Genomic DNA, 57,671 nt, shown 5'->3' with positions numbered 1-57,671 from the left:
ACGAATCGGCGTTAGGCATTTTGGGCAATGAGAATTCGGGGTACTCAGGTTATACTCACCTGAAGGCGGCTTTATTTTGTATTCGGGAAAGCAATCTGCGCATTCTTTGCGCCATTCATGGTCCATGATCTTAGGCAAACGATGAATGACAACATTAATAAAGCTTCCTATGATTAGGCCAAATAAAGTGGCTAAGGTTGGGAATAACCAAGGGTGATAAAAAAACAGATCCATATGTAACTCAGCCGATTTAGGAAGTAGAGGTGACTTAAGGAGACTATATTAGCTCATTACGTTAACTAAGTTAAAGATGGGCAAGTACATAGCGGTCACCAAAACTGCAACAATTGTTCCTAGTACCACAATTACAATAGGTTCAATTGCCCGACTCAGATAGTCGATAATTTTTTCAATCTCATTTTCACAGTCATCCGCGACACGATTTAGCATCTCTGCAAGGCGCCCAGATTCTTCACCTAGCATAACCATTTGCATTATAAATTCGTCAAAGGCTCCACTGCTGCGCATTGCTTGGTGTATTGGCACGCCAGAATCCACTTCTTGGGTAACCGTATACATTGCTGTTTGATAAAATGTATTATCAAATGTCTGGGCCGCTGCGTGTAAACTCGGCGTAATTGGAAGACCGGAATCAAAACAGGTTGCTAGTGTTCTAATAAATTGGCTAAGACAAGCCAAGCGATACAATTTGCCGAACACAGGTACCTGGAGCTTCATTGTGTCTAGCTTTTTTTTCCAGGCGATTGAGTACCTGTATCCAAGTCGTATCGATACTATGAGGAGTACAAAACCAAGAGTAGTGTGCAGTCCGTACTTGATCGTCGTTTGTGAAAGGTTAATGACTTGTTGAGTAAACCATGGCAAGGGAGCGTTATAGCTTTCAAACATGCGCTCAAGCTCAGGAATAACTTGAGTGAGTATGAGGATAGTGACAAGCCACGCTGTCCCAAAAACCAAGCAGGGATATATACTGGCCCCCACAGCTTTTGAGCGAATATATTCTATCTTTTCTCTATGAGTTGCTATGCGTCGTAAAGATTCTGCTAATCGTCCAGAACTCTCACCCGCATGAATAATTGCGAGATATAAGGAATCAAAATGAGTGGAGGATTCTTTCAGCGTTTGGGTGACGGATAATCCTGATTCGAGCTTTTGACGTATCAGCCATATAACGGATCTAATTCCTGCCTTGGAAAGATTGTTTGCAATAAGTTTGAGTGAAGTTGTGATTGGTATTCCGGCATCGATCATACTAGCCCATTGGCGTGTTAGCAGCGTGACTTCCTTTGCGTGGACCCTCTCTCGTATTTGACGGTAAGCAGGGAGCCTGCGCTTTAAAATAAAGCTTACATCAATACTTTGATCATCAAGATAAGCAAGAACTTGATAGCGACTAATCGCGAGCATTGTTCCTTGCTGTTTTTGATCATTTGAACTAAATCCACACCAATAGTAACGGCTTAACTTGGGTGCTGACATACGGGGATTACACCTCATGGAGCTAGAATACGTTGCAGTTCGGCATAGCTAGTTATTCCTTGGTTAACTCTCTCTAATCCAGACTGATAAAGCGTTTTTATATCTTGCTTTTTAGCCAGTTTATCCAATTGGTGTTGAGCGTCTTTCTTTAAGATCGAATCGCTTATCTCTGGAGTGATACTAAACATTTCATAGATACCGATTCGGCCTAAATATCCATTATTGCAGGCACTGCATCCATGGGTACTGGCTTGATAAAACACGGTGTAATCGTCTTTCGATAAACATTCGGGTATTGGTGCAGGAATCTTACACAAAGGGCACAGACGACGGAGTAATCTTTGGGCAATCACTAGGCAAAGCGAAGCTGCGATGTTATGTGGTTCTATGCCAATATTTTTTAGGCGAGTGATTGCTTCAGTGCTTGAGTTTGTGTGCAATGTCGCCAGAACCAGATGGCCAGTTTGAGCGGCTTTAGTTGCTATATCTGCTGTTTCTTTATCTCGTATTTCGCCTAGCATGATGACATCCGGATCCTGACGAAGAAAAGCTCGTAAAGCTTCAGCGAAGCCAAAACCAATTTGAGGCTGGATCTGAACTTGATTGATACCTGATAAGCTTATTTCAATTGGATCTTCCGCAGCAGAAATATTGAGACGTTCACTATCGAGTATGGATAAACCGCTGTATAAAGATAAGGTTTTACCACTCCCTGTTGGTCCAGTAATCAGAATAAGACCTTGAGGTTTCTTTAATGCTTGCTCATAAATTTGGCGTTGTGCTGTGCTATAGCCCAGAACTTCAAGATCTAAGCTAGTGACTTGGTTATCTAAAATTCTTAATACTAACTTTTCGCCCCACATGGTGGGTAGAGTTGAAACACGAATGTGTACATCATTTGATTTGGTTAATCTATGAGTAAGACGACCATCTTGAGGTAAACGACATTCAGAAATATCCAGTTGCGATAAAATTTTGACTCTTGCGACAAGCCTTTTGCAAATTTGATGTGGTGGTTGGTGGACCTCAACTAATATCCCGTCGCAGCGAAACCGGATTCTAAACCAGTGTTTATAAGGTTCAAAGTGAATATCAGATGCTTTTTGGCGAACGGCTTTAGAGATGATCTGATGAATGTAGCGACTAGTATGCGATTCATCTCGCTGCGCCTCATCTTTTACTTTTACCTGATTGATAATTAAATTATCGAGTTCGTGAAAATCTATCTCTTGGTTGTTGGAGGAGAGGTGAGTCTTTTCTGTTGCATACAATGAACTGGCTGGTTGTTCGTTAATAACATTGGCATTAAAAAGTAATCTTGGAAGTCGGCTCATCATTAGCTCCCGGGGCACCAATATTCACTGTCAGTTCCTGCGCAATTAAGGCTCCAAACCAAACCATTGCTGGATTCTTGGCTTGTCAGAGAGAGGACCGAATCTGAGGGTAGAGAGCCTTTTGAACCTATGGTGACGGCCTTGATTATTGTATCGCCATTATCCGATAGAGCTTCTATAGAATAGCCATTAAAGATCTGCTGAGAGGGTATTCCGTTTTGCCCTGAAATACAGCTAGCAGGCGAATCAGTGGTTGAGATGCAAATACCGACTGCCATTTTCATCGCTGACATGGTTGATAAAACTTCACTAGCGTGAGCACGCTTGGTGTAGTTTTGGTAACTTGGAATAGCGAATGATGACAAAATTCCTATGATAGCGACAACTATCATCAATTCTATGAGAGTAAAACCTAGTGATTGCTTCCTTTCTGGTGCCATCATTAATCATTTACTTGAAGAGGAAATGACATTCACTATATGAAAGTAAGCCTATTTTATCCTTGATAATAAAGTAGATAATTGAAGTTTATTGGCGGAATTAGTTTGTTAGTTACACGCATGTTACACAAGGCAAGGAAATGGTGTTAGTTGAGGCTTTCTATCAAGGTAAGGAGCAAGAGAGATTGGTCATCTCTCTTGCTGATTGTTATTTAAAGCGCATTGATAGGTCAAGTGCTTTGATATGCTTGGTGAGGGCGCCCACTGAAATATAATCTACGCCTGTTTCCGCATACTCTCGCAATGTCTCAAGTGTCACGTTACCTGAGTTTTCCAGTGCTGCGCGACCTGCGTTAATTTTGACCGCTTCACGCATCATGTCTGTAGTAAAGTTGTCCAACATAATAATATCAGCACCAGCTTCAATTGCTTCGGTGAGCTCTTGTAGGTTTTCTGTTTCAACTTCAATAGGTTTACCTGGGTGAAGCTGTTTTGCAGTGAGTATGGTCTGAGTAATGCCACCATTGGCAATAATATGGTTTTCTTTGATCAGATAGGCATCGAATACACCAATACGGTGGTTAAAACCCCCTCCACATGCAACCGCATATTTCAGAGCGCTTCGCAAACCTGGAATGGTTTTTCTAGTATCGAGAAGACGGCAGTTGGTGCCTTCTAATTGCTTGGCGTACAGAGCGGTTGTGGTTGCGCAGCCTGACAGCGTTTGTATAAAGTTCATGGCATTTCGTTCACCAGTAAGAAGAGCTCGTGATGGGCCAGAGAGGTCGCAAAGGACTTGGTTTGGCTCGACTCTATCGCCATCTTTAACATGCCATTCAATGCTTACGTCGCCGCCCAACTGTTTGAACACTTCATTGGCCCATTCACTACCGCAAAATACTCCATGTTCCCGAGTAATGATACTTGCTTCATTATGCGCATCTACCGGAATTAAACTAGCGGTAATATCTGCGGCTGGGTTAAGTGTGCCACCTAAATCTTCTTTGATTGCTTCAGTCACTGAGCGAGAAATTTCTTTTGGTAGCTGTTGTTTCAAATACTCGAGGCGTTCGTTGCTGTTGTGGGTGTTTTTCATCACAAATTTAATAGGCAGTTTTACATGAGTGGATGCATAATACGATGACTAGCAGGGAAATTCAGCCATTATTCTGGTATTTAGTGTTCGACAATATAAAATCAACAACTTAAAAATAAACTAGGTGATAGAGATGATAGATGGCAATGGTTGGTATAAAGGAGCGAGGCATGTTCCCTCTCCGTTTTCTGATTCTAGGCCGGATATTGAAGATATCTCCTTGTTGGTGATCCACAATATTAGTTTGCCACCGGGTCAGTTTGGTGGGCCATATATAGAACAGCTGTTCACAGGTCAACTGCAGCCCACAGCGCATCCTTTTTTTGCTGCCATATACCAAAGTAGGGTTTCGGCTCATTGTTTGATTAGGCGAGACGGTGAAGTTGTCCAATTTGTTCCATTTACCGCTAGGGCTTGGCATGCTGGTATTTCAAGTTTTGCTGGACGAGACAAGTGCAATGATTATTCGATTGGTATTGAGCTTGAAGGCAGCGATTTTGTTTCTTATACCGATCAACAATATCAGGCATTGAGCATTTTAACTAACAGCATACTAGCTCGCTTCCCCAAAATTATTTTGCCGAGAATTACAGGGCATCAATATATCGCGCCAATGCGTAAAACGGATCCGGGTTTGGTTTTTGATTGGCAACGTTATCGTAATGAATTGAAGAGCTAGCTCTTGTCCAAGGGATGAGTGAGACATGAGATAACCCTTCATTGCAAGAGAGGTTGACGTCTTTGTACAAGTTTTATTATGCCGTCAGAGAGTTTGTTGATACTCTACCAAAACTTGCTCAATCCATGTGGCAATGCGTTCATCACTGAGTTCATATTGTGAATCTTCATCCAAGGCTAGGCCAACAAATTGCTTTTGATCTGCGGTAAGTGCCTTAGATGCGTCGAATTGGTAACTTTCATCATTTGGCCAGTAACCAATAAAATTAGCGCCTACTTTTTCCAATTGTTCGTGAAGCATACCCATCGCATCTAGATACCACTCACCGTATCCTTCTTGATCACCTAAGCCGAATAAGGCAACGGTTTTGCCACTAAGCGATAAGCTAGCAATATCATTCCAAACTTCATCCCAATCTTCTTGAATTTCTCCAAAATCCCATGTAGATATACCAAGAATGAGCAAATCATAGTTTGCCATTTCAGTAAGAGGAGTTTGTTTGACATTGAAAATATCGACTAAGTCCTCACCTAAAATAGCTCGCATTTTTTCTGCGGCCATTTCTGTATAGCAGGTAGTTGAACCGTAAAACAGACCAATCTTCATTACTTTCTTTTTCACTTATTACGACTAATAGCGAATTCTAACCATAAAATGGCGAGCTTTGCAGCGAATATGCCGAATAAAAAGTAATTTTTATGGCTTTATTACCTCACGCCACTTACATTGAGCACATATCTCATCAATAAGGATTAATGTGTCAGACAATATTTCTTTTGAACAGGGTATAATTGAGCAGTTTCTTGATGCGATGTGGATGGAAAGGGGACTGTCTGAAAATACCTTGGCCTCTTATCGTAACGATTTGTCTAAGCTAGTGAAATGGATGTTAGATAATAACTACCGGATTGATTTTATTAGCTTTTCAGGGCTCCAAGAGTACCAGGGTTGGTTAATGGAGCAGGGGTATAAACAGACGTCTCGCGCAAGAATGTTGTCCGCGATTCGGCGTTTATTTCAGTATCTTCATCGTGAAAAAGTGCGCAGTGATGATCCTAGTGCACTTCTGGTCAGTCCCAAACTACCCAAACGTTTACCCAAAGATTTGAGTGAAGAACAAGTTGAAGCGTTATTGAATGCTCCTGATCCTAATAATGCGATGGAATTAAGAGACAAAGCCATGCTTGAGTTGTTGTATGCAACTGGCCTTCGAGTGACAGAGCTGGTGAGCCTTACCATGGAAAATATTAGTCTGAGACAGGGTGTTGTGCGTGTCACGGGTAAAGGTGGAAAAGAGCGTTTGGTCCCGATGGGAGAAAATGCGGTTGAATGGATTGAAACTTTTATGCAACATGGGCGGTCTGAGTTGCTAGGAGAAACAACGTCTGATGTGGTGTTTCCAAGTAAAAGAGCGCGTCAAATGACACGTCAAACATTTTGGCATCGGATCAAGCATTATGCCATTATGGCCGGAATTGATACCGAGTTGTTGTCACCACATGTACTGCGTCATGCATTTGCGACTCATTTGCTTAATTACGGCGCAGATCTTAGGGTTGTACAAATGTTATTAGGACATAGCGATCTTTCGACAACACAAATTTATACTCACGTGGCGACCGAGCGACTAAAACAGTTACACAGTGAGCATCATCCAAGAGCATGAGGGAACACCCTTTTGCAGTAAATTATAAGGTGAATTCAATGAGCGTATTACGCCGAATGACTCTGCTTACCCTTCCATTGTTAGTCGCTGCTCAGGCAGTGACTGCGGCAGAGACTAAAGTAGATAAAGCCCAGCTTGAAAAGCGATTCTCTAAATTAGGGCTAGAAATCAACAAGGTAGTACCCGCCGATATCAAAGGTTTGGTTGAGGTACAAACCAGCGGTGGAGTTCTGTTTGCTTCGCCAGATGGCGAGTATTTTTTAGCCGGCACTTTGTACAAGTTAGACAAAGATGGCCAATATGAAGATGTACTTGCAAAGCGTCAGGCTCCTATTAATGCAGCCAAGATCAACAAATTCCAAGATAGCATGATTGAGTTCAAAGCTAAGGATGAAAAATACGTTGTCACTGTATTTACGGACATTACCTGTGGTTACTGTGTTCGTCTGCACAATCAGATGAAAGATTATAACAACTTAGGTATCACGATTCGCTATATGGCCTATCCACGCCAAGGTGGAACAGGTTCAGTTGCCGACCAAATGGCAAGTATTTGGGGAGCGAAGAATCCTCAAGAGGCAATGCATGACGGAAAAGTGAAGCGTGAATTCCCCGAAAAGAGTAAAGACTTTGCTAAAAACCAAGAGATCATCAAGAAGCATTATGCTTTGGGTCGAGAATTAGGCATTAGTGGAACACCAGCGATCTTCTTACCTGGTGGAGAAATGGTTGGTGGTTACCTTCCGCCTGATCAAATGCTAAAACGTTTGCAACAGACTGAAAAGTCATAATCTACTGTTGTCATACTGAAAAGTAGAGAATCACCTCAATGATAGATGGATTGATTGAGGTGGTTATTTTCCGACTTCTCTTTGCCTCGCCATAAGATATCTGCTCAACGAAACATTTATGATAGAAATCCAACGTCGTCCAGAAATGGATCTTACTATGCTTGAGGCTGATATTGCGCCTCTTCTCAAACGTATCTATATTTCGCGTGGTATCACTTGTCCACAGCAACTAGACACTGCTGCTCGCGCTCTGCACTCCTATCAAAAGTTAGATGGTATTGAGGCAGCGGTAGCTATCTTGTATCAAGCAATCATAGACAACAAACGTATTATTGTGGTCGGCGACTTTGATGCGGATGGGGCAACCAGTTCGGCTTTGTCTGTGCTTGCGCTTCGAATGCTTGGCTCAACCAATGTAGATTATTTAGTGCCCAATCGTTTTGAAGATGGCTATGGTCTCAGTCCTGAGGTGGTCGACCAGGCGATTGAAATCGGCGCTGAAATTATCATGACGGTTGATAATGGTGTGTCCTCTATTGAAGGCGTGCGCTATGCCAAGTCACAAGGCTTGACTGTGCTGGTGACCGATCATCACCTGCCTGGAAACGAACTTCCTATCGCTGATGCCATGGTTAACCCGAATCTTGAATCTTGCGCTTTTCCATCAAAAGCTTTGGCTGGAGTAGGGGTTGCGTTTTATCTGATGATGGCTTTGTGTGTCCACATGCGCAAACTAGGCTGGTTTTCCCAACAAGGCATGCCAGAACCAAAATTAATGGAGCTACTTGATCTGGTTGCGCTTGGTACCGTGGCTGATGTTGTCCCTCTGGATGAGAACAATCGAATTTTAGTTCATCAGGGATTGCAACGTATACGGGCGGGTAAGGCTAGACCAGGAATTCAAGCGTTAATAGAAGTAGCAAAGCGTGATGCAAGAAGGTTGGTGGCGGCCGACTTTGGTTTTGCACTCGGTCCGAGAATTAATGCCGCAGGACGTTTGGATGACATGTCATTTGGTGTTGAACTTTTGCTCACCGATAACATACATGCAGCGCGCCGAATGGCGAGCGAATTAGATGGCCTCAATCAAACTCGCAAAGAAATTGAAGAAGGGATGAAGCAGGAGGCGATGGCATTTTGCGAGCGTTTACAGTTTAGTGATGATGCTATGCCTTATGGATTAGTGTTATTTCAACGCGACTGGCATCAAGGTGTGATTGGTATTTTGGCATCTCGAATCAAAGAAAAGTTTCATCGCCCAGTGATCGCTTTTGCTGATGGCGGTGAAGGTACGTTGAAAGGTTCATGTCGTTCCATTCCTGGTTTGCATATGCGTGATGCACTCGATCGTATAGATACACAGAATCCCGGTTTGATCATTAAATTTGGCGGTCATGCGATGGCAGCTGGATTAACCATTTTAGAACAGGATTTTGAGCGTTTTTCGCTATTGTTTGATGCAGGAGTAAAAACAGAGCTTGATGAAGCAGCGTTAAAGGGCGTTATTCTCTCTGATGGAGAACTTAAACCAGAAGAGTTTTCAATGCATACCGCTGAATTACTTCGCTCTGCTGGACCTTGGGGACAAGCTTTCCCAGAGCCAGTGTTTGATGGAGAGTTTAAACTGCTCCATCAAAAGTTGGTGGGAGAAAAGCATCTAAAGCTTATGTTGGAGCCGCTGCATAAAGGTCATCCAACCAATATTATGTTGGATGGGATTGCTTTTAATGTTGACCTGCGCCGCTGGCCAGATGCATCCGTTAAAACGGTTCGTTTAGCATTTAAACTTGATATCAATGAATTTCGGGGTAACCAGTCCTTGCAATTAATGATTGACCACCTTGAAGCAAAGTAAAGGTTACATCTATACCTCCATCATGGCTTTCTGAATTAGACCTTCCTATCATAACTGAACTGGTTTTAGTCAAGTCAGTTCAGTAACTTACTTTTCCATTTCTTCACAATGAGTTGTCAATTTTGATAAATAAACCCTGCTGATTTATTGAAACTTAGCTTTGGTATCTTGTTCTAAAATCGAGTTGCAGCGTCATTCAAGATACGCATGTATATTTGTTGTAATTGGTCTGACCAATTGAGTTACTGTTTTAATCAGCTATTGTTATCAAAGTGTTGATGGTTATTCGGTTCAATGATATGGGTCAATTTATGACTGGAACTTGCGTTTTAATTATGTTAATTTCGTCGCCAATATGAAATTGGTAATACCAATTGACTGCAAAGAGTAGAAGAACAAAAATATGGCTTATCAAAGGATTCGTCAGCCGAAACTTTCCGATGTTATTGAACAAGAGTTAGAGAGGCTGATTGTGGAAGGAACCTTATCTCCAGGGCAGCAGTTGCCTCCGGAGAGAGAACTAGCAAAGCAGTTTGATGTTTCTCGCCCCTCAATCCGAGAAGCCATTCAGCGTCTAGAAGCCAAACGTCTTCTCACACGTCGTCAAGGTGGTGGGACTTTTGTTAGCGAGAAAATTTGGACGAGTTTCTCCGATCCTCTGCTAAATTTACTGTCTAGCCACTCGGAAACACAGTTGGATTTGCTTGAAACGCGTCATGCGATGGAAGGTATCTCCGCTTACTTTGCAGCAGTTCGTGGAACCGAACAGGACTTTACGCGTATTCAAGCTTGCTTGAAACATATTAGCGAAGAACAAACCAAGAAGAATGTTGAGGCGGAAGCAACGGCGGTTATGCAGTTTCTCATCGCTTTAACTGAAGCAGCTCACAATGTGGTTTTATTGCACATTGTACGCAGTTTGGCGCCGCTATTAGAGCAAAATGTCCTGCAAAACCTCAAACTCTTACATCGCCGCGATGATGTGGTTGAAAAAGTAAGTAAACATCGAGCTAATATTGTAGATGCGATTGTTTCAGGTCAGCCTGAGAAAGCACGTGAAATGTCACATTCACATTTAGCTTATATTGAAGAAACATTGTTGGATTTGAGTCGTGAAGAGTCTCGTCGAGAGCGTTCTTTACGTCGAATTCAGCAGGGTAACGATTCATAACATCGTTACTTATAATAAGTAGATCCAACCAACAGAAGGATAGATCGCCATGTCTGATATGAAGCATGACGTAGATGCACTCGAAACTCAAGAATGGTTACAGGCCCTTGAGTCAGTGGTACGTGAAGAAGGTGTAGAGCGTGCTCAGTTCCTACTAGAGCAAGTTCTAGACAAAGCACGTCTAGACGGTGTTGACATGCCAACTGGAGTCACAACGAATTACATCAATACGATTCCAGCAGATCAAGAACCCGCTTACCCAGGTGACACAACCATTGAGCGCCGTATTCGTTCCATCATTCGCTGGAATGCAATCATGATCGTTTTACGTGCATCGAAGAAAGACCTTGACCTAGGTGGTCATATGGCGTCTTTCCAGTCTTCTGCTGCGTTCTACGAAACATGTTTCAACCACTTCTTCCGTGCACCTAACGAAAAAGATGGTGGTGACCTAGTTTATTACCAAGGTCATATCTCTCCGGGGATCTATGCGCGTGCTTTTGTTGAAGGCCGCTTAACTGAAGAGCAACTTGATAACTTCCGTCAGGAAGTGGATGGGAAAGGTATTCCTTCTTACCCACACCCTAAACTTATGCCTGAGTTCTGGCAGTTCCCAACGGTTTCTATGGGACTTGGCCCTATCTCTGCTATCTATCAAGCTCGTTTCCTTAAATACTTAGATGGTCGTGGTCTTAAAGATACTTCTGAGCAGCGCGTTTATGCCTTCCTAGGTGATGGTGAGATGGATGAGCCAGAGTCACGTGGTGCTATCTCTTTCGCAGCTCGTGAAAAGTTGGACAACCTTTGCTTCCTTATCAACTGTAACTTACAGCGTTTAGATGGCCCTGTAATGGGTAACGGTAAGATCATTCAAGAGCTTGAAGGCCTATTCAAAGGTGCTGGCTGGAACGTGGTCAAAGTTATTTGGGGTAACAACTGGGATTCTCTACTGGCTAAAGATACCACAGGCAAATTACTTCAACTAATGAACGAAACAATTGATGGTGATTACCAAACGTTCAAAGCTAAAGATGGTGCGTACGTTCGTGAGCACTTCTTCGGCAAGTACCCAGAGACAGCGGCACTTGTTGCTGACATGACAGATGATGAAATCTTTGCGCTTAAGCGAGGTGGTCATGAATCATCTAAGCTTTACGCGGCATACAAAAATGCTGAGCAGACCAAAGGTCGTCCAACTGTTATTTTAGCTAAAACAGTTAAAGGCTATGGTATGGGTGATGCAGCTGAAGGTAAGAACATTGCTCACCAAGTTAAGAAAATGGACATGACTCATGTTCTGCATATGCGTGACCGTTTAGGCCTACAAGATCTATTGACTGACGAAGCTGTTAAAGATTTGCCATATCTGAAGCTAGATGAAGGCTCAAAAGAGTACGAATATCTGCATGCTCGCCGTAAAGAACTTAAAGGTTATACACCTCAGCGTCTGCCTAAATTTACTCAAGAACTCGCGCTACCTGAACTCGAAGAGTTTGGTCCTCTGTTGAGTGAACAAAAGCGTGAAATCTCTACTACAATGGCCTACGTTCGTACCTTAAATATTCTGTTGAAGAATAAGGGCATTGGTAAAAACATTGTTCCAATCATCTGTGATGAAGCTCGTACCTTTGGTATGGAAGGTCTATTCCGTCAAATCGGTATTTATAACCCACACGGTCAGGAATATACGCCTGAAGACCGTGGTGTTGTTTCTTACTATAAAGAAGCAACCTCGGGCCAAGTACTGCAAGAAGGTATCAATGAGCTAGGCTCTATGGCTTCTTGGGTTGCTGCAGCGACCTCATACAGTACTAACGATCTGCCAATGATCCCATTCTATATTTACTACTCAATGTTTGGTTTCCAACGAGTAGGTGATATGGCATGGATGGCTGGTGACCAACAATCACGTGGTTTCTTGCTTGGTGCGACTGCCGGTCGTACAACACTTAATGGTGAAGGCTTACAGCACGAAGATGGTCACTCACACATTATGGCAAATACGGTACCTAACTGTATTTCTTACGACCCAACTTTCGCTTACGAAGTTGCAGTCATCATGCAAGACGGTATTCGTCGCATGTACGGTCCAGAGCAAGAAAACGTGTTCTATTACCTGACACTGATGAATGAAAACTACGCAATGCCAGCAATGCCAGAAGGTGCGGAAGAAGGTATCCGTAAGGGTATCTACAAACTTGAAAGCTATTCAGGTAAGCGTGGTAAAGGTAAAGTTCAATTAATGAGCTCTGGTACCATAATGAATGAAGTGCGCAAAGCGGCGCAAATCTTGAGCGATGATTACGGTATTGCGTCTGATGTTTACTCGGTAACATCTTTCAATGAAGTAACTCGTGATGGTCAAGCAGCAGAGCGCTTTAACATGCTACATCCTGAAGCAAAAGCTCAAGTACCTTACATTACCAAGCTAATGGGTAAAGAGCCTGCAATTGCTGCAACTGACTACATGAAGAACTACGCAGAGCAAGTTCGAGCATTTATGCCTTCTGAATCATTTAAAGTTCTTGGTACTGATGGTTTCGGTCGTTCGGATAGCCGTGAAAACCTTCGTCGTCACTTTGAAGTGAATGCAGGCTACGTTGTGGTTGCAGCGCTAACAGAACTTGAAAAGCAGGGTAAAGTTGATAAGTCAGCGATCACTGAAGCGATCAAAAAGTTCGATATCGATACTGAGAAAACTAACCCGTTGTACGCTTAATTAGAAAGGTAGATAAGAAATGGCAATCGAAATTAATGTACCAGATATCGGTGCGGATGAGGTTGAAGTTACTGAAATTCTTGTAAGCGTTGGCGACAAGGTTGAAGAAGAACAGTCTCTAATTACTGTTGAAGGTGACAAAGCTTCTATGGAAGTTCCAGCATCGGCAGCGGGTATTGTTAAAGAAATTAAAGTCGTTGAGGGTGACAAGGTATCGACTGGCTCACTGATCATGGTATTTGATTCTGAAGACGGTGCAGCAGACGTTGCCCCTGCAGCTGTTGCCGAAGCGCCTGCGGCTGCTCCAGCATCATCTGAACTGAAAGAAGTTCATGTACCCGATATTGGCGGTGATGAAGTTGAAGTAACTGAAATCATGGTTGCCGTTGGTGATAGCATTGAAGAAGAGCAATCTCTTCTGACTGTTGAAGGTGACAAAGCTTCGATGGAAGTACCTGCACCATGTGCTGGTACTCTAAAAGAGATCAAGGTTGCAACCGGTGATAAGGTTACAACGGGTTCTCTTATCATGGTGTTTGAGGTCGCAGGTTCTGGTGCTGTAGCAGCGCCAGTCGTGGCAGATGCGCCAGTTGCTGCAGCACCGACAGCTTCTGCAGTAAAAGAAGTGAATGTTCCAGATATTGGTGGCGATGAAGTTGAAGTAACTGAAATCATGGTTGCTGTTGGTGATACAGTGGAAGAAGAGCAATCTCTAATCACTGTTGAAGGCGATAAAGCTTCTATGGAAGTGCCTGCCCCATTTGCAGGGACTATCAAAGAAATCAAAATCTCAACCGGTGATAAAGTATCGACTGGTTCTCTGATCATGGTGTTTGAGGTTGCTGGTGCAGCCCCTGTAGCCGCTACTACTTCAGCTCCAGCTCCAGCTCAAGCGACAGCGCCTGCTCCAAAAGTAGAAACTCCGGCTGCAGCTCCAGCCGCAACTGGTGACTTCCAAGAAAATAATGAGTATGCGCATGCATCTCCTGTCGTTCGTCGTCTTGCTCGTGAGTTTGGCGTTAACCTAGCTAAGGTTAAGGGCACCGGTCGTAAGAGTCGCATCCTTAAAGAAGATGTGCAGTCTTATGTGAAAGAGGCGCTCAAGCGCCTTGAGTCCGGTGCAGGCGCTGCATCAGGCCAAGGTGATGGCTCTGCACTTGGCCTACTACCATGGCCAAAAGTCGACTTTAGCAAGTTTGGTGAAACTGAAGTTCAGAAGCTTTCTAAGATTAAGAAGATCTCAGGTGCAAACCTGCATCGTAACTGGGTAATGATTCCTCATGTTACACAGTGGGACAATGCTGATATCACCGAGCTAGAAGCCTTCCGTAAAGAACAAAATGCGATCGAAGCGAAGAAAGACTCGGGAATGAAGATCACTCCTCTAGTCTTCATCATGAAAGCTGCAGCGAAAGCGCTAGAAGCTTTCCCAGCGTTTAACTCTTCAATATCTGAGGATGGCGAGAGCATCATTCTGAAGAAGTATGTCAACATAGGCATTGCAGTCGATACGCCAAATGGTCTGGTTGTTCCTGTGTTTAAAGACGTGAACAAGAAGGGCATTTACGAGCTGTCTGAAGAGCTAATGGTGGTATCTAAGAAAGCACGTGCAGGTAAGTTGACAGCAGGTGACATGCAAGGCGGGTGTTTCACCATCTCTAGCCTTGGTGGTATCGGTGGTACTGCGTTTACCCCAATCGTAAACGCGCCAGAAGTGGGCATCTTAGGTGTGTCTAAGTCTGAGATGAAGCCTGTATGGAACGGCAAAGACTTCGAGCCGCGCCTGCAGTTACCTTTGTCACTATCGTACGATCACCGCGTCATTGACGGTGCAGAGGGCGCTCGCTTCATCACTTACTTGAACGCTTGTCTGTCAGACATTCGTCGTTTGGTTCTTTAACCAAAATTTGTTACCTAGAGGCGGCTGTTTAAGCCGCCTCTGTTACTTAAAACATCTGGCAGTTAAGTGAGGCAAGAGGTTTTCCTCGCTGAATTGTCGGCTAGCTCACAGGCTAAATGGAATTGCTTTTCACACCATTAACATCTCTGTAAACTGTTGGCGGTCTGAAAATAACTGTTTAAAACTAACCACTCTTAAACATAAGAATCAATACCCACTCGCCTGTTAGGGATAATGACTACAAGAGGTCAAAATGAGCAAAGAAATTAAAGCCCAAGTTGTTGTACTTGGTTCTGGTCCTGCTGGTTACTCCGCTGCATTCCGTTGTGCAGATTTAGGTCTAGAAACCGTACTTATCGAGCGTTACAGCACTCTTGGCGGTGTATGTTTAAACGTGGGTTGTATCCCATCGAAAGCACTTCTTCACGTTTCTAAAGTGATTGAAGAAGCAAAAGCGATGGCAGATCACGGCGTTGTATTTGGTGAGCCACAAACTGACATCAATAAAATCCGTATTTGGAAAGAAAAAGTCGTTAACCAGTTAACTGGTGGTCTTAGTGGTATGGCTAAGATGCGTAATGTAACGGTTGTTAGCGGCTACGGTAAGTTTACTGGCCCGAACTCAATTCAGGTTGAAGGTGAGGGTGAATCCACGGTTGTTAATTTTGACAATGCAATTATTGCAGCGGGCTCTCGTCCAATCAAATTGCCGTTTATTCCACATGAAGATCCACGTATTTGGGACTCTACTGACGCATTAGAATTAAAAGAGGTACCAGAGAAACTGCTTATCATGGGCGGTGGTATCATAGGTCTAGAGATGGGAACTGTTTATCAATCTCTTGGCTCTAAGGTTGATGTTGTCGAGATGTTTGATCAGGTTATTCCTGCAGCAGATAAAGACATCGTAAAAGTCTACACCAAGCGTGTTAAAGATAAATTCAACTTAATGCTTGAAACTAAAGTGACAGCAGTTGAAGCGAAAGACGATGGCATCTATGTGTCGATGGAAGGCAAGAAAGCTCCAGCGGATGCTGAGCGCTACGATGCTGTTCTAGTTGCAATCGGTCGTGTACCAAACGGTTTGTCACTTGATGCTGAGAAAGCAGGCGTTGAAGTTGATGAGCGTGGTTTTATTAATGTCGATAAGCAGCTTCGTACTAATGTGCCTCATATTTTTGCTATTGGCGATATTGTTGGCCAACCAATGCTGGCTCACAAAGGTGTGCATGAGGGCCATGTAGCGGCAGAAGTTATTGCTGGTAAGAAACATTACTTTGACCCTAAAGTCATTCCTTCAATTGCTTACACTGAGCCTGAAGTTGCTTGGGTTGGTAAGACAGAGAAAGAAGCTAAGGAAGAAGGTATCAAGTACGAAGTTGCTACTTTCCCATGGGCGGCTTCTGGTCGTGCAATTGCTTCTGATTGCTCAGATGGTATGACTAAGCTTATCTTTGATAAAGAAACTCACCGTGTGATTGGTGGCGCAATTGTGGGTACCAACGGTGGAGAGCTTCTTGGTGAGATAGGCCTAGCGATTGAAATGGGCTGTGATGCTGAAGATATTGCTCTTACCATTCACGCTCACCCTACGCTACATGAGTCTGTTGGTCTAGCAGCTGAAGTATTTGAAGGTTCAATCACTGATCTGCCAAATAAAAAAGCAGTGAAAAAGAAGAAATAATTTTCTTCTAGCCTCAACAATACAGCCGCTGAAGTATCAGCGGCTTTTTTGTATCGTATGGATCACAGATACAAAAAAGCCGAGTCTCTAACAGGACTCGGCTTGGACTTCAGTTAACGCTTATTTATAGATACAAAGCATATCTAGGTAGCTTTGTGTTAAGCGGTTTACTGAGTCATCATCCTGTGTACGATTTGCCTGTACAAACAGTGAGTAACAAATGCCATGGAATAGCGTTGCTAGATCCGCAGGATCATGAGTATCGCAGACTTCGCCTCTTTCGATTGCTTTAACAAACATATTTTGAACTAACAGTTGGTTAGTACGGTTTGTTGACACGAACAGTGGCCAAACTTCATCACGCGTTGAAGCGCTCCACTCGAACCATACTTTTAGCCAGTGGCAGTCATTAACCACGAGATCGACCATAGCAGAAGTTAGGTTACGAAGGTTTTCTTTCGCATGAATGTCCAAATCGATGTTGTCTGATAGGAAGTTAGAGAACTGACGTACAACATAATTTAACACATCATCGACCAAGTCTTCACGGGTCGGGAAGTAGTTAAATACGGTTGCGACAGAAACTTGAGCAATTTCTGCTATGTCTGCGTGACCACCACGGCCGATACCACGACGAGCGAACACCTCTAGTGAAATTTCCATTAGTTGTTGCTTGCGTTTTTGTGGAGAAAGACGCGTACGCGGTCTTTTAGCTATAGAATCCATAGTTATATTTCCTTGCCAATTGAGTTGTATATATGGGCTTATGCCCTAATTAGAATATTATTATTGCTTTCGCAGGTATGAGTGTAATGGTGCATATCAATTAGGTCAACGATTTCAGTTTATTTAATAATCATTTTTATTAATACCGTGCTTGAGATCATGTAGTTGCATATATTTATTGCAGCCTTTAATCAAGCAAACGTTTTACCTGTGACATAGTGATGATAAAATATCTGCCTGAATCTTGGGTTAGTGCCGAATTCCTGCCTAATGAATTTCCTTTAAATGAAAAATGAGATTGATATGAAGCATACAGTAGAAGTAATGATTTCTGAACAAGAGGTTCAACATCGGGTCAATGAATTAGGAAGAGAGATCACGGCGCATTATCAAGGGAGTGAAAATCTAGTACTTATTGGTTTGCTACGAGGCTCATTTGTGTTTATGGCCGATTTGGCGAGAAAAATCGAATTAACGCATCAAGTCGATTTTATGACGGCTTCTAGCTATGGCAATAGTATGGAAAGCTCTCGCGATGTAAGAATCCTTAAAGATCTTGATGATGATATCAAAGGCAAAGATGTACTAATTATCGAAGACATTATCGATACAGGAAACACGCTCAATAAAATACGTGAGATATTGTCCTTGCGTGAACCTAAGTCTATTTCTATTTGTACTCTTTTAGACAAGCCTTCACGTCGTGAAGTTGAAGTTCCTGTGGATTGGGTGGGTTTTGCTATTCCTGATGAGTTTGTCGTAGGGGTTGGTATTGACTATGCACAAAATTACCGTCATTTGCCATATATAGGGAAAGTGGTTCCCCAAGAATAAATAGACTGATTTTAAGTCAGTTAACAGCCCTGACTTCAATAGGCAGGGCTAAATATCGACAAAAGCAAGCTTAACCCAGCACAGGTGAAGCTAAAATCTTATTCAATGCTTCTTGATGTCCAGACTCGAGAGATTCGCGACTAGAACAACGAACGCCTAGGTCTTGTAATTTACCATTACCTATACCATACACAACGCCATGGATTTCGATCTCTTGACCGCGTTCCCAAGCTCCTTGCAATATGGTCGAGTTCCCTAAGTTATAGACTTGTTCAGCAACATTAATTTCACACAGTTTGTCCCCCCACTGATCACGTGGTAGAGATTCGATATGGTGTTTGTATTTATGGTAGTTATCGCGAATATGAAGTAGCCAGTTATTGATAAGTCCTAACTGAGGATTGTCGATTGCAGCGTTGACGCCACCACAACCATAGTGACCACATACAATAATATGCTTGACCTTAAGCACTTCAACTGCATATTGCACTACGGATAAACAGTTAAGATCAGTGTGAATAACTTGGTTAGCTACATTCCTGTGTACGAAGAGCTCGCCTGAATATAAGCCAGTAAGGCGCTCGGCTGGAACTCGGCTATCAGCACAGCCAATCCAGAGAAAGTCGGGACTCTGTCCCTCTTTTAGTTTTGCAAAGTACTCTGGTCGTTCAGCCTTAATGGATTCAGACCACTTTGAGTTGTTTTCAAAAAGCTGTTTTATTTCCGGCATTTTACAATTTTTCCTTAACGAACCTTGCTCCACTATACACAATGTTCGGTCGCCATTCCTGCTAAATTGTACTCATCATCCACTCATCTGATGTCTCTTTAACCCTTTTAGATAAAGGGTTTAAGGGCTTTTTTCTGTCTTTTAGGGTTACTTTTCAAATATATTCCACATTTCTAATTTATTCGAAATAATGGTTGTTTATACAGATGTTCGGCGATAAACTCAGTGGCAGCTGTGGTGATTAGGAAGTTTTTGGTCACTCTTTTTGTCGGTTTACTTTTCCAATACTTCTACCACAAGACATACGACCTTTTATTAGCAGTGAATACTATGTACGCATTAGAAATAGAACAGCTTCGTAAAACATATTCGGGTGGGTTAGAGGCGCTGAAAGGTATCAGTCTCAATGTGACTGAGGGAGACTTTTATGCTCTTCTTGGACCTAATGGTGCCGGAAAATCAACCACTATTGGTGTGATTTCATCTCTAGTAAATAAAACATCTGGCAAGGTAAAAGTATTTGGCTATGACATTGACCAAAGCCTTGAATTGGCCAAACAGCATTTGGGCTTGGTCCCTCAAGAGTTTAATTTCAATCCGTATGAAACCGTAGAACAGATTCTCCTGCAGCAAGCAGGGTATTATGGTGTTCCTCGTGCGCTTGCTAAAGAAAGAGCACAAAAATACCTAACTCAGCTTGAATTATGGGACAAGCGAAATGAACGTGCTCGTCACCTATCGGGAGGTATGAAAAGGCGATTGATGATTGCAAGAGCTTTAATTCATGAGCCTAAGTTATTGATTTTAGATGAACCTACTGCTGGTGTAGATATCGAACTTCGTCGCTCTATGTGGGAATTCCTTAAGAAAATTAATCAACAAGGTATCACTATTATTCTCACCACGCACTACCTCGAAGAGGCGGAAATGCTATGTCGAAACATTGGCATTATCAATAAAGGCGAACTGATTGAAAACACCACGATGAAAGACCTATTGAGTAAGCTTGACGTTGAAACTTTTATTTTGGATTTAGAGGAAGACACGGCAGAGCCTAGGTTAGAAGGGGTGGTTAGTCAGCGTTTACAAAATGGGTCGCTAGAAATTGAAATAGAAAAAACGCAGGGTTTAAATAGAATTTTTAGTCAATTAACCGATCAGGATATCAAGGTCTTATCGATGCGCAATAAAGCCAATCGCTTGGAAGAACTCTTTGTCAACATTGTTCAGCAGGGAGAGCAGTAATATGTATCGTCTATATTGGACCGCTTTTTGTAGCCTTTTGGGTAAAGAGGTACATAGATTTACTCGAATCTGGGTTCAAACACTAGTGCCTCCTGCTATCACTATGAGTTTGTATTTCATTATTTTTGGTCGTTTAATCGGCTCGCGAATTGGTGAAATGAATGGCTTTAGTTATATGGAGTATATTGTTCCAGGCCTTATTATGATGTCAGTGATCACCAATTCTTATTCCAATGTCGCTTCGTCATTTTTTAGCGCCAAGCTTCAAAAAAATATTGAAGAGCTTCTGGTCGCACCTGTGCCCAATTATGTGATTATATTTGGCTATGTGATGGGAGGGGTTACTAGGGGATTATTGGTTGGCTTTATTGTTACCTTGGTTTCGCTGCTGTTTGTGGATTTACAAGTCGACCATTGGGGTATTATCTTTCTTACCGTATTTATGACGTCAATTGTTTTTGCGCTTGGCGGCCTAATCAATGCTGTATATGCAAAAACATTTGATGATATCTCGATTATCCCAACTTTTGTGTTGACTCCACTTACTTATTTAGGCGGTGTGTTTTACTCGATCAGCTTGTTGCCTGAGTTTTGGCAGGGAGTATCGAAAATTAATCCCATCGTATATATGGTCAATGCATTTCGTTATGGATTTTTGGGTATTTCCGATGTCGGAATTGTAGAGTCATTCAGCGTATTAGCTGTATTTGTGATTATACTATACTCTGTTGCGCACTACCTAATTACCAAGGGAATTGGACTAAGAAGTTAGTGTTTTATAGCAAAAGGAAAGGCTGGGATAGTTGCCCAGCCTTGTAAAGAATTATTCAAGTTATTCGGCGCTTTCGGAGGACGATTCTACATTCGCTTCTTCTTTGGTATCAGTTATTAGATCGACAACTTGATTATCGATTAGGCGAGCTTGTCCCAAAAATGCTGACATTAAAATAACGACTTGAGTAGTCTCTGTACTTACCACGCCTAGACTATTTGCATCGCGAATAAATATTTCGTCAGGTTGGAGCCCTGCGGCGCGAAGCTGATCGCTTGCATCTTCGATAATTGAGGCATAGTCGTCACGCCCTCCGCGTATCGCGCTGCTTATCCAGCGCATGGTACGAGCCAAAACAGGAGCACGCTGGCGCTCATCCATGGTTAATAGATTATTGCGAGAGCTCATGGCAAGGCCATCCATTTCGCGAACGGTCGGCACGTTGACGATCTTTATATCCAGTGCCAAATCTTCAGTCATCTTTTGAATAACAGCGAGCTGTTGGAAGTCTTTTTCACCAAAACATGCAACTTCAGGCTGAACAATGTTGAACAACTTGGTTACTACGGTTGCAACACCGCGAAAATGCCCCGGTCGAGAAACACCTTCGAGGATGTTTGACAGCCCAGGCACATCGACAAAAGATTGTTTGTCTGTTCCGTTTGGGTAAATGACATCGGGTGTCGGCGTAAAGACAATTTCTATGCCTTCATTAGCTAACTTGCTTAAATCATCTTCGAGTGTTCTAGGATAGTTGTTTAAGTCGTCACTACGCTCAAACTGCATAGGGTTCACAAAAATACTCGCGACAACAATGTCAGCATGCTCGCGAGCCTTACGCATTAGAGTTAAGTGGCCCTCATGCAAATTACCCATGGTTGGCACAAAGGCAATGCTACGGCCATCACGTTTGTACTGCTTGATTTGCTCACGAAGTGTGGCAATCTCAGCAAAAGTTTGCATTAGTTCGCTCCTTACGCAATGGTGTGGGCTTGACTTGGGAAAGTACCACGTTCAACTTCGTCTTTGTACATGGCGACCGCTTTACGCAGATCTCCAGTTTCAGCAAGGAAGTTCTTTGAAAACTTAGGCATGTAGTTTGCCGATATACCGAACATATCATGCATAACTAGGATTTGCCCGTCCGTGGCATTACCTGCACCAATACCGATAACAGGAACATCACAGATATCTGTGATACGAGCTGCTAGCTCTCTAGGAACGCATTCCAATAGAATTATTTGAGCCCCTGCTTCTTGTAGCGCAATCGCATCACGGACGATTCGTTCCGCTTTGTCTTGCTCACGCCCTTGTACTTTAAATCCACCAAAAATATGGACTGATTGTGGTGTTAACCCCAGATGAGCACACACAGGTACCGCACGTTGTGTTAATACTCTTACTGTATCGACCAGCCAATCTCCCCCTTCAATTTTGACCATATTGGCTCCGGCTCGCATTAGCTTAGCTGCACTATCGCAAGCTTGTTCAGGTGTTGCGTAGCTCATGAAGGGCATATCAGCCATTAATAGGCAATTTGGGCTACCTGCTCTTACACAACGGGTATGATAGGCGATATCTTCGATTGTAACTGGTAATGTATCAGGAGCGCCATGTAACACCATGCCTAGTGAATCGCCGACAAGAAGAACAGGCATCTCTTCACTTTCAAACAGCTGGGCGAAGCTCGCATCATAGGCGGTGGAAGTGGCAAATTTACGACCTTCCTGCTTCCATCTCATCAGATCAGATATGGTAACTTTTTTCATGATTTTTCCTTTCAGGGCTTGGCTATTATTGCCAAACACGCAGACCGTTTTTCGAGACAACTGATAGCAAGTCATCTAGTCTGGTCCCACATGGGAGAGTGATACTTGGGGCAATTTCAGCTAGTGGGTAGAGTACAAACTCGCGCTCTTTCATCCCATAATGAGGAATGGTTAGGCGCTCAGAATCAATCACCTCATTGCCGTAAAGAATGATGTCTAAATCCAAAGTGCGAGGTCCCCAGCGCTCATCTTTACGAACACGTCCTTGCTCTAGCTCAATGGCTTGTGTGCAGTCGAGCAATTGTATTGGTGTTAATTGTGTCTGGATTTTGACGACGGCATTAATGTAATCAGGTTGATCTTGTGGCCCCATAGGCGTGCTCGTATATAGCAAAGAGCTACTGATCAACTCAGATTTCGGCAACTCTTTAAGCGCGTCAATTGCATTGTTTGCTTGCGCTACTGGGTCAGATAAATTGCTCCCAACAGCGATGTAGACCGTAGTCATGAAGATGAAACCTTGTTTTTTTTGTTACGATACGGCTTACGACGACGCTTTTTACCTTGCTCTGGTGTGTCTGATTCTAAATCAGAGACCATAGCTTGTCTCATTTCGCGTCCCGCATTTTGGAATGTCTGCCACCATTTGGCGAGTTGTTCGGTTTCGCCAGTCTCTATTTCTCCTCGCATTTCGAGGAAATCAAAGCCAGCCCTGAACTTGTTGAGTTCCATCAACCGAAAAGCTCGCTTACCGTTTCTTCGTGGCAGGCGAAGCTGTAATTGCCAAATTTCTCGAATTGTTGCCGTATGACGACGAGGTATGGCGATGGTACGTACTTGTTCATCGAGAATATAGTTGCTCGCTTCCATAATAGCATCGTATTCAGATAGCTTACGTTTGGCCATTAGCATGTCAGCGCGTGCAAGAAGCGGGTACCAAAGCATAGCGGCGAACATGAAAGCAGGGTTTATACGCTTGCCTTGTTCTATGCGTATATCAGTAGAATCTAAGACTAAATCCAACATTTGCTCAGTCTTTGACGAATAGTCTTGCGTAAAGTCACTGGCAATTAGAGGAAATAATTGTTGGAAGAGATTGTACTCACGCATCAGATGGTAAGTTTCTAATCCATAGCCAGACTGCAACATTTTGAGAGATTCTTCATATAAGCGTGCGGCAGGTATGTCTTGCAATAGGTGCGACATGTCTTCAATCGGTGCCGCTGTATCTTCTTCAATATCGAAATCTAACTTCACAGCAAAACGAATCGCACGCAGCATACGGACAGGGTCTTCACGATAGCGAGTCTGCGGATCGCCAATCAGACGAACCAGTCTATCTTCAAGGTCTTCATGCCCACCTGCGTAATCATGGATGGAATAATCACCTATGTTGTAATACATAGCGTTGATTGTAAAATCACGACGCTCAGCATCTTCATCTATGGTGCCATATACGTTATCGCGTAAAAGCATGCCTTCTTTTGACTGCTGCGAGACATTTTTTGTGGTTTCTTGGTGGTGACCACGGAAGGTCGCCACTTCAATAATGTCTCTGCCAAACATAATATGCGCCAAACGAAAGCGGCGACCGATCAGGCGGCAGTTTTTGAATAGCTGGCGTATTTCTTCCGGCGTTGCATTGGTGGCAATATCAAAATCTTTAGGATTTTGATCCAGTAATAAATCTCTTACACCGCCGCCGACCAGAAAGGCCTCAAAACCAGCGCCATGAAGTCGATACAACACCTTCAGCGCGTTATCACTAATCTGTTTACGAGAAATGTTATGTTCTTGGCGTGTGATGACGTTCAGAGATAACTCTGGATAGACGTCGTTTTTATTGGGTGTTTGGTCGTTTTTATTCATCTGCATCAATTACTCGTATTTCTGGCGGCTCTCATCACCAGTACTCGAGTGTGCCTATTTTGGCCTGGCTTATGGTTCCGTTTACACTATTCGGGCTAATTTCGCGGCTAATGATAGCCTACAGTGAGCTATTTGAGAATCGCGGTGTTATTTCAGTTGCATCTGGTAGTTGTTCAATTCTCCAGTTTGCGATACCCCAATCAATGATCTCTCTCACATTACTCTGCTTAATTTCCTTATTTAATTCAAAACCTAAAAATTGCATTGCATCGATTAAAGTGGGTTTAGGTTGCTTTAGGTCAATGGCGGGTGCGTGATTTTGTTTGGACAGTTTTTGACCCGACTTATCTGTAGCTAACGGTAAATGTATGTAATTGATGAGTGGTTGATTAAGAATATGATACAAACTTATTTGTCTGCCCGTCGGCTCAATTAAATCAGAGCCACGCACCACTTCGGTCACGCCTTGAGTAATATCATCAATCACCACTGCTAGATTATAGGCAAATAGGCCGTCTCTGCGCTTAACAATAAAGTCCTCTCGTGCAAGCTCGGGAGGAACGGAAAATTGGCCATGTTTCCTATCATCAAAGCTTTCTACTGGGTATGTCATAAGCAATCTAATGGCGCAATTACCATCGTCTATTAACTTTTTATCGCGGCAATTTCCAGTATAAAACCCGCCCATAGCTTTAACTTGCTTGCGAGTACATCTACAGTAGTAAGCTTGGCCGGAACTTAACCAGCTATCCAATTGTGCTTGATAAAGGGCATGACGATGACTTTGATAAACCACATCATCATCCCATTCAAGATGGTAAGCTTCTAAAGTACGTAAAATAAGATCGGCCGCACCTTTGACTTCTCTTGGAGGGTCTAGATCTTCAATACGCACCAGCCATTTACCTCGTTGAGATCTTGCCTGGAAGTAGCTTCCTAGTGCAGCGACAAGAGATCCAAAGTGCAGTGGACCTGAAGGTGAGGGAGCAAAACGGCCAATATAAGTCATCTGATATTCTTTTTTAACAAATCAAAAAGGGAGCAATTGCTCCCTCTATTACTCGTGTTGCTTACACTGCTAGCCTTGCATTTGCTTTTCTTTAATTTCTGCTAATGTTTTGCAGTCAATACATAAATCAGCGGTTGGGCGAGCTTCTAAGCGACGAATACCGATTTCGACTCCACAAGATTCACAGAAACCAAATTCGTCTTCTTCAATCTTATTAAGCGTTTTTTCAATCTTCTTAATAAGGCGACGCTCTCTGTCTCGATTACGAAGTTCTAGGCTGAATTCTTCTTCTTGAGAGGCACGATCTACGGGATCTGGAAAATTCGCAGCTTCATCTTGCATGTGATGCACAGTGCGATCAACTTCTTCCCTGAGCTGGTTTCGCCATGCGGCCAAAATTTTCGTGAAATGAGCCAACTGCTCTGGTGACATATATTCTTCACCAGCTTTCTCTGTATATGGCTCAACCCCTGCAATGGCTAGGATGCCTAGCGCTTTTTTCTTTGATTCTGGCATGCAGCATCTCCTACTTACACCTGATCCACTGCGCTCGCAGTTGGATTTTAAGGCGGCTATCTATAGCAAAAAGAACAAAGTGAGGCAAACACTCTAGAGTAAACTTGCTGTCAATGTGAAGATGACACCATTTTTTCTCTTAACCAATGAAACGAATAGGTTTTACTAGTTTTACCTCAGTATTTGAAAGCTGTGCTGCATAACACAGTATTTCAACGCCTTGTTCTTGTGCGTTCTTCAATAATTTTGAATATTGTGGGTCTATATGGTGTGCAGGAGAGACTTTTTCAATACCAGAATGCAAAACTGTGAATAAAAGTACTGCTCTGTGTCCATTTTGAACCATTTTTGTGAGCTCTCTCAGGTGCTTCTGTCCACGGGTAGTTACCGCATCTGGAAAGTATCCTTGGCCTTGATGCGCTTCATCAAGTAATGTCACGCTTTTTACTTCTATGTAGCAGCTTGGGTGCTTGCTTGACGTGAGAAGAATATCAATTCGACTATTTTCATCGCCGTATCTAACTTCTGTTTTGAGTTGTTCGTAGCCAGCTAGCTCGCGGATTATGCCTGTTTCTATCGCTTCTACTGCGAGTTGATTCGCTCGAGCCGTATTCACACAAATTGTGTCGCCTTGATTGGTTTGGGTTAACTCCCAGCTGTGCGGATATTTACGCTTGGTATTGTTAGAAGTTGAATACCAAATAGTATCTCCAGTTGTTGCACAGCCTGTCATGGCACCAGTATTTGCGCAGTGTATGGTAATCTCTTCATTATCGGGTAAGCGGATGTCAGCAAGGAAACGTTTGTAGCGTTTAATCAATACTGCGGGTTGTAATTGAGGTTGAAACTTCATTTGAGACTGGATTTATGTACAATATTTATATTATTACATCATAAGGTTTAACCCTTGTCACAGCTTCCTATAGAGAGCGTGATGCCAGAGTTATTGTCTGCCATCAAAACTCATTCCCAAGTTATTCTTAAAGCCGCACCAGGTGCAGGTAAGTCGACCCACCTTCCGTTAAAGTTATTAACCGAAAATGTGGTTGATGGAAAGATCATTGTGTTAGAGCCAAGGCGGCTAGCTGCACGTAATATCGCCTATTATCTTGCTCAGCAGCTCGGAGAAAGCATCGGTCAGCGTGTTGGTTATCGAGTGAGAGGGGAGTCCAGAGTTAGCAGCAACACTCAGCTAGAGATTGTAACTGAAGGTATCTTAACCCGCATGATCCAAATGGACCCCGAGTTGACTGGTATCTCCTTGGTCATTTTTGACGAATTCCATGAGCGTAGTATTCATGCAGACACCGCTCTTGCGTTTTCTCTCGAAATTCAGGATGTACTGCGAGAGGATCTCAAGTTAGTCATCATGTCAGCGACTATAGACCTTGATGCTATCAAGGTGTTGATGCCCAATGCTAAGTATATTGAATCTCAAGGCCGAAGTTTTCCAGTTGAATATCGTTATCACCCTTTAAGACCTAATCAGGGGTATGAGCAGGTGATGGTGGCTCAAATTCACAGTTTAATCGACAAGGAAACAGGGTCATTACTGGTATTTTTACCCGGCATGTCAGCCATTAAGCGTGTTGCTGAGGGCTTAACCAGTTTGCCCAGTGATGTCGATGTTTTCCCTTTACATGGACAATTGGATTTTCAACAGCAGCAGGCAGCAATTCAGACTCCTACTAAAGGGCAGCGTAAAGTGGTGCTTGCGACCAATATTGCTGAAACTTCTTTGACCATCGAAGGCATACGTATAGTTCTCGATTCAGGTTTACAGCGCACTGCGAGATTTGATGTTAAAAATGGGGTAACTAAGCTCGAGCAAGTTCGTATTGCGCAATCATCAGCAGAGCAAAGAGCGGGGCGAGCAGGGCGATTGGAGCCGGGTATTTGTATAAGGCTATATTCTGAAAGTTCGTTAAATCAGCAGCCCTATGTGCCTCCTGCTGAGATATTGTCTTCAGACTTGTCGAGTTTAGCGATAGAGCTTGCCCAATGGGGGGCTACTGAGCCATCGGAATTAAAGTGGCTGGATATTCCTCCACAAGCAAGCTTTTTACAATCTAAACAGTTACTGGTGAATCTGGGGTTATTGGATGATAAGCATCAATTAACAAGTCGAGGCAAGGCCGCTTGTGATCTTGGGGTAGAACCTAGAATTGCAGCTATGTTAACTCATTCAAATAGCCCCGCATGGCTCTCCACAGCACCTGTAGTGGCGGCCTTATTGGAATCACCTGAGCGCAATATTGTCAACTTTATACATTCGGTTGAGAGCTTCAAGCGAAGAAAACATTCTCAGCAAAAAATGGTACATCAACGAGGTATGGCTTTATCTCGCAAGCTTAATGTGAGCTTTTCTACCGACTCTATTGACGAATCTTTGGTAGCCGTCATATTAGCCGCCGCTTTTCCTGATCGAGTCGCTCAGCTGCGCAGCGGAAAAACAGGGAAGTTTTTGCTTGCCAATGGGCATGGGGCTGAATTGGCGGAAGAGGAAAAATTATCTACTTCAGACTATCTAGTCATCGCAGACCTTATGCGCACCCAATCCGGTTCTTCACGTATCTTTTTGGCTGCGGAGCTAGAATTACTCTCCGTGAAAAAGTGGTTCCCTGACCTTCTCAAAAACAATGATCATCTTGATTGGGATGATGAAAAAGGACGATTGATCGCTGAATCTCAACAGTGTATTGGACGCTTGGTTGTCGAGCGAGCACCTTTGCCGACACCTCCTCCTGAAAAAATGACCCAAGCTTTACTCAACTATGTAAGACGCAAGGGACTGGCTGTATTAGACTGGTCTGATAATAGCACGCAATTACTTGAACGCATTCGCTGCGCTGCTGATTGGCTACCAGAACAGCCATGGCCAGAAACGTCGGATGCACAATTATTGAAAAACCTTGAACACTGGTTGGAGCCATACTTAACTGGAGTCAACTCATTGCAAGCAATGAAAAAAATTGATCTTGAGCCCGTATTAATGTCCTATCTTTCTTGGCCACTTAACAAGAACATAGATCAATGGCTACCCGTTTATTATTTATTACCCACGGGAACGAAGAAAAAGATTCGCTATAAACAAGGCCACGAGCCTATTTTGTCTGTACGAATGCAGGAAATGTTTGGTCAACAAGCGTCGCCTCAGATAGCACAGGGAAGAAAAAAATTGCTGGTGGAATTGCTTTCACCCGCGCAGCGCCCATTACAAATAACAAGCGATTTGGCTAGCTTTTGGGCGAGTGCATACAAAGAAGTACAAAAAGAAATGAAAGGACGTTACCCCAAGCATGTATGGCCTGATGATCCAGCTAATCATGTGGCGACGACGAAGACTAAGCGACAACTGAACTCATGAGCAAGAAAACAACCTCTAAAAGTAAACAACCTAAAACCACGAAAAAGCCATCTCCTAGGAAGAAGAGCTCAAAGAAGAATCAACGCAACTGGCTACAAATAGTTTGGAGTGTAGCTTGGAAGGCAAGTCTTGCTGGCTTAGTCGTGATTGTCTTCATTGGTGTGTATCTTGATAGCGTGGTAAGGCAGCGCTTCGAAGGTCAGTTATTTGATTTACCCACTGTTGTGTATGCGCGAATTTTAAATCTTGCTCCTGGTGACCGTATATCAATACAAGAAGTGCGCAATGAGTTAGATGTACTCAATTATCGTAAAGTGCGCCATCCTCGCTACCCCGGGGAATATTCATCCTCTTCGACCAAGATTGAATTGTTTCGTCGTCCTTTTGAATTCACCAATGGCCCTGAACCTGATCGTCATGTGATGCTTCATTTCGATGCTCAAAGTCTAACGCGGATTGAGTCATTAGAGAAAGCAGGTGATCTTGGCTATCTGCGTATTGAGCCCAAAATGCTGGGGATGTTAGAAAAGGATCATGACGAGCAGCGCTTATTTCTCAGGCGAGATCAATTTCCTGAGATCATGGTTGATGCGCTACTTGTAACTGAAGATAGAGACTTTTATCAGCACGATGGTGTTTCCCCGCTTGCCATTGCTAGAGCTATGGTTGCCAACTTGAAAGCTGGTAGAACGGTTCAAGGTGGAAGTACTCTTACTCAGCAGCTCGCGAAAAATATATTTCTATCTAGAGATCGAACATTATGGCGTAAGCTGCGTGAAGCTTATATGGCTTTGATTATTGATTATAGATACAGCAAAGATCGCATTTTAGAAGGTTATCTCAATGAAGTTTACCTAGGCCAAAGCCGAGGTGAAGCGATTCACGGGTTCGGCCTAGCCTCCCGGTTGTATTTTGGTCAGCCTATTCAGGAGCTGCGAATAGACCAGCTTGCTCTGTTGGTAGGTATGGTAAAAGGCCCTTCCTATTACAATCCGATTCGTTATCCGGAAAGAGCGAAAGAGCGACGTGATCTAGTGCTACGCTTGATGATGCAACAGGATGTGTTGACTGCAAGCCAGTACGAAACGGCAGTTAATCGTCCATTGGACATACAAGACAACCCCCGAATTGCAAGCCGTCAGCCTGCTTATTTCCAGCAGCTTAAAATCGAGCTTAAAGACAAAGTGGGTGGGGTATTTCAATCAGATTTAGGCCTAAGGGTATTTACTTCTCTCGATCCTGTCTCCCAGCAAGAGCTAGAACAAGCGATTGCCAGAAAGATTCCTCAATTAAGCCAAGTGGCGGGGAAATCTTTGGAAGGCGCTGCGATTGCCGTTGACCGCCATACAGGTGAAATACGCGCTATGGTTGGAGGAAAACGTACCGGTTATGATGGCTTTAATCGAGCCTTGAATGCTAGCCGACAAATCGGTTCACTGGTCAAGCCTGCTGTTTATTTGACAGCCTTAGAGCAGCCCCAGAAGTATAACCTTGCAACCACTTTACATGATAAGCCGATCAGTTTAAAAGGCTCAAAAGGGAGCGTTTGGTCGCCACGAAACTATGACAGAAAATTTAGAGGTGATGTGCCATTGTATTTGGCGTTAGCTAAATCACTCAATGTTCCGACAGTAGAATTAGGCATGCAATTGGGTATACCTAAAGTTATTGAAACTCTCGAAAAACTCGGCGTGGATCCTGATGAAATTAGGCCAGTGCCTTCGATGTTTCTCGGCTCTTTCACTTTGACGCCTTTTCAAGTTGCTCAAATGTATCAAACCCTGACGAATTCTGGTAAACGCTCGCCATTATCAGCATTGCGTTCAGTGGTAGATAAAGAGGGTAAGGTGTTATTCCAGTCCTTACCTCGAACATCTCAGACCATAGATCAGCAAGCCGCTTGGCTGACCACTTATGCTATGAAACGTGGTGTTTTGGAGGGAACAGGGCGATACCTTAATAGTCAATTTGGCTGGGCTGCATTAGCGGGAAAAACGGGTACGAGCAATGACACTCGTGATAGTTGGTTTGTTGGGGTCGACGGTCGAGAAGTAACAACCATCTGGCTCGGTCGAGATGATAATCAGCCAACCAAACTGACGGGCTCCAGCGGTGCGCTTAGAGTGTATGCGGAGTATTTAAACCATCGCATTCCGGAAACATTATCCTTACCTTGGCCTAAAGGTATTAGTACTTTAGGTTTTGCTTATACTGATAATGGAAGTCTCGAACTGGATTGTGGTAATGCCTTCAAGCTTCCTATGTGGGATGTTAATAATCAGCTGAAAAGTCAGTGTGACAGCCAGCCAACTCAGTGGATTAAAAAGTTATTTAGTTGGTAGAAGCATGTTGAACTCAGTGAAGGTATTGCGAAAAGGGAACGGTGTAGTGAAGAAGTTATTGTGCTTTTTACTTGTCTATATGGCTGCGCTTCAAAACGTGATGTCGGCGGAAAAGCCAGACAAACAGAAAGAGGTTGAACGGCCCAAAATTGCAGTCGTTCTTGCTGGTGGTGGTGCAAAAGGCGCTGCGCATATTGGTGTGTTAAAGGCGCTAGAAGAGCTTAAAATTCCGGTGGACTACATTACTGGAACCAGCATGGGAGCCTATGTTGGTGGTTTGTATTCAACAGGTATGAGCGCGGATGAAATCGAGAGTTTTATTACGACCGTCGATTGGAATAATGGCTATCGTGACAGAGTGGATCGCAGTGAACGTCGTGTGCGAGACAAAGAGTATGAAGACAGGTACCAACTGACGACCGATTTAGGTCTTCGTTGGGGAGAGATTCATGCAGCTCGTGGAATTGTGCAAGGTCAGGGGATGCTCAAAATCTTACGTGAGACTTCTGGTAACCTCCCTCCTTTTACTTCTTTTGATGATCTAGCAATACCTTATCGTTCAGTTGCCACTGACATTATAGAATTAAAACCTGTCGTGATTGGTGATGGGTATCTTGTTGACGCCATGATGGCGAGTATGTCAGTGCCCGGTGCTTTGCCTCCCTATGAGCTTAATGGGCAGATGTTAGTCGATGGTGGTGTTACGAACAATATGCCTGTTGATGTAGCAAGAGCCTTGGGTGCTGATGTGGTTATTGCTGTTGATATCAGTACTGATTATCGAGAAGAAGAGGAGTTTACGACTTTATTCACTGTCGCTGATCAACTGTCAAATTATTTAGTTCGAAGCACGACAAATCGTCAAGCTAAAACACTGACAAGCAAAGATGTTTTCCTTCAACCCAAAGTGGGTGATATGGAAACGACGGAATTTGACAAAATGCCGTTCGCTTTTCAGCAAGGTTACAAAGCTGCCATTGCTAATGAGACAAAGCTTAAGCGCTATAGCGTATCATCATCTGAGTATCAGGATTACATCGATCATAAAGAAGACGCGCGGCGAAAGCTTCGTTATGGTGATGAAATTACGGTCGAAGAAATCGTTATTCATAATCACAGTCACTACAGTGAAGAAGCGTTAAGAAAGTACCTTAAACTTAAGCCAGGCCGACGTTATGCAACGGCTGAGATAGAAGCGAGCGTCCAAAGTCTTTATGCGCTAGATCGATTTGAACTTATCACTTATCGCTATGAAGAAATTGATAATCAAAACACCCTAGTGCTTAATATTCGAGAAAAATCCTGGGGGCCAAATTATGTTAACTTTCGCTTTTTTCTAGAAGATGATTTTGAAACAGATAGTCAATACTCGATTGGCGTTTCAACCAATTTCACCGATTTAAATTCTTTGGGGGCTGAATTCAGGCTCAATATCGAGATGGGCTCGGACAAACTTGTCTTGGGAGAGTTGTACACTCCACTTTTGTTCAACACAGATTTCTTCACCACGGTTACTGGGTCTTACAGCAGTGAAAAAGTCAATATTCCTAAAGGAGGAATGACAGATACCTCGTTAAGTGCAAGTCGAGACTATATTCCAGTGGCATTCAATGAATGGGGAGCCGAATGGGCGCTTGGTTATCAAAATGCATTGTGGAGCAGGATCAAGCTTGGGGTTCGATATACAGATGGTGTTGGAGAGCTTGCTTCTCTCCCTTCTCTAGGTAATTCCTCCTATAAACGGGTTGGAGGCTTTATTAACTATCGAATAGATACCCTAGATAACTACAGTTTACCGAGTAAGGGCTGGTTTTTAGACCTAGATTATTTGGTATCGCATGATGACAGTGTTGGTGTTACGGGCAGTGTCTTCGAGGGACATAATGAAGATACGGCTTTCGAGTATGGGGCTAAGGCAATATATGCGCACAGTTTTTCCCGTCATACGCTAGTTGCCAATGTAGATGTTGGCGTGGTAGAGAGTAAAAATTCTGCGTTAATTATCAACCCTAAAGAACTGGGTGGCTTTTTAAACTTATCAGGTATCCCTCGTAACAGTCTCATCGGGCAGAATAAAATCTTTGGTAGTTTAGTTTATCGTTATCGCTGGTTTGATAATGACTTTGGCTTGTTTTCATCGCCATTCTATCTGGGAGCGTCATTGGAATATGGGGGAGTTTGGTCAGATCCCAGCATTAGCGCTGATAAAGCCCCTCTCTATGGTGCAGGGTCTGTTTTCTTTGGTGTGGACTCGCCTGTCGGGCCTATTATGGTTGGATATGGAAGGACAGAACAAAATTATGACTCTTTCTACCTTATTATTGGGACCAGTTTTAAATAATTATCCCATAATAAGTAATGTGAATCACAAGCAGATAGGGTGAGTGAATTGGAGAACAAAGTAAAGAAAATCATGGGACTTTAGTTATAACTTGCTATGTTGGTCAAAATGATGAGATTTTAATTTATCGTTAAATTTGCTATCCTAGCGCCCAAAGTTTGGTCTTTTTGATATAAGTTCTAAGCTAAGAACATGATTATCGAGAACCAAGTTTCCAAGGATGTTTACTTCGTTAATTTTGAATAATAGTAATAATAACGAAGAAACCGCAATGAGAGGAAAAAGTCGTGCTTGAAGCCTATCGTAAACACGTCGCAGAGCGTGCTGCTGAAGGAGTTGTTCCGAAACCACTAGACGCTGAACAAGTTGCTGGTCTCGTAGAACTTCTAAAAAATCCGCCTAAAGGTGAAGAAGCCGTACTTCTTGACCTATTAGAGAATCGTATTCCTCCCGGTGTTGATGAAGCGGCTTATGTTAAAGCTGGTTTTTTAACCGCAGTCACTAAAGGTGAAGTGACGTCTCCATTAGTCAGTCGTGAAAAAGCAGCGCAGCTGCTTGGTACCATGCAAGGTGGATATAATATCGCGCCCCTTGTCGACCTTCTTGAAGATGATGCTTTGGCTCCAATCGCTGTGGAAGCTTTGTCTCATACTTTATTGATGTTTGATGCATTCTACGATGTAGAAGAAAAAGCCAAAGCGGGCAACACTCATGCTCAAAAAGTCATGCAGTCTTGGGCAGATGCCGAATGGTTCTTGTCTAAACCAGAGCTTGAGAAAAAAATCACTCTTACTGTGTTTAAGGTGACGGGTGAAACCAACACCGATGACCTTTCTCCAGCCCCAGACGCTTGGTCTCGTCCAGATATCCCCGTCCATGCTCTTGCTATGTTGAAAAACGAGCGTGATGGTATTACCCCAGATCAACCTGGTAGCATAGGTCCTATTGCCCAAATAGAAGACCTGAAGAAAAAAGGTCACCAACTTGTCTACGTAGGCGATGTGGTTGGAACAGGCTCGTCACGTAAATCAGCGACCAACTCCGTGTTGTGGTTTATGGGTGATGATATTCCTAATGTTCCAAACAAGCGAGCAGGTGGTTATGTCCTAGGTGGCAAAATTGCACCTATCTTCTTCAATACTATGGAAGACGCAGGTGCTTTGCCAATTGAAGTAGATGTATCCAAGCTCAACATGGGTGATGTGATTGACGTATACCCATATGAAGGTAAAGTCTGTAATAATGCAACAGGTGAGACTCTTGCTGAGTTTGGCTTGAAAACCGATGTTTTGATCGATGAAGTTCGAGCTGGTGGCCGAATTCCGCTGATTATTGGACGCGGTTTAACAGACAAGGCTCGTCAATCTCTCGGTCTTGAGTCATCTGATATTTTCCGCAAGCCAGGCGCTGTTGCTGATTCAGATAAAGGCTACACATTAGCTCAAAAGATGGTTGGTAAGGCATGCGGTGTAGAAGGTATTCGTCCTGGTACTTACTGCGAGCCTAAAATGACCACAGTCGGATCTCAAGATACCACAGGTCCTATGACTCGGGATGAATTGAAAGATTTGGCGTGTTTGGGCTTCTCTGCCGATTTGGTGATGCAATCTTTCTGTCATACCTCAGCGTATCCAAAACCGGTTGATGTTAATACTCATCACACACTGCCTGATTTTATTATGAATCGTGGTGGGGTGTCTCTTCGCCCTGGTGATGGTGTTATTCACTCTTGGCTCAACAGAATGCTTCTTCCTGACACAGTAGGAACTGGTGGTGATTCACATACTCGTTTCCCTCTTGGCATTTCTTTCCCAGCAGGCTCAGGCTTGGTAGCCTTCGCAGCGGCAACTGGGGTAATGCCATTGGATATGCCAGAATCGATTTTGGTTCGCTTTAAGGGCAAAATGCAGCCAGGTATTACGCTCAGAGACCTTGTGCATGCCATTCCGTATTACGGTATTAAGCAAGGCCTTCTAACAGTTGAAAAAGCAGGTAAGATTAATGAGTTTTCTGGCCGAGTGCTGGAAATCGAAGGGGTTGAGCACCTAACCGTGGAACAAGCATTTGAACTGTCTGACGCGTCAGCGGAGCGCTCTGCTGCAGGCTGTACCGTTAAGCTTTCTCAAGCCTCGATCGAAGAGTACCTCAACTCAAATATTGTTATGCTCAAGTGGATGATCTCGGAAGGCTATGGCGATCGTCGTACTATAGAGCGTCGTATTGCGGCAATGGAAGAGTGGCTTGCGAATCCAGAATTAATGGAAGCGGATGCCGATGCAGAATATGCCCATGTGATTGATATTGATCTTGCTGAAATCAAAGAGCCGATCCTTTGCGCACCAAATGATCCAGACGATGCACGCTTGTTATCTGATGTTCAAGGCACGCAAATTGATGAAGTCTTTATTGGTTCTTGTATGACCAACATTGGCCACTTCCGCGCGGCAGGTAAACTGCTTGAGCAATATGGTGGACAACTAGATACTCGCCTCTGGGTTGCTCCGCCGACCAAGATGGACAGAGATCAGCTAACTGCAGAAGGATACTACGGAATCTACGGCCGTGCTGGCGTGCGTATCGAGACCCCAGGGTGTTCCTTGTGTATGGGTAACCAAGCCCGAGTCGCAGACAAAGCGACTGTGATGTCGACGTCTACGCGTAACTTCCCTAACCGTCTTGGTAATGGAGCAAATGTTTTTCTATCCTCTGCTGAATTGGCCGCTGTTGGCGCTATTCTCGGTAAAATCCCAACTAAGGATGAGTACTTAGAATATGCTAAGCAAATTGACTCCACAGCCGCTGATACGTATCGCTATCTAAACTTCCACAAGATGGAAGAATACACCAAGAAAGCCGATAGCGTGATTTTCCAAGAACCAGTGTGAATCAATAGCATTGAGAATAAGAGCGCCTGTTAGCAACAGGCGCTTTTTTTTGAGCTTTTCGAACGGTATCTATATACTTTGCCTTCCTTTTTGCACACGGCATTAATGATGGAATTTGAATTTATTCGCAACACCCTAATGGGCGAATACTATGTGAAGCCAAGTATGGGCCACGAAGTTCTCGGCCGCTGGCTTGAAGAAGAAATTGGTAAAGACAAGCAAAAAATACAGCAAGTGGAAGCGCTTATAGAAGCTATAATCCAATCTCCACTGTTAGAGCATAAGTACCTAGGATGTGAAATATCGCTCATTATTCAAGGTGATGAAGTGACCGTAGAAGAAAATATATTGAGTCATGGAGAATCTATGCCGGAAGATAGTGAATTTGATTACTACAACTGTGAAAGTAAAGCATCTTGTGGGCTGGAGGACTTTATCTCCTTGTTTGAGCAGTGGAAAGCGTTTCTACAGTCCAGATAGATAAAGCGATTTAAAGTTATCGCATCATTATTGTGAAAAGGGCGCACCGATTTGGTGCGCCCTTAGTGTTTCTAATTCTTTTAAAAACATTAAGTTATTATATATCAGATGCTTAATAAGTTGGCACGTAGCTTGGATTAATGGATGTAATTATGTCAGCCTCGAGAGGGTAAGATGAAAATCATTAATGCGATCATAAAGCCATTTAAATTGGATGATGTGCGAGAAGCTTTAGCCGATGTCGGTATAGAAGGAATGACGGTATCAGAGGTCAAAGGTTTTGGGCGGCAAAAGGGTCATACCGAACTTTATCGTGGTGCTGAATATCAAGTCGATTTTTTACCTAAAGTGAAGCTCGAAATTGCAACCCATGCGGATAATGTTGAGCCTGTTTTAGAAGCAATCTCTAAAGCCGCTCATACCGGAAAAATAGGCGACGGAAAAATCTTTGTTTACGACCTAAATCAAGCAGTACGCATACGTACTGGTGAAATGGACGCGGAAGCACTCTAGGCTCGATAGGATTGGAGAATACCAAATGGAACTTACATCAACAGTTGTTGAACTGCGTTACGCTCTAGACACTTTTTTCTTTTTGATTTCAGGTGCACTTGTCATGTGGATGGCGGCTGGATTCGCTATGTTAGAAGCAGGTTTAGTACGCTCAAAAAATACTACTGAGATATTAACCAAGAACGTTTGTCTTTATGCGATTGCCTGCACCACGTATCTAGTTGTCGGCTACAACATTATGTATGTCGATAATACTGAGGGAGGCTGGTTGCCATCAATCGGGGCTCTAATCGGATCGCAAAGTGCTGGTGCTGATCACTCTTTAGAGTCTGACTTTTTCTTTCAGGTGGTGTTTGTTGCTACTGCCATGTCCGTTGTTTCTGGCGCGGTTGCTGAACGAATGAAACTCTGGTCATTTCTTATTTTTTCGGCGGTGTTGACCTCATTTATTTACCCAATGGAAGGCTACTGGACATGGGGTGGTGGCTTTTTAGCACAAGCGGGTTTTAGTGACTTTGCGGGCTCTGGGATTGTGCATATGGCGGGCGCGGCGGCAGCGCTTGCTGGCGTATTACTGCTAGGTGCACGTCGTGGCAAGTATGGTAAAAATGGCGAAATCTACCCAATTCCTGGTTCAAATATGCCGCTTGCTACCTTAGGGACATTTATTTTGTGGTTTGGTTGGTTTGGCTTTAATGGTGGCTCTCAACTAATGGTGTCTGATTTCGAAAATGCCACCGCAGTAGGAAAAATCTTTCTTAACACCAATGCCGCTGCAGCAGCAGGAGCATTTGCTTCGCTCTTAGTATGCAAAACGACTTGGGGCAAAGCCGACTTGACCATGGTGCTTAATGGCGCTTTGGCTGGTTTAGTTGCAATTACTGCCGATCCTTTATCTCCGTCTCCGATCTATTCGGTAGCGATCGGCGCTGTTTCTGGCGTTTTGGTCGTCTTTAGCATCATAGCCCTAGACAAACTCAAGATAGATGATCCGGTTGGTGCCATTTCTGTTCATGGCGTATGTGGCTTTTTTGGTTTGATGGTGGTGCCTTTGAGTAACAGTGATGCCAGCGTTGGCGTGCAGCTATTTGGCGCTGTCACTATATTCTCTTGGGTATTTATCAGCAGTTTAATCGTGTGGTCGGTACTTAAGGCAACTCTTGGCATTCGCGTTTCTGAAGAAGAGGAGCTAGAAGGGATGGATATGCATGATTGCGGTGTTGGTGCCTACCCAGAGTTTGTGACCGTTAAATAAGTCATAAGCTGTTACAAATAAAATACTCAAAAACCTGTCAGATATGGCAGGTTTTGTTGTTTCGATCATTGTGTTCTAAGTCGTGATACATATAATAACGCAACTGATAAACGTTATCATTACGAAATTAAAGGACTGAACCAATGAAAAAAATGCTGACTCTTTCGGCTTTGGCATGTGCTACTTTGGCGCCGATCGCAATGGCTGCTGAAGAAGTAAACGTCTACTCATACCGTCAACCTTTTTTAGTTGAGCCTATGTTTAATGAGTTCACCAAAGAGACTGGCATTAAAGTAAATGTAAAGTTTGCCAAAAAGGGTTTAGCAGAAAAGCTAGCTCAAGAAGGTGAATATAGCCCTGCTGATGTTATTCTAACGGTCGATATTAGTCGCCTTTCTGAGCTGACAGACAAAGGCTTGGTTCAGTCTGTTGATAGTGATGTACTAGAGAAAAATATTCCAGCTCAGTATCAAGATGAGAATAATGAGTGGTTTGCGTTAACCACGCGAACACGCAGCGTTTATTCATCTCGAGAGCGCGTTGGTAAGCTAGGTGATGACTTTACTTACGATGACCTTGCTAAGCCTGAGTTTAAAGGCAAGATTTGTACTCGTAGCGGTAAACACCCCTACAATGTTTCGCTGGTTTCTTCAATGATCGCTCACCAAGGTGAGGCAGCAACGAAGAAGTGGCTGGAAGGCGTTAAAGCTAATCTAGCACGAAAGCCCCAAGGCAATGACCGTGCTCAAGTGAAAGCAATCAAAGAAGGCCTGTGCGACGTATCTCTGGGTAACAGTTACTACCTAGGGAAAATGTATAATGATAAAGAGCAGAAAGCATGGGCGGATGCGGTTTACATTAACTTCCCAGATCAGAAGACTACGGGTACCCATGTTAATATCTCTGGTATGGCAATGGCCAAATACTCACCGAATAAAGACAATGCGCTTAAGCTGATGGAGTTTTTGTCTGGTGATAAAGCTCAGAGCATGTATGCAGAGGTCAATTATGAGTATCCTGTTAAAAATGGTGTGAAGCGTTCAGCGCTGGTTGCATCTTGGGGAGACTTTAAGGCAGACACTATCTCTTTAGATGAAATCGCTGATCACCACTCATCTGCAATTAAACTACTCGACGAAGTAAAATTCGACCTGTAATTGCTCATCATTGCAATTATTTAGCCTCAAGCTGCTGTTGTTATTGGAGCGACTTGAGGTTGCTTCTATATAAGGGTATAAAATACCCTTAGTGTGATAGAGATGCATGACTCATATGCATCTATGATTGTTAGGCAATGAAAGAAAAACTATACCTATGGAAAACCAGTAGTGGGATGCTAGCCTTGCTACTGGTTTTGCCGATCTTGGCAATATTTATGACGTCAATTGGTGAGACAGATGAACTCTTTTCTCACCTTTTATCGACCGTAATGCCAACTTATACTCTCAATACGGTCGCTTTGGCTGCTGGGACTATGCTGCTGTCCGCCGTTTTTGGTATACCCTCCGCTTGGGTAATGGCAATGTGCAAAATCCCAAGTGAAAGGTTTTTACAGTGGGCATTGGTCCTTCCTCTGGCTATGCCAAGTTATATTGTGGGATATATTTTTACCGACTGGCTTGATTTTGCAGGCCCAATCCAAATATTTCTTCGTGACGTTATGGGTTGGCAAGCAGGAGATTATTGGTTTCCTGACATTCGAACCTTGCCAGGCGCCATTTTTGTGTTGGCATTGGTTTTATACCCATATGTGTATTTACTCTGCCGCGCCTCCTTTATGGAGCAGAATGTCTCTTTATTGCAATCGGCTCGCTTGCTTAAATGTTCACCGTGGGAAAGCTTTCTCCGGATATCATTGCCACTTGCCAGGCCCTCTATTGCTATAGGGCTCTCCTTGGTTGCGATGGAAACCATCGGTGATTTTGGCACAGTCAGTTACTTTGCTGTAAATACTTTAACCACGGCAGTGTATGACACTTGGCTCGGCTATTCGAGCCTAACTGCTGCCGCAAAAATATCGGCAATTATGCTGATATTTGTTGTCTTATTGCTCAGCACCGAGCGTTATAGCCGCCGTAGACAAAAGTTGTTTCAAAACCAGTTTAATAGCAGTGAAGACTTTAGATACCAGCTACAGGGCTGGAAAAAATGGTCAGCCTTATTTTGGTGCTGGGGTTTGGTCGTCATCGCGTTTGCGTTTCCTTTAATGCAGTTGATTGTTTATGCATATCAATGCTTTGCTCAAAGTTGGACCCCAGAATTTCGTCAATACGCTTTGAATAGTTTGTATGTATCATTTTCAGCAGCTTTCATTGGCGTTTTTGTTGCTGTCGTGGTGAATTTTTATCATCGTTTGGTCGGAAATAATCAAAGTTTAGTCTTTATGCGTTTATCTTCGTTAGGCTATGCTGTTCCGGGTACTGTACTGGCTATTGGGGTTATGGTCCCGGTTCTTTTTATGGATCATTTGGTCAATGATGTGGCAAAAATGATCAATGTTGCTCAGCCAGGCTTGATATTTTCAGGCTCTATGTTTGCGTTGATCTTTGCCTTAACGGTGAGGTTTTCTGCAGTGGCTATTGGTAGCGTTGAGAGCAGTCTTAACAAAGTCTCTCCTTCACTTGATATGGCCTCACGCACTATGGGGTGTAATTCCAATCAGATGCTATGGCGTGTTCATTTTCCTCTGATTCGACGAGGTGCGTTAATTGCGGGGCTACTGGTATTTATCGAATCAATGAAAGAGCTCAATGCCGCTCTGCTGCTTCGGCCGTTTAATTTTGAAACCTTGGCAACTTATGTGTATAACTTTGCCTCCGATGAGCAGCTTGAGTTAGCAGCGTTACCCGCAGTACTTTTGGTATTAGTCGGATTGATTCCGCTTGTATTAGTTAATCGTTCACTGGAGCACTCTCACTGATGAGCAAAGCGCTATCTATCACTAATTTAACGTGTAAATATGATCTGCAAACAACCGTGCTTGAGTCCTTGTCTTTGGATGTAAGTCAAGGTGAAATCGTGTGTTTGCTTGGTGCGAGTGGTTGTGGAAAAACAACCTTGTTAAAAGCTATCGCAGGCTTACTGCCGCTAAGCTCAGGGACCATGCGTCTCAATGGCAAGCTAATAGATAACGGCAGCTGCTGGCAGCCACCAGAGCAGCGAAATATTGGCATGATATTTCAAGATTACGCACTTTTTCCTCATTTGACGGTGGAAGAAAATGTGGCTTTTGGTTTAAAAGCATTTAGCAAACATGATAAATCGCTCAAGATCGCGGAAATGCTGGCTTTGGTTCATCTCACAGGATACGAGAAGCGTTACCCACACCAGTTATCAGGCGGGCAACAGCAACGCGTTGCTATCGCACGTTCTTTGGCCTACAACCCTGACTTATTATTGTTAGATGAACCCTTTTCTAACATAGACACTCAGGTTCGCCACGAATTGATCGGTGAAATTCGTAAAATCTTTAAGCAGCAGGGTGTGACGGCAATCTTTGTAACTCATAGTCGTGAAGAAGCTTTTGCCTTTGCTGATAAGATGGCGGTGATGAATCACGGCATCATAGAGCAATATGGAACCGCGAGTGAATTGTATTATCAACCATCAAGTAAATTTGTTGCCGATTTTTTAGGTGGCGGTAGCTACCTGAACGCAAAACGGGTATCGGAGCGAGAGTTTGAAACTGAGCTTGGCCTTGTCGAAGCAAAGGCGCAGCAAGATATCCATATTGATGCTAGGTGTGAATTGTTACTGCGCCCACAGCACATCCAGATTAGTGCGACCGAACAAAGCAGCGTCATGGTACTTGAGCAGCAATTTATGGGAGATCATTGCCGCTATGTTATTGATGCCAACGGTAGCCGATTATTAGCTAGTTCATCGGAACCATTAAACATTGGTCAGCCAGTTTCGGTCAAAGTAGAAACACACGGTGTTTTGGCATTCTAATTCCGCCTTGATCTGACGTTATTAAGTTTTTGTCTTCCATGGGTATCGGTATTGGATATTTTGCTTATCCATTAGTCTCTGATGCTGCTTTAGGCGAGATAAATAATCTTGCCAATTGAGCCCAGAGTTGTCTGTCCAGCAAACTTCAGCAAATGCGGTCAACCTTGGGAAAAGCATATAATCTATTTTGGCTTGTTCTATGGTGTTTTCGCACCATAGAGCGCACTGAAGCCCTAATACCTTTTGATGCATATTGCTCTGTGCTGATATTTGCTCAAGTGGCTGGTAACGGTAAGCTTTTTCTAAAGTTAGTACTCCTGCCCAATCGGAGCCGGGTTCATTAGGCGTGTAGTCTTGTACTAAATCAAAATAGGTATATTGGGCTGGTTGGAGAATCACATTGAAACCTTGCTCAGCGCTATTTATGGCGGCGTTCTCATTAGTCCAAGCAACGATGACAGTATTTGAACTGACTTTATTCCCATTTTTGACTTCTTCCCAGCCAAGCATACGTTTTCCAAGTGATTTAAGCTTATTTTCTGCATATCGGAGAATATGACCTTGAAGCTCATCTATGCTTCGGTAGTGATTGACTTTCATGAGTGTCTGACAAGCTTTACTGTTTTTCCATACACCAGAGGGGACTTCGTCACCGCCCATATGTATCCAAGGTGAAGGGAAAAGCTCCGCAATTTCTTCTAGCACTTTGTCGATAAAAATATAAGTACCACCGAGGGCTGGGGAAAGAGTGTTATCGTGATAGTTTTGGACACTTAGATAGCAAGAGGCGTCTTCGCCATCAGTAAGTAGATGAGGGAGAGATTTTATCGCTGCTCTACAATGCCCAGGGATATCAATCTCTGGTATCACAACAATCGAGCGATCAGCGGCATAAGCGATGATTTCTCGTATCTGGGCTTTGCTGTAGTAACCTTCATGACTTGAGGTAAGATGGCTCAATTGTGGCTCTAAATCGTACTGACTGCCACGTTTTGCACCTATCTGCGTGAGTTGTGGAAAAGCATCGATCTCCACTCTCCATCCTTCATCATCGGTTAAATGCCAGTGAAAATGGTTAAACTTGTAATACGCCAATTGATTAATCAATCTTTTGATTGTACTCACGGAGTGAAAATGACGAGCGCAGTCGAGCATCAACCCACGATAAGTAAATCGTGGATGATCGGCGATTTTGACTTTAGGAACGACGAATTTACCATCTAAGCTTTTAATTAGCTGCAATAAGGTAGCACTGGCGTGGGTAAAACCATTTATAGAGCTAGCCTCTAATTTAATACACTCCGCCTCCACCTCTAAATTATAGTATCCCTCCTCTACGGAAGAATTGAGCGCAAAGAGTATATCGCTGTTACTTTTTCCAATCTGAATGCCAAACATGGCATTGATTTCTTGCTCTAGCCATGTGGCCGCTTTCTCTGCCATGGAAGTTTGGATGGAGATATTGACTTTGTCAGTCAGAGTGATCTCTCCCTCTCGATATTCGATTTTGTTGGGATAAGGGATAAGCCCGGTGCAAGATGCTTCTGGAGGTGTCAAGCAAGCGTCTATTTCATGGACTTTGGCAAGCATCATTGGCTCAATGGCGACTGGCAGTTTCTGGTTTGTGTCTAGGTCAACAACGACTGCCTCTTTTATGCCATGAGCATAGAAGCGAACAGGTGGTGAATTAACAATAAATTCGCAGTAATACTGATTATTTATGTCTAAATTGTCGGTATCTGGCGTGATTGTACAAAAACTTCCTACTTGTTTGATTTTACCATGAGTGATGCTGTCGAGATTAATATTGCGCTCGAAAATAAACTGTAAACACCAGCGTGAGAGTGTGAATTCAGAGACGTTATGCAGTGTTAAGCTGACCAAGCTCTGCTCAGGCTCTTCAGATATAACGGCAAGTTGGACTTGATAGCTCATGCTTTCTCTCTTTTAAATAAATTATGCTCCGGTTTTCCTGCAATGATAATGGCGCCGCTGTCTCCGTTATGCGCGCCTAGGCAAGCACCGTAGGCATCGGTATTCAACACTAAAGAAGCAAAAGGGTGTGGTTGTGATACGAACTCGAACCATGCACTTTTATGTTCAGCGCCAGCAAGCGCTAATCCAAGGTGCATGAAGGCGAATTGGGAATGATCAAGACTTGCACTTTTCGCCGCTATGGATACCGTTTCAATTATAGACTGTAGGGTAAGTCCGACCCCGAGTAGTATATTAGCGCTGCCGCCTTTTGCTTCGCCGAGTAATCTTCCTTGATGATCTCTTATTCTTGCTCGGCAACTGGTTCCCCCGCCGTCAATACCGACATAATATTGAATCATTCTAACTTTCCTCCCTGTTATTAAAATGATGTGATTGGGCGATGACCGCTAGAAGGAACCATGCGCTGTGGGGCAACCATTGTTCTCCCCATCGCCAATTTTGTGCCATATCGTCTTTATGAGGAGAGGGGTTAAATGCTATGCCATGTGGCTCATTTACTCCCGCAGTAATGCCATTACAAATACCTCCTTTGGCATTAAAAAAACCAAGTTGAGGTAAATAATCAGGGTTATTGTGTCCATGTCCATCGAGCATACACATGTCATAGGGGTTAAGGCCTAATAGCCAGTCTATGGCACCTTGAGCATATTGAATTAAGCCATTTTTTAGGGTGATATCCTTGATATAAGGCTGCGCGAAATACGCCATCACAGCCAATGATGATAAGCGTGCATTCTCGCCTTGCCACCAATAACCCGTCTCATTATCTTGCGCGATGAAGAAAGCTTCTCGTTTGTCATGATGCAGATCTTTAACGTATTGGCGTGGATAGCCAAATGGATTGAATACCTTGTGAGTGATGGACAGTTCAAATTGACAGGACTGAACTAGAGTCTTTAAAACGGCTTCACTGAGATTATCTTGTTTATCTATGCTGAGATACTCGCATAGTGCGATTGCAGGCAGGCCTGCTTCTGCCGCGTGAAAGTAAGGCCGAGAGCCATCGTCATTGGCTGACCAATAGTGACTGACATTAGCATCCGATTGCTGACGGATTGTAAGCCTTTCTGCCCAAGTGTGAGCTTCTTCTGCGTAACAAGTTTGATGGGTTGATTTGTATAACTCGACACTAGCAATAAGCGCGCAATACTCATCAATAATATTTTCTTGATTGTCGTTTAGATAATAGTGGTTGTGCTCTTTAAGATGTGCGTAGCCTAAAACAGCCGCTTTGAGGTATTCCTCAGCCGTATAGTCCCTGTCCTTGTTGAGTCTTGCTGCTGCTGCCAATGCAGCGATAGCAAGGCCGCCACCTTGACGAAATCCTGCTTGGTAGTCGTCCGACTTTTGTCCCTGCTGGGTTGAGTAGGAACATACTTCTCTTTCATGAGGATTTTTGGACCACTTATCAAATACAGTGGTATAGAAATAGCCGCTGGTGTGCTGCATTCTGAGCAAAAAATCAGCCCCGAACAAAGCTTCATCTAACATCCTTTGATAGGTAAAATCGGGCAGACTGCGCTGAGTTATTTCAATCCCTTTGACTATATTCCATACCACAATGGGCGTTTGCTGAGGGTTGAAATAGTTAGCATAGGAAAGATGAGATAAGTACTTACTTACATCTCCAGATGCGTCGTACCAGCCACCGTGTACATCAACATAGGTTTGACTATTGAGTAAGCGAACCTGTCTATCTTGCCTATCAAATAGCCCATCACAACGTTGGGATTTGAAATAATGAATCAGATCGGAAAGTGTTGATTGGCACAGCTGGTTATTTGAAATAGTAAATGGTTTGGATTGGCAATGCTGAAATCGCAAATAATATCTGCCAGATACTTGATGGGTGGAAAAGTTGATATGACTGAAATATCCCTGATGCCATTTTTCCACTCGCGCAATCTGCCCTAATGGAAAATGGCCGACACATTGCTTGTTGTCGACATCGATGAGTTCCACTTGAGAGCTTGGTAGCAAAGAATCCTCATCGAGCATCAAAATGGCCTTTTTAGGACCTAGTCTTTCATAACCAATATGGTTGGTCAGGATCTGCATTCGCACCTCTTGGTAGATATTCTCAGTTTGATGATTTGGCTGAAGTTTATTATTGGTGTAAGTGACAGCGAACAAAGTGGTTGCTTGATAGCTGTGTGATCTCCGGCAGTTGTTGTTTGCACTTTTGAGTAGAATGAGGACATCGAGCTGCAAATGGGCAGCCTGAAGAACTCGGCGTCCAAAGGGGAATGTCTCCTTTGTTACCGTCTAATTGGGTATGAATGGATTTACTTGGATCTGGTACGGCAGAGATAAGTAATTGGGTATAGGGATGCTGAGGTTGGTGGATAACTTCTTCTGTATCCCCCCATTCGACCATATGACCGACGTACATAACCGCAATGTCTTCAGCTATATAACGCGCTGTTGCTATATCATGGGTGATATAAAGTAGTGACATTTTTTTCTCAAACTTCATTTCCTCCATGAGATTTAGCACTCCTGCGCGAATAGACACATCAAGCATTGAAGTTGGCTCATCGGCTAATACCACTTCTGCTTCTACTGCAATATTGCGCGCAAGATTCACTCTTTGACGTTGCCCTCCTGAAAGCTGGTGAGGGAACTTGCTGGCTGTTTCTTTCGCTGGAATTAAGCCAACTTGTTCCAACAGTGCATATACTCGATCCTGCAATTCTTTTTTGTTATTTGTTGCGACTTTTTTATGAATTAATAGGGGGCGGGCTAGATGATGAAAAATGTTGTGTGTTGGGTTGAGAGAACCAAAGGGGTCTTGCCATACCATTTGCACCCCTTTTCGATAGCCCTTTAGTTCAGAGCGAGAGCGAAAAGAGGCGAGATCTTTGCCTTTATAGTGAATCGAGCCTGAGTTTGGCGCATACATTTTGGCGATCATCTTGGCTGTGGTTGATTTACCAGAGCCAGATTCTCCAACTACGGAAAGACCACGACTCTTATACATTTTGAAGGACACGTCATTAATTGCGCGCATCATTGGCTGTTTCAATGCGTTACTATTAATCGGAAAGTCTTTAATAAGGTTTTTCCCTTCAACGAGTAGCTGTCCATATTCATCGCTCATTATCGCCTCCTGCTTATTGGTCTTTATCGTCTCAACCTAACACTTGGTTTGAGTGATAGGCTCACCGTAGAGGTGACAGTTAGAAAAATGTTTCGGCTCTATTTGGATTAATTTTGTGCTCTTTTTACGGCAAATGTCTTTAACGTGCTGACAACGAGCTTGAAATCTGCAGCCTGATGGGATGTCTAATAGATTGAGAGGGCTACCCGGAATTCCAGTCAGTTTCGTTTTAGGTCCAGTTAGTGAAGGAAAAGAGTTGCCTAAGCCTTCTGTGTAAGGATGGTAGGGAGCATTGAGAATCTTGTGTGATGGGGCAACTTCAACTAACTCGCCTGAATACATAACACCAATACGGTCAGAAAACTCAACCATGAGTGAAAGATCATGTGTGATAAATAAAATGGCAAAGCCAAACTCTTCTTTTAATGCGTAAATCTTTTGCAAGATCTCCCTTTGTACAACGACATCTAAAGCTGTTGTTGGCTCATCCATAATGATCATTTTGGGATTTAATGCTAGAGCAATGGCAATCACAAGACGCTGACGCATACCGCCAGAAAATTGATGGGGATAATCATTTAAGCGGCTAGGGTGAATATCGACAATCTCAAGCAGTCCCTCGGCTCTTTTTCGCGCTTGATGTCGAGTCATATTGGTATGACACATAATCACATCACAAAATTGTTCTTCCATGGTTAAGACAGGGTTTAAGGCGTTCATCGCACTTTGGAAAACCATAGACATTTCCTTCCAGCGGAATGTCTGCATACGTTCATCGCTATATTTAAGTATGTCGTCACCGTTAAACCGAATTTCACCCGCGCTGATGAAAGCGGGCGGTTTGTGAAGTCGCATGAGTGAAAAAGCCACGGTGGATTTTCCGCATCCAGACTCTCCGGCCAAACCAAATACTTCTCCCGCAGCAATATCAAAACTAACATTGCTACATGCTCTTACATCTCCTGTATCGGTAATATAGTCAACACATAGGTTGCGGATAGAAACGAGAGGGCTAGTCATAGTGATTTTTCTCCGCTGCAAAGTGGGGTTTGTGGTTTGAACTCTTGCAAGGGCGTTTGCTGCTGACGGGATAACTTCTGCCAACGTTTTAGGCCTTTATGCGATCGCAACTGAGGGTTTGCTATTTCGTCTACGGCAAAATTTAGTAAAGCAAGTCCGGTAACAAGAAGAATGAGTGCGGCGCATGGAGCCAATAACTCCCACCAAGCACCTATCAACATAGAGGAGGAGGTTTGTACGTTATAAAGCATGATTCCCCAACTGACCGTATTGGGATCGCCAAGACCGAGAAAAGAAATCGTTGCTTCCATCATAATGGCGTACATAACAGAACCGATGAAGCTTGCTCCAACAATAGGGATTAGATTAGGTAAGATCTCGACGAAAATGATTCGCCATCGAGATTCGCCTAAAACTTCTGCTGCTTTAACAAACTCTTTTTCACGTAATGCTAGAGTTTGAGCACGAATAACTCTTGCACCCCACGCCCAGGCAGTAAAGCCTATGATAAGCGCAATGGTGAGCGGGCCAGCCTCCCCGATAAATGCGGCTAAAACAAATAACAGAGGATATTGAGGTATCACTAGCATGATATTCATTGCTGCGGTCAATATATCGTCAACACGACCGCCGAAATATCCAGCCGAGATACCAATAACAGTGGCAAACAAGCACACACTTAAGCCTGCTCCAAATCCAACGCTTAGGGAAACTCGTGCGCCATGAACAAATTGAGACCATACATCTCGTCCCATCCGTGTTGTACCCAATATATGGTCGGCTTTTTTTGACATGATCAAGGTGCGCCTATCTGTCGCAAGGTTTTTGGCTATCCATCCATCAGGGTGAGATTGGGCTGACTTTACGATAATTGATGGGTATTCATGCGGGTTACCAGTCCGTTTGTTCGGCGCATGTTTGCTTAGTAGTGGCGCCGCTAATGCAATGACAAGAAAGATACCAATAATTAAGCTACCGATAAGAGCTAAGCGGTTTGCGCAGATAAGTCTTAGTAGCACTTTTATCATGAATGACCTCCTTGACGCAGGCGTGGGTCAAGGGCGACATATAAAATGTCAGCCAAGAGATTAAAAAACAGCATAAACAAGGTCATAATAAGAAGCTGTCCTTGCAACACCTGATAGTCACGGGCTTTTATTGCGTTAAAAAGAACAGAACCTAAACCCGGATAGTTAAAAATGATCTCTATGATCAACTGCCCACCGATAGCCATACCAAGAGCCATAGATAAAGCAGTGACACTTGGAAGCAGTGCATTACGAGCAGCATAGTTAAATATCACTCGCTGCTGACTGAGGCCTTTACCTTTGGCCATCGTAATATAGTCTTCAGCAAGCAAGTTGATCATGTTATTGCGCATATTGACCAAGAAGCCGCCAATCTGAACAATTGAGGCGCAAAATAGGGGAAGTACAGCGTGATAGGCGACATCTTTTATAAAACCCCAGCTGGTCCAATCGGGCGTCGTTCCTGCCGTATACGCATAACCAGTGGGAAACCACTTCAAACCAATCGCAAAGACAAACATAGCAATCATAGCGATGACAACCTGTGGTACCGCTTGGATGACAAGCATGCCAGGGGTAATGAAGGCATCGTATTTACTACCACGTTTCCAAGCCGCGTAGATACCCAAGATAGAACCTAGAGAGAAAGAGAGAACCACTGCACTCCCAGCGAGAAAGAGAGACCAGCCAAAAGCGCCACCAAGTAATTCACTGACAGGCAGCGGATAAAACTGGATGGATGTGCCTAGCTCCCAGCTCAGGATATTTTTCATGTAGGCAATATATTGAACAAACAGTCCGCCATCGACAAACCCAAGAAGCTCTTTCATTGCCGAAATTCGCTCAGGTGTCACCTGCACTGAAGCATTGGCAAACATCATAGTGACAGGATCGCCAGGCATGGCTCTTGGTATAATAAAATTTAGGGTTGCAGCAACCAAAAGTGCCACGCAGTAAAATGATAATCGCCTTAAGAAATAGCCCATTACCTAGCTCCTTGCTCGATTTATCTATACGCTGTTTGTGAGTCATCGATGAAGTTCAAGACGCAATATATTCTGACGATATACGCCATATACCAATAACTTAAGCTATATAGAAACGAAAGCAGCGTCTGAATTTGAGGCGCTGCTATGGTGTTGTTTTATTGAACGGGCTTTAAATCTAAGACATGAAGAAGGCGCTCAGGAATACCTGCCCAAATATTGGGGCGACCTTTTGGATTATCTTCGTTCCACCAGCCAGTAAAGCGCGTGGTATTGTATTGATACATGTAGGCACCAGATAAAACGGGAATCGTTACCTGATCTGTGGCAATGATCTTCTGTATACCATGAGCGATATCCAGTTGCTCTTTTCTATTCGCCGTTTTGTAAAAGCTATTGAGCAGGTTATCTAGTTTGTTATTTTGGTAAAAGTGCATGGCAAAACGTGGCATGCTTTCACCAGATTGAAGTGCGGAGTTATAAGCACTATTCCAATAGGTATAAGGGTCAGCACCATGAAAATAATTGGTGTAGGCAACATCGTATTTTGCCTCGAGCATCGCTTGATTATAAACAGAGAAATCTGGGGTACGTGCTTTAGCTTTTATGCCAACCTCCGCGAGCTGCTCAACTGCCAATTGAACTGTATTGTTAAAATCAGTCCATCCGTTAGGGGATTGAATCAATAGTTCGAATACTTGGCCCGAAGGTGTCTCAACAAAGCCATCTTGATTGATATCTTTAAACCCTGCTTGAGCCAATAAGTCTTTTGAGCCTTTAACATTATAGGTGTTATAGGCCTTGTACTTATTATGGATGCTTTCGTCTGACCAAGACTCAAAAGCATAACCTAGACCAGAAGCAAAATCATTCACTGTACCGCCGCCATAGAAAGCAATATCTATAATGGTCTGCCTATCGAGGGCCATAGAAAATGCCCGTCTAAAATCGACATTGGTTAGTGCCTCACGTTTAGCAGGATCAGGGTTTTTGAAGTTAATAACGAAAGCTTGAGTGCCTGACGGTGGATACCAGTAGTGGTGATTGGGGTTGGAAGCCGCATAGGTACGATCGATATCTGGAATAAATGAGGATGTCCAGTCGAGCTCACCATTGACGACTTTACCCAAGAACTGATCATTGTTTGCAATCTGTGGAACCCTCAAGCAATCAACGTCGAGGTTTTTGGAATCCCAATAATTAGGGTTGTGGCATTGAATATAGAGCTGGGATGTAAAAGTGTCGATTTCTGTAAAAGGGCCGGAACCGACAGGGTTTTTGTTTAAAAAGGTGGAAGGATCTTTAACATTTTTCCAGATGTGTTCTGGCACAATGGGAACTTTGACTATCTCATAAGGTGCATTCGAGTTAGCTTCTGTAAGCTCAAATCTAACTCGGTGGTCGTTGATTCTTTTTACACTGGAAACCCATGAATTGATACCACTTTGGTCAAGCTCTGGGTTGTTTTTCACTAGATTAAAGGAGTAAACCACATCGTTTGCGTTAAAGGGTTGGCCATCAGACCAATTTACATCTTGGCGCAAGTCAAATGTGACATTGGTAAGATCTTTTGATAGCGAGTAGCTGCTTGCTAAGCGAAAAACAGGCTTATTCCCGTGCATTTCATTGAATACAACCAAGGGCTCATAGATGAAATCCCATGTAGTATGTAGATGAGTAGCACCTAAATAGGGGTTAAAGTTACGCACGAATGTGGAAAACTCTTTGGGATGAATGGTTAGCTCGCTGCGCTCAGTTGCCACAGCTGCGGGACTGAGCCCCGCAGCTGTGATAACTGTGGCTAGCACTGTTTTCGTTATATTGGCAAGCATAGCTGTTCCTTACTTTTGCTTTCATGTCACATAGATAGCCACGTGTTTTCAACGATAAGCATTTCCCAGCAGCTACCTCAATATTAATGACTTTAAAATGTCATTTGACTAATAAGAGTGGCCTGTAGACACTAGGTCAATTAAGCAAACACTCTATTGTTTCATTAGGCAATTCTATTTCTCGTTAAAAGCGTTAAAAGTCTTGTGATTACCGTTAATGATGTTAAATGCTAAGTATTACGATTTGTATCCCCAGCCTTATAATGGGCTTTGCAAGCTCAATTTTGCACGTTAAAATAAGTTTATGTGAGTGTTTACTTACGTCTCTTCCCAGAAAGATCTTCAGTTTTAAAATGTGAGTTTCTTTGTGAGATCATTGTCACTAGTGTAATTGTTGGCCGTAGTATTGACCTGAATAAATTCTGCCGTCTTGTTGTGATTACGTTCTCAAACTGATGACTTTATACCAATTTATCCAATTATTATTGCAAGTTAAGCCAGGTTACAGCTTCACATATTGCTTTTAATTCGCCAATTCTTAAAGCATTTTGATGCTGATCTTATGGTTCGGGAACATTGAGTAGCTATCAATGTCTAGTTTGTTAGTAAGTGCTGAAGCTTATCATGCAAATTTTCAATGTGGCTGCGCTCTGGAGTCATTTCTTTGCAGTGTTCTAGAATGAACTCTAATGAGCTCAATACAGTCCTCCAGCGAGGGGTTTTAGGTAATGTTTCTACTCTCAAATATTTATCTAGGGTTCTGGTTTGCAATGTACTTCGATCTAAATAGACTCGCCATAATCCACTTTGTTCAGCAAAATCAAACTTACTTAGACCTGTCACACTCTCCCAGTACGCAAGGCCGCTGGTCATGGAATCAACCAGTATTTCACGCATGATTTCTTGCTTTGATTTGTCACTATGAACGCCTCTTTCGACCAGATCGCTAAATTCATCTCCAAGCTCTTTGAGCTCGAGAAGTTTCGCTTTATCACCTTCAAAGGCGTAACTAGAAAGAGCTTCTACCGCCGTTTCTAAATGATTTAAGCGCGTGGTGTTTATTCCCCCTCCAATGTCAAAAATATACATTGATTTGAGTCCAGAGTTGGTCGGGAGGCTAACTATATCTGCAGAGAGAGATTGGCGAACTTCATTAACGTATACATCGATAGGGCCACAGTAATGAGGTTTTTTGATTTCTAGGAATTTACGAGAAATCAGCTCATCTGCTCTCGAGCGTTTAAGCTGCTCTGAAGTGCGCTTAAAGAGTATGGAAGCCGCTTCATTGGTGAAACGTATTCTATTGTCATCTCTGACACATATGATGGCTTCAGGCGCAGATTCTAGTTGTTCTAATAAACGTCCTTGTGTTTCAAGTAAGCTGGCTTCGACCCTAGCTCTTTGTTGTATTTCACCTTTGAGTTGTTGATTCTCAACTCTACGCAGTTCGGCTGTACTTGCTGTCAGATGTGCTTTGATTCTAGCGGCAAGCTCTTGTTTATTAAATGGCTTTGATAAGTAATCATTGGCACCAGCGTCAAATCCTCTAACCCTGTCCTCAGGCTGATTCAAAGCGGTTAACATAATAATGGGAAGCTGGGCATGATCGAATTGAGTGCGTATGGTTTGGCAAACCTGATAACCACTGACACCTGGCATCATAATATCTAACAGCACCAGAGCCGGCTTTTCGTTATTAAGCGCTTTTATTGCTTCCTCTCCATTTTGAGCTGTTCTTATTCGGTATCCTTCTACGCGCAGGAAGCTGTCAAGAATTCGTAAGTTTACAGGCTCATCGTCAACGACCAGAAGCAAAGGCGCTGATTCATCCTCAGTAGTTGATGAGCTTTCAAAAGGCTCTATATCAATCACTTCCGGAGCTTTGAAATGTAAGCTGTCAGTATTATGAGTTTGCTCTATTTGAGTTTCAGATGCTATCGGAAGCGTAAAACTGAAGGTTGTTCCTACCATAGGTTGGCTGCTGACATACAAGTGCCCCTTCATTAAATCGATCAATTGACGGCAAATTGAGAGGCCAAGACCAGCGCCTTGCTGATAACGCCCATTATCACTGTTTGCCTGAGTTAGAGGCTCAAATATATGTTCTAACTGACCCGCAGGTATACCTTGTCCCGTATCAACCACCTGAACACGAATATTATCGTCTATTTGGCATGCTGATATAACAATTTTACCTTCATTTGTATACTTGATGGCGTTACCAATTAGGTTATAAAGAACCTGCTCTAGACGTTGTGGATCGGCGCATACCCATAAAGGTTCCTCCGGTACTTGGTTAATCACTCGAATGGCTTTGTTACCAATTAGGTGGGAAGACAGTTCCATGACTAGGCGCGCTGCCCCCGATATATTGACGGCTCTCGCCTCAATATCCAGTTTTCCGTAGCGCATTTTGTGATAATCAAGTAAGTCGTCAACCAAATTTGCTAGGCGTTGGCCACTATTGACGATAATGTCCAGTTGATATCTATGATCGGCCGTCATAGGACCATTGGCTCCAGATATCAGCGCTTCTGCTATCCCTACCATGCCATGAAGCGGGGTTCTAAGCTCATGAGATGTGGTTGCGAGAAACTCATCTTTGAGCCGATTGGTAAGTTGCAGATCTTCATTTTGTCTTTGGATCACTTGAAGGTTTTTCTCAAGCTCCATATTTTGCTTTTCAATTAATTGTATTTTGTCACGTATTGAGCGCTGCATACGCTCGAAACTAAGTGCGAGCCTGCCAATCTCATCTTTACGCTGGGTATTGACTATGTCTGTATCGAGGTTTCCCGCGGATACTTTTTCTGCTGCCCAAGTCAGCCTTAATAAGGGGGCTGTAATAAATTGAGAAAGGTAATGAGAGGCAAAAATCACCAGTGCAACGGCAATCAGCATGGCAAAAATAAAGATGGTTTCGAGTTGGTGCACGCGAGCAAAGGCTACCTTCTCAGGTACTTCAACAATAATCGCCCAGTTAATGCCGCTAAAGGAAATCTGACTATAGGCGGCAATAATACCGTCACCTAACTTATTTATATAGGTGCCAACCGCCGTATCGCCACTAAGAGCTTTGCCAACCACTTGATAGCTATTATCAATGTCTTCTTGTTGTATCTTCATTGCTCTAGAGAGATGGTCTTGACCAACAAGTAAAGTTCTCATCTCAGCGGTGTCTTTATGATCAGAGATAAGCTTGGTTATTCCATTATTAGGCAAGCGGAACATAGCATAGCTATGGAGGTAGCCCTGCTGAATGATTGGAGCGCCTAGCCAAGCGACTTGCTTTTTGCCATCTACCCTGAAATCCGAGATGATGATAGGCGTATATTCTTCATTGGTTTTACGCTCTTTTGTCACTTCATCTATAAGCTTTTTAAATGTATTACCAAGATGGGTGTTTTTGTAGCGCCCTGTTAGTAGGTTTGTACCAAAGTTGTCGTATTTGAGGGTAGAATAAGTCACGTTACCTTCCAAATCGACTAACAGAATATCATCAAAATCAGAGCGTCTTAAAAGCTCAACATAGGCTCTATGATAACGTTTATGAAGCAAACGGTATCTCTCGGTACCGTTATATAAATTAGATTGAGGAAGAATAGAAGTCTTGACTTGATCTCCTGAGCCCTTGATATAGCGTTGCTGTGCGTATTCCCGAGCTTGCTCTATGTCCAAACCTAAGCTGCGAAAGGCATTCACCAAGCCATAAAAACGCCCACCACTGGCGTAAGCCAACTCGGAGCGAACAAAGCCCATGACTTCAGATTGTTTGGCCGTCATGTAATCTAAAAGCTGCTGTTTTTTATTGTCACGCACCGACACTAAATGGGATGTACTTTGCTTTTCAAGATCTTGACTGTGAGAGTGTAGAAAAAACAGTGCGACAGCGGTAAGAGGGGTAATGCTCAGTATCATAAAGGCGAGCATGAGAGTGTGCTTTAGTCGCTTAACTCTTTGTTTTCTATGTAACTTAAACATAAGCTTGGCTTAACTTTCCCTAGTGTAGGCTGGCATTAAAATGCTCAAGCAAAAACGTAAACCACTTAGAATGACAAAATTAACGAGTTTTTTTACTTTGACAAGTAAGTTAGATGCAAAGCGTGGAATCAAGCTGAATTTTTTGTCGTAAGGACGGTTTAAGCTCAATAGTCGATTGTTATTGAGCTTATTAATTATTTTTTTGCGTGATAAATTGCAAATTTGTTGGTCTTGTCTATCGTCTCACAATGACCAAAGGCATCACTAATAATTGGTGGGTATTTGAG

At 43.3% G+C, this 57,671-nt stretch carries 45 protein-coding genes and 1 pseudogene (2 of these 46 running past the window's edge); 21 read left to right on the top strand and 25 right to left on the bottom strand.

What is annotated here, in order from left to right; all coding sequences use genetic code 11:
• The 5 genes from MHN79_RS05060 to nadC form a co-directional block, all read right to left on the bottom strand.
• Window positions 1-234, bottom strand: partial view of an A24 family peptidase gene (locus MHN79_RS05060; protein ID WP_239171963.1) — the 5' end (the start) only. The gene continues 636 nt to the left of window position 1, outside the view; only the first 234 of its 870 coding nucleotides appear in the window; the start codon lies at window positions 232-234; its stop codon lies off the left edge, out of view.
• A gap of 48 nt (window positions 235-282) precedes the next feature.
• Entirely contained in the window at window positions 283-1,500 is a 1,218-nt protein-coding gene (locus MHN79_RS05055; protein ID WP_239171962.1) for a type II secretion system F family protein, read from the bottom strand.
• Window positions 1,501-1,514: 14 nt separating this feature from the next.
• The gene (locus MHN79_RS05050) at window positions 1,515-2,837 is read right to left on the bottom strand and encodes an ATPase, T2SS/T4P/T4SS family (RefSeq protein ID WP_239171961.1); all 1,323 of its coding nucleotides are present in this window, start codon (window positions 2,835-2,837) and stop codon (window positions 1,515-1,517) included.
• On the bottom strand, window positions 2,837-3,277 hold the full coding sequence (locus tag MHN79_RS05045) for a prepilin-type N-terminal cleavage/methylation domain-containing protein (protein WP_239171960.1): 441 nt from the start codon (window positions 3,275-3,277) through the stop codon (window positions 2,837-2,839). Before MHN79_RS05045 ends, MHN79_RS05050 begins: the two co-directional genes overlap by 1 nt.
• A gap of 205 nt (window positions 3,278-3,482) precedes the next feature.
• Window positions 3,483-4,370 carry a carboxylating nicotinate-nucleotide diphosphorylase gene (nadC, locus tag MHN79_RS05040; protein WP_239171959.1) on the bottom strand — a complete coding sequence of 296 codons (888 nt, stop codon included), beginning with the start codon at window positions 4,368-4,370 and terminating at the stop codon, window positions 3,483-3,485.
• 133 nt (window positions 4,371-4,503) lie between these two features.
• On the opposite strand from nadC, the gene ampD reads away from it, so the two are divergent.
• Entirely contained in the window at window positions 4,504-5,049 is a 546-nt protein-coding gene (gene ampD / locus MHN79_RS05035; protein WP_239171958.1) for a 1,6-anhydro-N-acetylmuramyl-L-alanine amidase AmpD, read from the top strand.
• An 84-nt stretch (window positions 5,050-5,133) separates the two neighbouring features.
• Here the strand turns inward: ampD and fldB are convergent, their stop codons facing one another.
• On the bottom strand, window positions 5,134-5,655 hold the full coding sequence (fldB, locus tag MHN79_RS05030; RefSeq protein ID WP_114784917.1) for a flavodoxin FldB: 522 nt from the start codon (window positions 5,653-5,655) through the stop codon (window positions 5,134-5,136).
• A 151-nt stretch (window positions 5,656-5,806) separates the two neighbouring features.
• Between fldB and xerD the strand changes: the two genes are divergently transcribed.
• The 7 genes from xerD to lpdA all read left to right on the top strand — a co-directional run bounded on the left by xerD (window position 5,807) and on the right by lpdA (window position 16,835).
• Window positions 5,807-6,715, top strand: a complete 909-nt coding sequence (gene xerD / locus MHN79_RS05025) for a site-specific tyrosine recombinase XerD (RefSeq protein ID WP_239171957.1) — start codon at window positions 5,807-5,809, stop codon at window positions 6,713-6,715.
• A gap of 38 nt (window positions 6,716-6,753) precedes the next feature.
• Entirely contained in the window at window positions 6,754-7,506 is a 753-nt protein-coding gene (locus MHN79_RS05020) for a thioredoxin fold domain-containing protein (RefSeq protein ID WP_160929232.1), read from the top strand.
• A 118-nt stretch (window positions 7,507-7,624) separates the two neighbouring features.
• On the top strand, window positions 7,625-9,361 hold the full coding sequence (gene recJ / locus MHN79_RS05015; protein WP_239171956.1) for a single-stranded-DNA-specific exonuclease RecJ: 1,737 nt from the start codon (window positions 7,625-7,627) through the stop codon (window positions 9,359-9,361).
• Between the two features lie 403 nt (window positions 9,362-9,764).
• The gene (pdhR, locus tag MHN79_RS05010; RefSeq protein WP_114784925.1) at window positions 9,765-10,532 is read left to right on the top strand and encodes a pyruvate dehydrogenase complex transcriptional repressor PdhR; all 768 of its coding nucleotides are present in this window, start codon (window positions 9,765-9,767) and stop codon (window positions 10,530-10,532) included.
• Window positions 10,533-10,581: 49 nt separating this feature from the next.
• Window positions 10,582-13,251 (top strand): pyruvate dehydrogenase (acetyl-transferring), homodimeric type, encoded by a 2,670-nt coding sequence (gene aceE, locus MHN79_RS05005; RefSeq protein WP_160929236.1) that lies wholly within the window; start codon window positions 10,582-10,584, stop codon window positions 13,249-13,251.
• Between the two features lie 19 nt (window positions 13,252-13,270).
• Window positions 13,271-15,151: a pyruvate dehydrogenase complex dihydrolipoyllysine-residue acetyltransferase gene (gene aceF, locus MHN79_RS05000; protein ID WP_239171955.1), complete on the top strand. Its 1,881-nt coding sequence runs from the start codon at window positions 13,271-13,273 to the stop codon at window positions 15,149-15,151.
• Window positions 15,152-15,404: 253 nt separating this feature from the next.
• A complete protein-coding gene (lpdA, locus tag MHN79_RS04995; protein ID WP_160929240.1) occupies window positions 15,405-16,835 on the top strand; it encodes a dihydrolipoyl dehydrogenase in 1,431 nt (476 codons plus the stop codon).
• Between the two features lie 120 nt (window positions 16,836-16,955).
• On the opposite strand, the gene MHN79_RS04990 is transcribed toward lpdA, so the two are convergent.
• Window positions 16,956-17,561, bottom strand: coding sequence for a LuxR/HapR/OpaR family quorum-sensing transcriptional regulator (locus MHN79_RS04990; protein WP_114784933.1), 606 nt, complete (start codon window positions 17,559-17,561; stop codon window positions 16,956-16,958).
• 303 nt (window positions 17,562-17,864) lie between these two features.
• Here MHN79_RS04990 and hpt point away from each other — a divergent pair, with 303 nt between their 5' ends.
• Entirely contained in the window at window positions 17,865-18,395 is a 531-nt protein-coding gene (gene hpt, locus MHN79_RS04985) for a hypoxanthine phosphoribosyltransferase (protein ID WP_114785251.1), read from the top strand.
• Between the two features lie 70 nt (window positions 18,396-18,465).
• Here the strand turns inward: hpt and can are convergent, their stop codons facing one another.
• Window positions 18,466-19,125 carry a carbonate dehydratase gene (can, locus tag MHN79_RS04980; RefSeq protein ID WP_160929242.1) on the bottom strand — a complete coding sequence of 220 codons (660 nt, stop codon included), beginning with the start codon at window positions 19,123-19,125 and terminating at the stop codon, window positions 18,466-18,468.
• A 330-nt stretch (window positions 19,126-19,455) separates the two neighbouring features.
• Between can and MHN79_RS04975 the strand changes: the two genes are divergently transcribed.
• Window positions 19,456-20,370 carry an ABC transporter ATP-binding protein gene (locus MHN79_RS04975; protein ID WP_239171954.1) on the top strand — a complete coding sequence of 305 codons (915 nt, stop codon included), beginning with the start codon at window positions 19,456-19,458 and terminating at the stop codon, window positions 20,368-20,370.
• Window position 20,371: 1 nt separating this feature from the next.
• Window positions 20,372-21,142, top strand: a complete 771-nt coding sequence (locus tag MHN79_RS04970) for an ABC transporter permease (RefSeq protein WP_152431237.1) — start codon at window positions 20,372-20,374, stop codon at window positions 21,140-21,142.
• A 60-nt stretch (window positions 21,143-21,202) separates the two neighbouring features.
• Here MHN79_RS04970 and panC read toward each other — a convergent pair whose 3' ends face one another.
• From panC to sfsA, 7 genes are all read right to left on the bottom strand, one after another.
• Window positions 21,203-22,105: a pantoate--beta-alanine ligase gene (gene panC, locus MHN79_RS04965; RefSeq protein ID WP_239171953.1), complete on the bottom strand. Its 903-nt coding sequence runs from the start codon at window positions 22,103-22,105 to the stop codon at window positions 21,203-21,205.
• Between the two features lie 11 nt (window positions 22,106-22,116).
• On the bottom strand, window positions 22,117-22,911 hold the full coding sequence (gene panB, locus MHN79_RS04960) for a 3-methyl-2-oxobutanoate hydroxymethyltransferase (protein ID WP_239171952.1): 795 nt from the start codon (window positions 22,909-22,911) through the stop codon (window positions 22,117-22,119).
• A 25-nt stretch (window positions 22,912-22,936) separates the two neighbouring features.
• Complete coding sequence (gene folK, locus MHN79_RS04955; RefSeq protein WP_239171951.1) at window positions 22,937-23,419, bottom strand: 2-amino-4-hydroxy-6-hydroxymethyldihydropteridine diphosphokinase; 483 nt, start codon at window positions 23,417-23,419, stop codon at window positions 22,937-22,939.
• Complete coding sequence (gene pcnB, locus MHN79_RS04950) at window positions 23,416-24,786, bottom strand: polynucleotide adenylyltransferase PcnB (RefSeq protein ID WP_239171950.1); 1,371 nt, start codon at window positions 24,784-24,786, stop codon at window positions 23,416-23,418. Before pcnB ends, folK begins: the two co-directional genes overlap by 4 nt.
• Window positions 24,787-24,898: 112 nt before the next feature.
• Window positions 24,899-25,789 (bottom strand): tRNA glutamyl-Q(34) synthetase GluQRS, encoded by an 891-nt coding sequence (gene gluQRS, locus MHN79_RS04945; protein WP_239171949.1) that lies wholly within the window; start codon window positions 25,787-25,789, stop codon window positions 24,899-24,901.
• A 69-nt stretch (window positions 25,790-25,858) separates the two neighbouring features.
• Window positions 25,859-26,305, bottom strand: coding sequence for an RNA polymerase-binding protein DksA (gene dksA, locus MHN79_RS04940; RefSeq protein ID WP_152431231.1), 447 nt, complete (start codon window positions 26,303-26,305; stop codon window positions 25,859-25,861).
• A gap of 139 nt (window positions 26,306-26,444) precedes the next feature.
• A complete protein-coding gene (gene sfsA / locus MHN79_RS04935) occupies window positions 26,445-27,158 on the bottom strand; it encodes a DNA/RNA nuclease SfsA (protein WP_239171948.1) in 714 nt (237 codons plus the stop codon).
• A gap of 54 nt (window positions 27,159-27,212) precedes the next feature.
• On the opposite strand from sfsA, the gene hrpB reads away from it, so the two are divergent.
• The 10 genes from hrpB (at window position 27,213) to MHN79_RS04885 (ending at window position 43,439) form a co-directional block, all read left to right on the top strand.
• Entirely contained in the window at window positions 27,213-29,672 is a 2,460-nt protein-coding gene (gene hrpB, locus MHN79_RS04930) for an ATP-dependent helicase HrpB (RefSeq protein WP_239171947.1), read from the top strand.
• Entirely contained in the window at window positions 29,669-32,014 is a 2,346-nt protein-coding gene (gene mrcB, locus MHN79_RS04925) for a penicillin-binding protein 1B (RefSeq protein WP_239171946.1), read from the top strand. The genes hrpB and mrcB overlap by 4 nt, the downstream gene beginning before the upstream one ends.
• A gap of 46 nt (window positions 32,015-32,060) precedes the next feature.
• Window positions 32,061-34,355 (top strand): patatin-like phospholipase family protein, encoded by a 2,295-nt coding sequence (locus MHN79_RS04920; RefSeq protein ID WP_239171945.1) that lies wholly within the window; start codon window positions 32,061-32,063, stop codon window positions 34,353-34,355.
• A 287-nt stretch (window positions 34,356-34,642) separates the two neighbouring features.
• Window positions 34,643-37,240, top strand: a complete 2,598-nt coding sequence (acnB, locus tag MHN79_RS04915; protein WP_239171944.1) for a bifunctional aconitate hydratase 2/2-methylisocitrate dehydratase — start codon at window positions 34,643-34,645, stop codon at window positions 37,238-37,240.
• A 108-nt stretch (window positions 37,241-37,348) separates the two neighbouring features.
• Complete coding sequence (locus tag MHN79_RS04910) at window positions 37,349-37,720, top strand: YacL family protein (protein ID WP_239171991.1); 372 nt, start codon at window positions 37,349-37,351, stop codon at window positions 37,718-37,720.
• A gap of 174 nt (window positions 37,721-37,894) precedes the next feature.
• Window positions 37,895-38,233, top strand: coding sequence for a P-II family nitrogen regulator (locus MHN79_RS04905; protein WP_114784959.1), 339 nt, complete (start codon window positions 37,895-37,897; stop codon window positions 38,231-38,233).
• Window positions 38,234-38,258: 25 nt separating this feature from the next.
• Window positions 38,259-39,488: an ammonium transporter gene (locus MHN79_RS04900; RefSeq protein WP_239171943.1), complete on the top strand. Its 1,230-nt coding sequence runs from the start codon at window positions 38,259-38,261 to the stop codon at window positions 39,486-39,488.
• A 143-nt stretch (window positions 39,489-39,631) separates the two neighbouring features.
• Window positions 39,632-40,645, top strand: coding sequence for a Fe(3+) ABC transporter substrate-binding protein (locus MHN79_RS04895; RefSeq protein ID WP_239171942.1), 1,014 nt, complete (start codon window positions 39,632-39,634; stop codon window positions 40,643-40,645).
• A gap of 137 nt (window positions 40,646-40,782) precedes the next feature.
• A complete protein-coding gene (locus tag MHN79_RS04890; RefSeq protein ID WP_239171941.1) occupies window positions 40,783-42,408 on the top strand; it encodes an iron ABC transporter permease in 1,626 nt (541 codons plus the stop codon).
• Window positions 42,408-43,439: an ABC transporter ATP-binding protein gene (locus MHN79_RS04885; protein WP_239171940.1), complete on the top strand. Its 1,032-nt coding sequence runs from the start codon at window positions 42,408-42,410 to the stop codon at window positions 43,437-43,439. The genes MHN79_RS04890 and MHN79_RS04885 overlap by 1 nt, the downstream gene beginning before the upstream one ends.
• A 21-nt stretch (window positions 43,440-43,460) precedes the next feature.
• Here MHN79_RS04885 and MHN79_RS04880 read toward each other — a convergent pair whose 3' ends face one another.
• The 10 genes and pseudogenes from MHN79_RS04880 to rsmC all read right to left on the bottom strand — a co-directional run.
• Entirely contained in the window at window positions 43,461-45,374 is a 1,914-nt protein-coding gene (locus MHN79_RS04880) for a beta-N-acetylhexosaminidase (RefSeq protein ID WP_239171939.1), read from the bottom strand.
• Between the two features lie 41 nt (window positions 45,375-45,415).
• Window positions 45,416-45,775: pseudogene (locus MHN79_RS04875) on the bottom strand (BadF/BadG/BcrA/BcrD ATPase family protein); the annotation flags it as partial.
• Between the two features lies 1 nt (window position 45,776).
• Window positions 45,777-47,495, bottom strand: coding sequence for a glycoside hydrolase family 9 protein (locus MHN79_RS04870; protein WP_239171938.1), 1,719 nt, complete (start codon window positions 47,493-47,495; stop codon window positions 45,777-45,779).
• A 49-nt stretch (window positions 47,496-47,544) separates the two neighbouring features.
• Window positions 47,545-48,537, bottom strand: a complete 993-nt coding sequence (locus tag MHN79_RS04865) for an ABC transporter ATP-binding protein (RefSeq protein WP_239171937.1) — start codon at window positions 48,535-48,537, stop codon at window positions 47,545-47,547.
• Between the two features lie 36 nt (window positions 48,538-48,573).
• Window positions 48,574-49,557: an ABC transporter ATP-binding protein gene (locus tag MHN79_RS04860; RefSeq protein ID WP_239171936.1), complete on the bottom strand. Its 984-nt coding sequence runs from the start codon at window positions 49,555-49,557 to the stop codon at window positions 48,574-48,576.
• Window positions 49,554-50,582, bottom strand: coding sequence for an ABC transporter permease (locus MHN79_RS04855; RefSeq protein WP_239171990.1), 1,029 nt, complete (start codon window positions 50,580-50,582; stop codon window positions 49,554-49,556). The genes MHN79_RS04860 and MHN79_RS04855 overlap by 4 nt, the downstream gene beginning before the upstream one ends.
• Entirely contained in the window at window positions 50,582-51,571 is a 990-nt protein-coding gene (locus MHN79_RS04850) for an ABC transporter permease (RefSeq protein ID WP_239171935.1), read from the bottom strand. The genes MHN79_RS04855 and MHN79_RS04850 overlap by 1 nt, the downstream gene beginning before the upstream one ends.
• Before the next feature lie 158 nt (window positions 51,572-51,729).
• A complete protein-coding gene (locus tag MHN79_RS04845; protein WP_239171934.1) occupies window positions 51,730-53,403 on the bottom strand; it encodes an ABC transporter substrate-binding protein in 1,674 nt (557 codons plus the stop codon).
• Between the two features lie 594 nt (window positions 53,404-53,997).
• A complete protein-coding gene (locus MHN79_RS04840) occupies window positions 53,998-57,384 on the bottom strand; it encodes a response regulator (RefSeq protein WP_239171933.1) in 3,387 nt (1,128 codons plus the stop codon).
• 194 nt (window positions 57,385-57,578) lie between these two features.
• Window positions 57,579-57,671 carry the final stretch of a 16S rRNA (guanine(1207)-N(2))-methyltransferase RsmC gene (gene rsmC, locus MHN79_RS04835; RefSeq protein ID WP_239171932.1) on the bottom strand. Its footprint extends 930 nt past the window's final position, so only the last 93 of its 1,023 coding nucleotides appear in the window; the start codon falls outside the window, past its right edge; it ends in the stop codon at window positions 57,579-57,581.

This window comes from Vibrio sp. Of14-4 (assembly GCF_022347625.1).
In the GTDB taxonomy this organism is placed as follows: Bacteria; Pseudomonadota; Gammaproteobacteria; order Enterobacterales; family Vibrionaceae; genus Vibrio; species Vibrio pristinus.
The sequence above is the reverse complement of the archived record's forward strand: the minus strand, read 5'-3'. Positions and strand labels throughout refer to the sequence as shown.

Coding starts and splice junctions, on each gene's coding strand:
- MHN79_RS05055 (WP_239171962.1), bottom strand. CDS start 1,500: ATGTCAGCACCCAAGTTAAGCCGTTACTATTGGTGTGGATTTAGTTCA.
- MHN79_RS05050 (WP_239171961.1), bottom strand. CDS start 2,837: ATGATGAGCCGACTTCCAAGATTACTTTTTAATGCCAATGTTATTAAC.
- MHN79_RS05045 (WP_239171960.1), bottom strand. CDS start 3,277: ATGATGGCACCAGAAAGGAAGCAATCACTAGGTTTTACTCTCATAGAA.
- nadC (WP_239171959.1), bottom strand. CDS start 4,370: ATGAAAAACACCCACAACAGCAACGAACGCCTCGAGTATTTGAAACAA.
- ampD (WP_239171958.1), top strand. CDS start 4,504: ATGATAGATGGCAATGGTTGGTATAAAGGAGCGAGGCATGTTCCCTCT.
- fldB (WP_114784917.1), bottom strand. CDS start 5,655: ATGAAGATTGGTCTGTTTTACGGTTCAACTACCTGCTATACAGAAATG.
- MHN79_RS05020 (WP_160929232.1), top strand. CDS start 6,754: ATGAGCGTATTACGCCGAATGACTCTGCTTACCCTTCCATTGTTAGTC.
- recJ (WP_239171956.1), top strand. CDS start 7,625: ATGATAGAAATCCAACGTCGTCCAGAAATGGATCTTACTATGCTTGAG.
- pdhR (WP_114784925.1), top strand. CDS start 9,765: ATGGCTTATCAAAGGATTCGTCAGCCGAAACTTTCCGATGTTATTGAA.
- aceE (WP_160929236.1), top strand. CDS start 10,582: ATGTCTGATATGAAGCATGACGTAGATGCACTCGAAACTCAAGAATGG.
- aceF (WP_239171955.1), top strand. CDS start 13,271: ATGGCAATCGAAATTAATGTACCAGATATCGGTGCGGATGAGGTTGAA.
- lpdA (WP_160929240.1), top strand. CDS start 15,405: ATGAGCAAAGAAATTAAAGCCCAAGTTGTTGTACTTGGTTCTGGTCCT.
- MHN79_RS04990 (WP_114784933.1), bottom strand. CDS start 17,561: ATGGATTCTATAGCTAAAAGACCGCGTACGCGTCTTTCTCCACAAAAA.
- hpt (WP_114785251.1), top strand. CDS start 17,865: ATGAAGCATACAGTAGAAGTAATGATTTCTGAACAAGAGGTTCAACAT.
- can (WP_160929242.1), bottom strand. CDS start 19,125: ATGCCGGAAATAAAACAGCTTTTTGAAAACAACTCAAAGTGGTCTGAA.
- MHN79_RS04975 (WP_239171954.1), top strand. CDS start 19,456: ATGTACGCATTAGAAATAGAACAGCTTCGTAAAACATATTCGGGTGGG.
- MHN79_RS04970 (WP_152431237.1), top strand. CDS start 20,372: ATGTATCGTCTATATTGGACCGCTTTTTGTAGCCTTTTGGGTAAAGAG.
- panC (WP_239171953.1), bottom strand. CDS start 22,105: ATGCAAACTTTTGCTGAGATTGCCACACTTCGTGAGCAAATCAAGCAG.
- panB (WP_239171952.1), bottom strand. CDS start 22,911: ATGAAAAAAGTTACCATATCTGATCTGATGAGATGGAAGCAGGAAGGT.
- folK (WP_239171951.1), bottom strand. CDS start 23,419: ATGACTACGGTCTACATCGCTGTTGGGAGCAATTTATCTGACCCAGTA.
- pcnB (WP_239171950.1), bottom strand. CDS start 24,786: ATGCAGATGAATAAAAACGACCAAACACCCAATAAAAACGACGTCTAT.
- gluQRS (WP_239171949.1), bottom strand. CDS start 25,789: ATGACTTATATTGGCCGTTTTGCTCCCTCACCTTCAGGTCCACTGCAC.
- dksA (WP_152431231.1), bottom strand. CDS start 26,305: ATGCCAGAATCAAAGAAAAAAGCGCTAGGCATCCTAGCCATTGCAGGG.
- sfsA (WP_239171948.1), bottom strand. CDS start 27,158: ATGAAGTTTCAACCTCAATTACAACCCGCAGTATTGATTAAACGCTAC.
- mrcB (WP_239171946.1), top strand. CDS start 29,669: ATGAGCAAGAAAACAACCTCTAAAAGTAAACAACCTAAAACCACGAAA.
- MHN79_RS04910 (WP_239171991.1), top strand. CDS start 37,349: ATGGAATTTGAATTTATTCGCAACACCCTAATGGGCGAATACTATGTG.
- MHN79_RS04905 (WP_114784959.1), top strand. CDS start 37,895: ATGAAAATCATTAATGCGATCATAAAGCCATTTAAATTGGATGATGTG.
- MHN79_RS04900 (WP_239171943.1), top strand. CDS start 38,259: ATGGAACTTACATCAACAGTTGTTGAACTGCGTTACGCTCTAGACACT.
- MHN79_RS04895 (WP_239171942.1), top strand. CDS start 39,632: ATGAAAAAAATGCTGACTCTTTCGGCTTTGGCATGTGCTACTTTGGCG.
- MHN79_RS04890 (WP_239171941.1), top strand. CDS start 40,783: ATGAAAGAAAAACTATACCTATGGAAAACCAGTAGTGGGATGCTAGCC.
- MHN79_RS04885 (WP_239171940.1), top strand. CDS start 42,408: ATGAGCAAAGCGCTATCTATCACTAATTTAACGTGTAAATATGATCTG.
- MHN79_RS04880 (WP_239171939.1), bottom strand. CDS start 45,374: ATGAGCTATCAAGTCCAACTTGCCGTTATATCTGAAGAGCCTGAGCAG.
- MHN79_RS04870 (WP_239171938.1), bottom strand. CDS start 47,495: ATGCAGATCCTGACCAACCATATTGGTTATGAAAGACTAGGTCCTAAA.
- MHN79_RS04865 (WP_239171937.1), bottom strand. CDS start 48,537: ATGAGCGATGAATATGGACAGCTACTCGTTGAAGGGAAAAACCTTATT.
- MHN79_RS04860 (WP_239171936.1), bottom strand. CDS start 49,557: ATGACTAGCCCTCTCGTTTCTATCCGCAACCTATGTGTTGACTATATT.
- MHN79_RS04850 (WP_239171935.1), bottom strand. CDS start 51,571: ATGGGCTATTTCTTAAGGCGATTATCATTTTACTGCGTGGCACTTTTG.
- MHN79_RS04845 (WP_239171934.1), bottom strand. CDS start 53,403: ATGCTTGCCAATATAACGAAAACAGTGCTAGCCACAGTTATCACAGCT.
- MHN79_RS04840 (WP_239171933.1), bottom strand. CDS start 57,384: ATGTTTAAGTTACATAGAAAACAAAGAGTTAAGCGACTAAAGCACACT.